Here is a 55,939-nt window from a genome sequence, read left to right on the forward strand (position 1 = left end):
TATAAATAAGATTTATGTGTTAGTTTTCTGTATTTATAATAATGATTATCAATCAGGAGTTATTTGCACAGCTATGAGGGACAATGATTTTTTCAGCTGGCGGCGGGATATGCTGCATCAATTTCAGTCCATGGCCGCCGGTGAGGAGGTTTATAATCTCCTGCAACGAGAAACAGAAACGCTGGAATATGATTACTACACGCTTTGTGTGCGTCACCCGGTGCCTTTCACTCGCCCCCGCGTCACGTTTCAGTCGACCTATCCCCGCGCATGGATGTCTCATTACCAGGCAGAGAATTATTTCACGATAGATCCCGTGTTACGCCCGGAGAATTTTATGCGTGGCCATCTGCCATGGGAAGATGGGCTGTTTCGCGATGCGCAGGCATTATGGGACGGGGCGCGCGACCATGGTTTGCAAAAAGGGGTGACACAGTGTCTGACGTTGCCGAATCATGCTCAGGGTTTTCTCTCCGTCTCCGCGAACAACCGTTTGCCGAACGCTTATCCTGATGATGAACTGGAGCTGCGCCTGCGAACGCTGACGGAGTTGAGCCTTTTGACGCTCTTGCGTCTGGAAGATGAGATGGTGATGCCGCCGGAGATGAAGTTCAGCCGGCGCGAACTGGAGATCCTCAAATGGACCGCGGAAGGAAAGACCTCGGCGGAGGTGGCGATGATTCTCTCGATTTCGGAAAATACGGTTAATTTCCATCAGAAGAATATGCAACGGAAATTTAACGCGCCGAATAAAACGCAAATTGCCTGTTACGCCGTGGCGACAGGGCTAATCTGAATGCGCCTGCCGTTCTGCGTGCCAGACGTGATACCGGCTGTCAGTCATACTTTCAGCCGGTACAAGATTACTGCCGGTATGCTTGTTTAATTTGCTTAACGGTGCTGGAGAATACGGCGGCCTGAGCCTCATCTTCCATCTGCGCGATCTGCTTTTCCATTTTAATAATCACGCGACCCGCGTCTGCCTGACCCATCGCCTGCAGCATTAGCGTCATCAGCGCTTTCAGGCAGGTGACTTCCTGCGCCAGTTCTTGATTATTTTCTGCAGTGGAAAAATCTGGTGTGCTCATCGATATCCTCGTTTGCTCGCTGCGCTATTGCGCCTGTCTGAATGTGAAGGCCGCGCAGTATACCACAAGCGACAGAAAAAAAAGGAGTGCTTAATTTCTGTTCTCTCATCTGAGTTGTGAATGATTTTATGCATCAGATAAGACGTAATAGCTGTCAGCAGCGCAATAATTTCCCCCAATTATTTAGCACGTTAATAATTGTTACATATTTTGCCTCGTATTTATGCGCTACGTAATCTGTTGTGTTTTTTGTGCCTTCTGTATGAGGATTGTTAAAAAATAAGCCCCGGGCAACTGATTGTTCGCAATGACTTTCCACTCAGTGTGCACAGACATTGCCATAAATGAGAGCCAAATCGAGGGGACGGCATTTTTTTGCCTTTTAAATTAGCAATAAAACCCGGTAATATGTGGGAGATAAAGTATCAGTAGCGTTATCCCTCATTCTGGAGATTATTCCTTTGATCAACGTTCTTCTTGTTGATGACCACGAACTGGTGCGCGCAGGGATACGACGCATTCTGGAAGATATAAAAGGGATTAAAGTCGCTGGCGAAGCCTGCTGCGGCGAAGACGCCGTCAAGTGGTGCCGGGCTAATTCCGCTGATGTCGTCCTGATGGACATGAACATGCCCGGGATCGGTGGTCTGGAAGCGACGCGCAAAATCGCGCGCTCGGTAGCGGGCACGAAAGTGATCATGTTGACCGTGCATACCGAGAATCCTTTACCTGCCAAGGTCATGCAGGCAGGGGCGGCAGGGTATCTCAGTAAGGGCGCTGCGCCACAGGAAGTGGTGAATGCGATTCGCTGCGTCGCGTCCGGGCAACGTTACATTGCCTCCGATATTGCTCAGCAAATGGCGTTAAGTCAGATTGAACCGGAAAAAACAGAATCGCCGTTTGCCAGTTTGTCTGAACGCGAATTGCAGATTATGCTGATGATCACCAAAGGTCAGAAGGTGAATGAGATCTCAGAGCAGCTGAATCTGAGTCCTAAAACGGTTAACAGCTATCGCTATCGGATGTTCAGCAAATTGAACATTCATGGCGATGTCGAGCTGACCCACCTGGCAATTCGCCATGGCCTGTGTAATGCGGAGTCGTTAGCAAGCCAGTGAGTGATGTTTTTGACGCAAAAGCTTTCCTGAAAACGGTAACCAGCCAGCCCGGTGTGTATCGGATGTATGATGCTGGCGGAACCGTCATCTATGTTGGCAAAGCCAAAGATTTGAAAAAGCGGCTCAGCAGCTACTTCCGCAGCAACCTCGCGTCGCGTAAAACGGAAGCGCTGGTGGCGCTGATCGCGCAAATCGACGTGACCGTCACCCATACCGAGACGGAAGCGCTGCTGCTTGAACACAACTATATCAAGCTGTACCAGCCGCGGTACAACGTGCTGTTGCGCGACGATAAGTCGTATCCTTTTATCTTCCTCAGCGGCGATACCCATCCGCGTCTGGCGATGCATCGTGGCGCCAAACATGCGAAGGGCGAGTATTTTGGTCCTTTTCCCAACGGCTATGCCGTGCGCGAGACCCTGGCGCTGCTGCAGAAAATCTTTCCCATCCGTCAGTGTGAAAACAGCGTCTACCGCAATCGCTCCCGTCCCTGTCTACAGTATCAGATTGGCCGCTGCCTGGGGCCGTGCGTGGCGGGGCTGGTCAGTGAAGACGAGTATGCTCAGCAGGTGGAGTATGTGCGGCTGTTTCTCGCCGGCAAAGATGATCAGGTGCTGACTCAGCTCATCGCGAGGATGGAGAAGGCGAGTCAGAACCTCGAGTTCGAAGAGGCGGCGCGCATTCGCGACCAGATTCAGGCCGTCCGCCGCGTGACGGAGAAACAGTTTGTCTCTAACACCGGCGACGATCTTGACGTGATCGGGGTTGCTTTCGATGCCGGAATGGCCTGTGTCCATGTGCTGTTTATCCGCCAGGGAAAAGTGCTGGGCAGCCGCAGCTACTTCCCGAAAGTGCCGGGCGGCACCGAGCTGGGCGAGGTCGTGGAGACCTTTGTCGGCCAGTTCTATCTGCAGGGCAGCCAGATGCGCACGCTGCCGGGAGAGATTTTGCTCGACTTCAACCTCGGGGATAAGACGCTGCTGGCCGAGTCGTTGTCGGAGCTGGCGGGGCGCCGAATTCATGTGCAGACTAAACCGCGCGGCGACCGGGCGCGTTACCTTAAGCTGGCGCGCACCAATGCCGCCACGGCGTTAACCACGAAATTGTCTCAGCAATCGACCATTCATCAGCGTCTGCAGGCGCTGGCCTCCGTGCTGGAGCTGCCGGCCGTGAAGCGGATGGAGTGCTTTGATATCAGCCACACCATGGGCGAACAGACCGTCGCCTCCTGCGTGGTATTTGACAGCAATGGCCCCCTGCGCGCGGAGTACCGGCGCTACAATATCGCCGGCATCACCCCGGGCGATGACTATGCGGCGATGAATCAGGTCCTGCGCCGTCGCTATGGTAAAGCGATTGATGACATCAAGATTCCGGATGTGATCCTGATAGACGGCGGCAAGGGGCAGCTGGCGCAGGCGAAAGCGGTGTTTGCCGAGCTGGACGTCCCCTGGGATAAACATCATCCGCTGCTGCTGGGCGTGGCGAAAGGTAGCGATCGTAAAGCTGGCCTGGAAACGTTATTCTTTGAACCAGAGGGCGAGGGGTTTAGCCTGCCGCCGGATTCGCCGGCCCTGCACGTGATCCAGCATATCCGCGATGAATCGCACGATCATGCAATCTCCGGACATCGCAAAAAACGGGCGAAAGTGAAGAACACCAGCTCGCTTGAGACTATCGAAGGGGTGGGGCCGAAGCGTCGCCAGATGCTGCTGAAGTACATGGGGGGGCTGCAGGGGCTGCAGCAGGCCAGCGTCGAAGAAATTGCCAAAGTACCGGGCATCTCTCACGCTCTGGCAGAAAAGATCTTCTACTCGTTGAAACATTAGGGGCTCTGTAGCAACATAGGGCTAATTTTTACTTACAACAGATAGTTACCCGTCACTATGCAATTTAATATCCCTACGTTGCTTACTCTGTTCCGCGTCATCCTGATCCCGTTCTTTGTGCTGGCGTTTTATCTGCCTTTTAGCTGGGCGCCGTTTGCCTGCGCGCTGATTTTCTTTGTTGCCGCCGTGACCGACTGGTTTGATGGTTTCCTCGCCCGTCGCTGGAACCAGAGTACCCGGTTCGGCGCCTTCCTCGATCCGGTGGCCGATAAAGTCATGGTGGCTATCGCCATGGTGCTGGTCGCTGAGCACTATCACACCTGGTGGGTTACGCTGCCGGCGGCGACGATGATTGCCCGTGAAATTATTATCTCCGCGCTGCGCGAGTGGATGGCGGAGCTGGGTAAACGCAGCAGCGTGGCGGTCTCGTGGATTGGCAAAGTGAAAACCACCGCACAGATGACTGCCCTGGTGTGGATGCTGTGGCGTCCTTATCCGTGGGTGGAATGGGCCGGGATCGCGCTTTTCCTCGTGGCGGCGGTGCTGACGCTGTGGTCGATGCTGCAATATTTGAACGCGGCGCGCGGCGATTTGCTTGATCAGTGATCGTTTCGCCGTTATTTTCAGCAAACGATGCAAAGTTGCGAAAAATACCGTTGACTCACCGCGAGAGATAAGTAGAATGCAACGCATCGAACGGCGGCACAGTCTTCCAGACGATAACAAAATCAAGTGATTAGCAAATAACTTGATGATGCGGGAATAGCTCAGTTGGTAGAGCACGACCTTGCCAAGGTCGGGGTCGCGAGTTCGAGTCTCGTTTCCCGCTCCAGATTAACAGCATCGGCAGTAGCGGGTGCTTCAGAATTAAAGGCGCGTTAGCAAAGCGGTTATGTAGCGGATTGCAAATCCGTCTAGTCCGGTTCGACTCCGGAACGCGCCTCCACTTTATATCCCGAGCCCGGATGGTGGAATCGGTAGACACAAGGGATTTAAAATCCCTCGGCGTTCGCGCTGTGTGGGTTCAAGTCCCACTCCGGGTACCATTGGGATAAAAGCAGAATAATCAAAGCAATAAGCAGTGTCGTGAAACCACCTACGGGTGGTTTTTTTGTTTTTAAATCCCGCTTTATCACGACATGTCATCCTGTTTTTCTTCTCCACCTTGTCCTGCACCCGAAATATTGTCACTGGCTAAGCCTGCGCCTGATGATACGGGATGCCGTTCTGACTCCGGGCAAGGAGAGGCCTGAAGTCATGGTCTGTGATCGGCACAGACCTCTGGCGTAGAGGCTTACCGTAGTGAAGCCGGTCCGGGTCGCGGCGGATAATAGGCTTAACGGGTGGGGGATTAGACGATCGGGTCGATCTCGCTCCCCCAGGCCAGCAGGGGGAGGCAAGCGGGTACACAGCGAACCGGCGTTGAAACCGTCTCTACAGTTCGAGGTTGAAAGAAAGTACTTTCGATATAAATACCATCTCATCCGTAAGCGAGGGGAATTTGCCGGTAAATCTTTCTTCAGACTCAGGGGTAAAACGATATAGCGAATAATTCTCCCCGGACGCGATGCTCTCCAGCTGAAGGTGAGAGGGTTTCCGCAGTGAAAAAGCTAACAGATAAAAGTTCGTCGTGTGCTGAGCAAGTTCAGCGACTAATGCCGGGAGCGCCTTGGCAAGGTCGATCTCTTCTCTGCAGCAAATGACAAAAAGCTTGCCATCCGCGCTTTTTAATATGTTCCTGAATCTCTTTACTGCGCGGAGGTAATACGCATAATCGGCTGGGGTGGTGGGAGCGCGATGGGTGAAGATATCATTCAGGTTATATTTTTCTTTATATTTATTGTGGTGGGCGCCGGGTTCTTTGGACTGGCGATTTAATGAGCTATATTCGTTTTTGTCTAAAAAAGTCTGAAAATCGTCCCTCAGGCAATCGATGACCATCGCGGGACAGGTAAAAATCCAGTCAAAAGGCAGAGAGGTTTTATTCAGATTAAATTTTTTCAGTGTCCACGACGTTAAACAATGGCTTCCTAATGACACAATGTGCTTCACAGCCCATTGTCCTTGAGTTTCAATCCCTGATACAGGATGTGGCGGGATACATACATTCTCGAATGCCATTCTGGATGGTGTTAATCCCTTGAACTCGTCACTATTGATCAGCGATGCGTTAAGACGTTGTGCTGATTCTGCAAGCGACTTGTCAGAAATTGCATCGTAATAATTTTTAAGACCGTCAGGATCTGCGGGGCGACCCAGTAATGTTTTATACGTAGACTTTATTAACAATATTTTGAGATATTTTTTCTGGATGTCATCTGCCATTTTTTATCCGCTATGAAGCCATAGTGTTGCTTTATTTAATTGCTGCTTAAATATATGGCCATATAAATTGCGCGGGATTATGACAAGTTGATTTAAGATTGGCAATCCAGCAAAAAATAGCGACTGCAGGGCACGGCGTCGTTGAATATCCTCGGCAGAATCTGGTGGCTATCGATGACTGGGCTGACGGCGGCAATCTCGCGAACGGGATCACCACGTGGTGGGAAACAATCCATTGTCACCGGCAATCGCTCATTTGACCCAGGACAAAACGATCTCTCCCTGCTACTATCGTCCGGACACTTCATCCAGCCTGTCGGAGGCATCATGTTCACAGGGCTTTGCGCATTTCCGCTGACGCCGCTGCATCAGCAAACTATCGATGAAAAAGCGTTTATTCGTCTTCTTGCTCGTCTTACCGATGCCAGAGTCGACTCCCTGGGCATCTTAGGCTCAACCGGCAGCTACGCCTATCTCAGTCGTGAACAGCGCAAGCGGGTGGTGCAGGTGGCGAAGGCGCATGCCGGGTCGACCCCGATAATGATCGGCGTCGGCGCCATCGCCACCAGCGAGGTGCTCCGGCTGGTGGAGGATGCCCAGCAGGCCGGGGCGGATGCATTGCTCCTGCCGATGATGTCCTATCAGCCGCTCTTTGCGGAGGAGATCTACGCTTTTTACGAGGAGGTCTGCCGGCATGCCTCGGTGCCGGTTTGCCTGTATGACAACCCCCGTACCACCCACGTGACGTTATCGGATGAGCTGCAGGGGCAGATTGCTGCCTTACCGGCCATCGCCTCGATAAAAATTCCCGGTCTGCCCGCGCCGCAGGCGAGCGAACGGGTGGCGGCTCTGCGTCGTCATCTGCCTGGCGGCGTGACGCTTGGCGTTAGCGGTGACGTTCGCGCGACAGCGGGCTTGCAGGCCGGCTGCGAGGTCTGGTACTCGGTCTGCGGCGGCCTCTTTCCACGTATCTCTCTGGCGCTGGTGAAAGCTATCCGTCACGGCGATGCGGCACAGGTGGCGGCGCTGAATAAGCAACTTGCGCCCCTCTGGCGGTGCTTTGACCGCTACGGCGGCAGCCTGCGGGTGGTCGCCGCCGCTGCGGCCATTCTGGGATTGTGTGATCCTGACTCGCTTCCCCGCCCCTTGCTGCCGTTAGGGGAGGAGGCCTGTCGCGACGTGGCGGCGGCGCTGCACGGGCTGGCCTGATTGTGTCGGGTCGACGCAGGCGCAATGGGCGCTGCCGGGTGGCTTTCTGCCGGCATTTCAGCTACTGTAGGCCCGATTTTTACCATGCGAGCCTGTGAATGAATACCGGACCTTTAAACGAAAACGAACTGGAATGGCTGGACGAGACGCTGGCGAAATACGCCACCGAAGGCGCTATTCTGGATGTCTCTGAACTGGATGGCCTGTTGACGGCGATCCTCTCGGCGCCCACCGCTATCGAACCCGCCCAGTGGCTGCTGGCTATCTGGGGGGGTGCCGATAATGTGCCACGCTGGGCCAACGACCGCGAGCGCGATCGCTTTGTCAATCTGACGCTGCAGCATATGAGCGATATCGCCGAACGGCTGGAGTCTTATCCCGATCAGTTCGAACCGCTGTTCGGCACCCGTGAAGCGGAAGGTCAGGAGCTGACCATCGTTGAAGAGTGGTGTTTTGGCTATCTGCGCGGCGTGGCGCTGAGCGACTGGTCGACGCTGCCTGCTGAACTTCAGCCTGAGCTGGAGGCGATTGCGCTCCACGGTAGCGAAGAACAGTTTTCCGCGCTGGATAATCTGACGGCGGATGAATTTATCGCCAGCATCGAGCGCATCACCCCGGCGGCGCTGGCGCTTTACCAGTACTGGATGGCGAATCCGCAGCCGGAGGTGGTCCCGCAGCCGGTAAGAAATGAGACGAAAGTCGGACGTAACGATCCCTGTCCGTGCGGCAGCGGTAAAAAATATAAGCAGTGTTGCTTAGCGAAATGAAAAAGGGGCCAGCTGGCCCCTTTTTTTATCCCACCGCCGGTAACAGCCCGGCGACGATGCAGAACTGGATCGCTACGATGCCGATCCCGCACAGCAGGACCAGCCACAGCGCCGGGGCGCCGCCGGCCACCCGCCAGGCCGCCTGCGGATGCAGTCGGCGGCTCTTCATGACCAGCATGGCCGGTAACATCAGGGCCAGCACGGCCAACGCCACCCCGGCGTAGCCCAGGGCCATGACGAAGCCGCGGGGATAGAACAGGGCGAACGCCAGCGGCGGCAGAAAGGTGATCATCCCGCTCTGCAGACGCCCGCTGACGCTGTTTTTGCGCTGAAACATATCGGCCAGATAATCAAACAGCCCGAGCGAGACGCCGAGGAAGGAGGTCGCCAGCGCAAGGTCGGCAAACAGGTGTACGGCCAGCTCCACGTGCGGTGACGCTACCACTTCGCGGATCGCCTCCAGCAGACCGTTCAGACCGGCATGTTGCGCCAGCAGGGCGGTAAAGGCCGGAGCGTCGATACTGCCCAGCGTCGCCAGCTGCCAGAAAATATAGGCCACCAGCGGAATAAAACTGCCGATAATAAACACCCGGCGCAGCTTACGGATATCGCCCCCCAGATAGCTGACGACGCTCGGCACGCTGCCGTGAAAGCCAAAAGAGGTAAAGATCACCGGAATGGCCGACAGCGCCAGGCCTTGCTCAACCGGCAGCGTGAGCAGGTTCACCTGATGAATGTGCGGCATCAGCAGAGCCAGCATAATCACCAGGAAGACGATTTTGGCGCTAAACAGGAAGCGATTGAACAGGTCGACCAGCGCGGTGCCAATGCACACCACCGCCCCGCCGAGCAGGGAGAAGAACAGTACGCCGGCAGCCGGCGGCAGCTGCCAGTCCAGCCACTGGTTGAGGCTGGAAGCGAGTAATTCGCCGGCGCCACTGATGTAGGCCGCCGTGAGGGCGTACAGCAGAAACAGCATGCAGAACCCGGTGATCCATTGTCCATAACGGCCCAGATAGCGCGCCGCCAGGGAACCGAGCCCCATATCGGCAGGGACATGCTGGTAGACTTCCAGCAGCAAAAGGGCGGTATAGCACATCAATGCCCACAGGGTGAAAAGTAAACCCAGCGTGACGGTAAAGCCGACGCCTGCGGCGGCCAATGGCATCGCCAACATACCTGCACCGATTGTGGTGCCGGCTACGATTAAAATACTGCCCAGAGTGCGGTTCTTCACGCTTTTCGCTATCCCTACAGCAAATCACAATAATTTATGCCGCGCAGAGTAGGGGATATTGCGTCTTTCGTCAAATCAGGGTTACAAGCTCTGTAATTAAAACTTTACAAGGTCGAAAGGATGAAAGCCTGCGCTGGCGCAAGGCGCGGGCCGTCGGTCTGGCCTAAGCTGGCGTTTTTTTCCGGAGGGGTTATGTCTTCTATTCATGGTCATGAAGTGCTGCAGATGATGCTGGCGTCGAAGGAGTGCTGGACGGTGGCTTCGCTGGAGGCGGCCATTCACCGTCGCTTTGGCGCAGAGGCGCGCTTTCACACCTGTTCGGCGGAAAATCTGAGCGCTGCGGAGCTGGTGGCGTTTTTAGAGCAGAAAGGCAAATTTATTGCCAGAGAGGCAGGATTTACCACCGCAGAAAACAAGATTTGTCAGCATTGAAAATGCCGCGACGGAGAAGCGTCGCGGCGCGGGCAATTAATTCTGCGTATCGAGGGTGGCCAGCTCTTTGTCGATAAAGTACAGACCTTCACCGCTTTTCCCGGCGAGGGTCAGTTTATCAATTACCGATTTAAATAATTTCTCTTCTTCATGCTGTTCGGCGACATACCACTGCAGGAAATTAAAGGTCGGGTAATCCTGACTGGTCATAGCCGCGTGCGCCAGTTCATTAATTTTTTGCGTGATCAACTGCTCGTGCTCATAGGTCTGGCGGAACAGTTCATCCAGTGACGCATACTCGGCAAACGGGGAGGCGATAGCGTTGATGCGCGGCAGGCTGCCGGTGTCGGTCAGGTAGTCGAACAGGCGCTGCATATGGGTCATCTCTTCCTGGGCATGGCGACGCAGGAAGGCCGCAGCCCCTTCAAAACTATGGTAACTGCACCAGGCGCTCATCTGCTGATAAAGAAGAGAAGAATAGAGTTCAAGATTCATCTGTTCATTCAGTTTGTCGATCATTTCCGTTTTCAGCATCGTCGCGCTCCTGGAATTAAAATATAGATGTTATCGGCTGCCACTATAATTTGTTATTTAATTATTTGCAAAAAGTAAATTTAAAAAGATTTTATTTAAAATGCTAATGGGAATAACACGCATTGGCAGTTTAATAATAAATGAGAATGGTTTTAATTTATTATTAGTTTTTTGCGGAGGCGAAATGACTGTCTCTGCGGATTGCGAGGCGGGGAGCGCCAGGCGGAGTCGTCCTGATGAGGAGGCGACACGCTAACCTGAGCGGCAGAGGCGGCGAAAGTGTGAAGCGATGCGTAATTTTTTAAAACAACTTTTCATAAAATTTGAAAGTTTGTTTTCCAGGTAGTAGAGTGCAGTCAACGCCAATGACATTCTGCGGGCAGGCCCGCACAGCATTCAGGAGAGTAAACCATGAAGATTGCACTGATGATGGAGAACAGCCAGGCGAACAAAAACGCCATCATCCTCAAGGAGCTTAACGCGGTTGCCGACGAAAAAGGATTTCCGGTCTATAACGTCGGTATGAGCGATGAGAACGATCATCATCTGACCTATATTCACCTCGGGATCATGGCCAGCATCCTGCTGAATTCGAAGGCGGTCGACTTCGTGGTCACCGGATGCGGTACCGGCCAGGGAGCGCTGATGTCGCTGAACATCCATCCTGGCGTGGTCTGCGGCTACTGTATCGACCCGGCGGATGCGTTCCTGTTTGCCCAGATCAACAACGGTAACGCGCTGTCGCTGCCGTTTGCCAAAGGTTTCGGCTGGGGCGCCGAGCTGAACGTGCGGTTTATCTTTGAAAAAGCCTTTACCGGTCGTAACGGCGAAGGCTATCCGCCGGAGCGCAAAGAACCGCAGGTGCGTAATGCCGGGATCCTCAATCAGGTCAAAGCGGCGGTAGTCAAAGAAAATTATCTCGATACCCTGCGCGCCATCGATCCGGAACTGGTGAAAACCGCGGTCTCTGGCCCTCGCTTCCAGCAGTGCTTCTTCGAAAACTGCCAGGATAAAGCGATCGAAGCGTTTGTCCGCCAGATCGTCGGGTAATCGTTATCAGGGCCAGCGCCGCTGGCCCTTCCATCCTCTACGATTTCTTCGCCGACACGCTGCTGCCTGCCGTTTTGGCCAGATGCAGGCTGTCGATCATCCCCACCAGACAGATCACCGCGATAAACACAAACGCCAGGCGAAAGCTGATCCCCGGTACAGCGGAAAGGCGCAGCCAGTCGCCGACCTGTTCACCCAGGCGAATGCCGATTGCCCCAAGCGTGATCCCCAGCCCCACCGCCAGCTGCGACGCGGTACTGAACAGAGTATTGGCATCGCTCATCTGCGCGGCGGGGACATCGGCAAAGGCCAGCGTGCTCACGCCCGTGAACTGGACTGAGCGAAACACCCCGCCGAGATAAAGGATCAGCATGATCGCCCAGACCGGAGTTTGCGGCGTGAGCAGCGCGCAGGCCAGCAGCGAACAGACGTTCAGCGCGCCGTTGATCAACAGCAGGCGACGAAAACCCAGCCAGCGGATCAGCGGCGTGGTGGCGGGTTTAATCGTTAAATTGCCGACAAATACCGCCAGCACCAGCAGACCGGAGTGAAAGGGATCCATGCCGAACCCCACCTGAAACAGCAGCGGCAGGAGAAAGGGGACCGCGCTGATGGAGGCCCGGAACAGCGAGCCGCCGTACATCGTCACGCGGAACGTCGGCACCTGCAACGCCGTCAGACGAACCATAGGCGCTGTCGCCCGGCGGAAGTGGCGGATAGCATACGCCAGACAGCCGAAGCCAAGCGCGGCGAGGGCCAGCGTCGGCCAGATCTGCGGCTGACGATCGCCGAGCCGTTCCATCGCCGTGACTAGGCTGACCATCGCCACCGCGGTCGTGATAAACCCTGTTATATCAAAGGCGCGCCGCTCTGCTTCGCGGATATCAGGAATGATGCGCAACGACAGGATAATCGCCGCGACGCCCAGTGGGACATTGATAAAGAAGATCCAGTGCCAGCTGGCGTAGCGGGTAATAAAGCCTCCCAAAGGCGGGCCGATAATAGGGGCCACCAGCGCCGGCCAGGTGAGGGTAGCGATGGCCTTTATCAGCAGATGTTTCGGCGTGGTGCGCAGTACCGCCAGACGACCGACGGGGACCATCAGCGCGCCGCCGATCCCCTGCAGGATACGCATGGCGACAAAGATATGCATCTCGCTGGAGAGGCCGCAAAAGATCGAAGCAAGGGTAAAAATGGCCAGGGCGAGGGTGAAGATAGCCCGGGCGCCGAAGCGATCGGCGATCCAGCCGCTGGCGGGGATCAGCACCGCGAGGGTAATCAGATAGGCGCTGATGCCGATATTCAGCTCGACGGCGGTAACGCCAAAATCTCTCGCCATGTCGGGCAGGGCGGTAGCGATCACCGTCCCGTCGAGAAACTCCATAAAAAAGGCGCCAGCCACCAGCAGCGCCGGGGCTGAAAAAGCACGTTCGTTCCCGGAAGAGATCGCGGTATTCATGTTGTCGCTGCCATCAAGGGGATCCTCGGCAAAGCGGCAGCAAAGGTGCCGCCAGCCACTCGGGTGGCGAAAAAAACCTGCCACGGCAGGTTTTATTATCGTTAACGATTTAGGGTACTATTACGCTCCTGAAAAAAGGAGTAATTAATGTCTCAACATCTTACCGAACACGACGAGCTGGTTTCCGATGTGGTTGCCTGCCAGCTGGTTATCAAGCAGATCCTCGACGTGATTGACGTCATCGCGCCGGTGGAAGTGCGTGAAAAAATGACCAGCCAGCTGAAAGCCATTGACTTCGCCAGCCACCCGGCCTCTGCCGATCCGGTGACGCTTCGCGCGGTGCAAAAAGCGATTGCCCTTATTGAGCTGAAGTTTACCCCGCAGGAAGAAACGCATTAATAACCGGCCCCGCGGGTGACCGACGGGGCCTTTTCCTTTAATGGGAAACCACGGTCTGCGTTGGCGCAGCCTCAGCGGTTTTAAACAATTTGCTGTTGCCCCAGCACTCTTCGTAGCGATGGCCAACCAGATCCTCAACGATTGCCCGCACCTCCGGCGCAATATCACTGATTTTACCGCCCGCTTTAATCCGCGCGACTTCCTGCAGGACCACCAGATGGGCTTTACGGTCCAGTTTCATCTGCTTACTGAAGACGATGGCGGCCAGGGCTAAGGCGACGACACCGACGCAGAATACCACCGCGATGGCGGTCACGGCGCTTTCCGGTTGGCTGTGCGCTTTTGACTGGAAACCGTAAAAGCTCAGGATGGCCCCCATCGAAAACACCACAATCGAGCGCAGAATTTTCCCTGAGAAGGTCATGGCGCCGGCATAGATCCCTTCCCGGCGGCGTCCGGTGTAGATCTCGTCGACATCGGCGAGGAAGGTGTAAACGGTCCAGGGAATATAGTAAACCCCGCCGGTCCCCAGGCCGAACAGCACGGTAATACCGAACATCAGCACGGTCGCCAGGCCTGACGGCAGATGGAAGAACCACAGCGAGGTATACAGCAGGACTGCGAAAATCACGATCCCCAGCGCGAGGATATAGGGTTTGCTGAAGCCCTTTTTCACACACAGGCCGATAAACAGCGCGGTGGAGATCAGCTGCAGAATCGAGTTCAGGCTGTTCAGCCCGGCCACCATTGCCGGATCGTGCTGCAGAACGAATATCACGAAATAGGTGAAGATGGAGGCAAACAGCCATTCCGCGCCAAACCCGCACAGGTACATACCGAGATGTTTGCGGAACACGCGCAGATAAAAGGTGGAACGCATGTCTTTCGCCAGCGACAGCAGGGTGCTCAGCAGCCCCTTTTTCGCGCTGGTATCCACGGCTTCCGCACGCTCGCGCTCCCAGCTGCACAGCCACAGGCAGGTAATCGCGACGATCAGGATCGCGCCGTAGGTCAGCCCGGTGAGGAAGAAAGGGGTGGCGGAATCTTTGCCGTACAGCAGAATGAACTGTCCGGGAATAAACGCGGCGAGGAAGTTGGCCAGCTTGCCGAAGATGGCTTTATAGCCGGTGAGCTTTGAGCGTAGCGAGAAATCATCGGTCATCTCTGTCGCCAGCGTTTCATAGGGCACCATGATGGAGGTGTAGATGATCTCAAACACCACGTAGGTGCACAGGTAGTACCAGAAACTCAGGCCCTCTACCCACAGCAGCGGGTAGAACAGCATCAGCGGAATGCCGATCAGCAAAAAGAAGCGCCGACGGCCAAAGCGCTTGCCTAACCGCGTTTTGCCAAAGTTATCCGTCAGATAGCCCATCAGCGGGTTGCTGATGGCGTCGATGATGCTGGCGACGGAGAAGATAAATGAGGCCTCGATCAGCGTCAGGCCGCAAAAGGTCGTATAAAAATAGAGTAGCCATGCCCCGCTTATCGCCAGTGCGCCACTCCCTAACAGATTACCGCCGCCGTAGGCTAACTGATGGCGTAACAAGATCGGTCTTCCCTGCAGCCCTTCAGAGGCTGAAGCCGTGTATCGAGCCATAAAAAATAAACCTCGTGTTTTATATTTTTGAAACACTGTTTTTATATTTCTTTGTGGCTCAACAAAAAGTGACCGCGCTCACTAATCCCCCCAAAGGGGTAACGGCGACGAGGGAATGGGATCGAGTTAAAACTTTTTTATTCTTTTGAGGAATAAATGGCAGGGGAGTATAGCGATAACGGATTAATAAACAGGGCGGGGCAGCGCGAACGCGCTCCCCCTGATCGGCCGAAAAAGGCCCGACACCTCTGATTAATGGGGTTTCTGTGACGCTCCGACGAGGGCCATCAGACGGCGATCGGTCTGTTCCATACCGATCCCGGCTTTGTCGGCATTGCGAATTTCCTCGAGCACGCTTTGCAGCAGCAGCCCATCCTGCTGCTGCTCTTCCGCCAGCCGGGTCAGAAAACGCCAGGTGTTGTCATCGCTCTGCGCTTTGGCTTCCTCGGCGAGACCGCTCAGCATACTGCTACGCTGGCGGTAATCGACCAGGGTTTGGGTAAAGAGATCTTCCAGCGAGGTACATTCGGGATTACAGGCGCGGTCGGGATTCACTATCGGCCAGCTGCCGGCTTTTTTCAGATAGTCAAATACGCGCATGGTGAGGGTGATGCTGCATTGCGCGCGGTTGCGCAAAAATGTCGCGGCGCCGTCGAAGCGATGCCGGGCGCACCACTCGCTTAAGTTCAGGTAAACGTTAGAGGCGTGGAACTCAAGGTTCATCTGGGTGTTTAGCTTTTGTGCCATTCCTGGAACTGCCATAAAAATATCCTTATTAACCGGGAAGGGTTACTGGTGCGCGTCAGCGGTTCCTGCGGTAAACAACAGGATAAAAGAGTGGCGCGCTGCACTGTTGCAGAATAATAAAACTCTACACATTCCGTATGAGTCGGGTAATTTTTCCTCTTGCCGACAATTTTAGAATACTCGCTGAATGGAATTAAGAAAACTCTCAAGATGGATAATTTACGTTTTGTTACACGATTATTCCTGAATGACGACTGGCTGGAGATTGGCGGCGTAGACCGGGGCGCTAGCGCGGTGTGCCAGGTATAAGTTATAGGTATTTGACTACGAGATTCGTCGTATAACGCAAAGCTATAAGTTATTTCAGAGAGCAATGTTTCATGGTGATGATAATTATTTTTATTTTTTGTTGCAGGCTTTTTTATGTAGCGGGAATATCTTTTTTCAATTCGGAATAAATTACGCAAAAGATCCGTTTTATCGCGATATAAAACGGCCGATGCCGGACTGGCGACGCGCGTCTGCTGATCTTCAGCGCTGGCAGGCAGTTGACCGCCGCTGCGACCCCGTTAGCCGCTGGATATAACAGTGCCGTAACCCTCTGTTAAACACCCTCTGACATCACAGGGATAACCCTGCTGGTGGTATAGATGATCCTGCTATTCGCCGGTTAAATTGTATGACAATTATGTCTTTTTTTATGTCTTTTTTTGCTAAATCTATGTACGCAATTACTGTAATTCCGCGATGTGATAATGCTCTCGTATGGAGAAATAATTTCCGGGTATTACTACTCTAACAACGGCAGTAGGGAATGTGATTTTTCTAATGCCTTGTTTTGATGCTGATAAAAAAGTTAATTCCGATTTTTCCCTACATGAAAGCGAATTAAAGCTGGAGTTTACCATGCACAAATTTACTAAAGCGCTGGCGGCCATTGGTCTCGCAGCGGTTATGTCACAATCAGCTATGGCGGAAAACCTGAAATTGGGTTTTCTGGTGAAACAGCCGGAAGAGCCATGGTTCCAGACCGAGTGGAAATTTGCTGATAAAGCAGGAAAAGATTTAGGCTTTGACGTCATTAAAATTGCGGTGCCGGATGGTGAGAAAACCCTGAACGCCATCGATAGCCTGGCGGCCAGCGGCGCGAAGGGCTTTGTCATCTGTACCCCCGATCCTAAGCTCGGCTCGGCGATTGTCGCTAAGGCGCGCGGCTATGACATGAAGGTGATTACCGTCGATGACCAGTTCGTCAACGCCAAAGGTAAACCGATGGAGAGCGTGCCGCTGGTGATGATGGCGGCCAGCGAAATCGGCGCCCGCCAGGGGCAGGAGCTGTATAAAGAGATGCAGAAACGCGGCTGGGATATTAAAGACACCGCGGTGATGGCCATCACCGCCGATGAGCTGGACACCGCCCGCCGTCGTACCACTGGCTCCATCGACGCCCTGAAGGTGGCCGGTTTCCCGGAAGCGCAAATCTACCGCGTTCCGACAAAATCTAACGATATCCCGGGGGCGTTTGACGCCGGTAACTCAATGCTGGTCCAGCACCCGCAGGTTAAACACTGGCTGATCGTTGGGATGAACGACAACACCGTGCTCGGCGGCGTGCGTGCCACTGAAGGCCAGGGCTTTAAAGCGCCGGATGTGATTGGCATTGGCATCAACGGCGTGGATGCCGTCAACGAACTGTCGAAGGCGCAGCCGACCGGTTTCTATGGCTCCCTGCTGCCAAGCCCGGATATTCATGGCTATAAAACCAGCGAAATGCTCTACAACTGGGTCACCAAGGGCGTTGAGCCGCCGAAGTTCACTGCGGTGACCGATGTGGTGCTGATTACCCGCGATAACTTCAAAGAAGAGCTGGCGAAAAAAGGGCTGTAACAGCCCGGTTGAACTGGCCCCCGCCGCGGCGGGGGCTGAGTGCAGAAGAGCGGAGTCGTTATGCAACAGTCTACCCCTTATCTCTCATTTCGCGGCATCACCATGACGTTCCCTGGCGTAAAGGCCTTGTCCGATATCAGTTTTGACTGCTACCCAGGACAGATCCACGCGCTGATGGGCGAAAATGGCGCAGGCAAATCGACGCTGCTGAAAATCCTCAGCGGTAACTACATCCCCACCGCGGGCCACCTGCAGATCGGCGGTCAGCAGATGGCGTTCACCAATACGATGGCGGCGCTCAACGCCGGCGTGGCGATTATCTATCAGGAACTGCATCTGATCCCGGAGATGACCGTCGCCGAAAATATCTATCTTGGCCAGCTGCCGCACAGAGGCGGCATCGTCAACCGCTCGCTGCTCAACTACGAGGCCCGCCTGCAGCTTGAGCATCTGGGGCTGGATATCGACCCGGAGACGCCGCTGAAGTATCTCTCCATTGGCCAGTGGCAGATGGTGGAGATTGCCAAAGCGCTGGCGCGTAACGCCAAAATTATCGCCTTCGATGAACCGACCAGTTCGCTCTCCGCCCGGGAGATCGACAACCTGTTTCGCGTTATCCGCGAGCTACGGGAGGAGGGGCGCGTCATCATCTATGTTTCACACCGGATGGAAGAAATTTTTGCCCTCAGCGATGCCATCACCGTCTTTAAAGATGGCCGCTACGTCTGCACCTTTGACGATATGCCGAGCGTCAGCCACGACGCGCTGGTTCAGGCGATGGTGGGACGCAATCTGGGGGATATTTACGGCTGGAAACCTCGCCCCTACGGCGAAGAGCGGCTGCGTCTGGAGGAGGTGAAGGCCCCGGGCGTACGCACGCCGGTCAGCCTCTCGGTGCGCAGTGGCGAAATCGTCGGCCTGTTTGGGCTGGTGGGCGCCGGGCGCAGCGAACTGATGAAAGGTCTGTTCGGCGGGACGCGGATCACCGGCGGTCAGGTGTATATCGATGGCCAGCCCGTCGACATACGCAAACCGGCCCAGGCCATCCAGGCCGGGATGATGCTGTGCCCGGAAGATCGGAAAGCGGAGGGGATTATTCCGGTTCACTCCGTGCGCGACAACATCAATATCAGCGCCCGGCGCAAGCATATCCACGCCGGGTGCCTGATCAACAACGCCTGGGAGGCGGACAACGCCGATCAACATATCCAGTCGTTAAACATTAAAACGCCGGGCCCGGAACAGCTGATCATGAACCTGTCTGGCGGCAACCAGCAGAAAGCGATCCTGGGCCGCTGGCTGTCGGAAGAGATGAAGGTGATCCTGCTCGATGAGCCCACCCGCGGTATCGATGTCGGCGCCAAACATGAAATTTACAACGTGATATATGGCCTCGCCGCCTCCGGTGTCGCCGTGGTATTTGCCTCCAGCGACCTGCCGGAAGTGCTGGGCGTCGCTGACCGCATCGTGGTGATGCGTGAAGGGCAAGTCGCCGGCGAACTGCTGCATGAAGAAGCCAATGAACAGCAGGCGTTAAGCCTTGCGATGCCAAAAGTGAGTCAGGCTGTCGCCTGAGTAAGGAGTAAATGATGTCATCAGTGACTACGTCCGGCGCTACCCGCTCTGCCTTTAGCTTTGCCCGTATCTGGGATCAGTTTGGCATGCTGGTGGTGTTTGCGGTGCTGTTTATCGGCTGCGTAATTTTTGTGCCTAACTTTGCCTCATTCGTCAATATGAAGGGGCTGGGGCTGGCGATCTCGATGTCCGGGATGGTGGCCTGCGGTATGCTCTTCTGCCTGGCCTCCGGCGATTTCGACCTGTCGGTGGCGTCGGTTATCGCCTGTGCCGGGGTCACTACCGCGGTGGTGATTAACCTGAGCGAAAGCCTGTGGCTGGGGATTGCCGCCGGTCTGCTGCTGGGGGCGATCAGTGGCCTGGTCAACGGCTTTGTCATTGCCCGCCTGAAGATCAACGCCCTGATCACCACGCTGGCCACTATGCAGATTGTCCGCGGTCTGGCCTACATTATCTCCGACGGTAAAGCGGTGGGGATCGAAGATGAACGCTTCTTCACCCTCGGTTACGCCAACTGGTTTGGTCTGCCGGCGCCGATCTGGCTGACGGTCGCCTGCCTGGTGGTTTTCGGATTATTACTAAACAAAACCACCTTTGGCCGTAATACGCTGGCTATAGGCGGCAATGAAGAGGCGGCGCGTCTGGCCGGTGTTCCGGTGGTGCGCACCAAGATTATTATCTTTGTGCTCTCCGGTCTGGTATCGGCCGCGGCGGGAATTATCCTGGCGTCGCGGATGACCAGCGGCCAGCCGATGACCTCGATTGGCTATGAGCTGATTGTTATTTCGGCCTGTGTGCTGGGCGGGGTATCGCTGAAGGGCGGGATCGGCAAGATCTCCTACGTGGTGGCCGGGATCCTGATCCTCGGGACCGTGGAGAACGCGATGAACCTGCTGAACATCTCGCCGTTCTCACAATACGTCGTGCGCGGGGTCATCCTGCTGGCGGCGGTAATTTTTGACCGCTACAAACAAAAAGCCAAACGTGCGGCCTGATTTCAGGCATAACTTTTAAGTCTACAGAGTAATTACCGCCAGCGCCCGTTTCGCTGGCGGTAACTATCAAAAATGGCGAGGTTGGTCACACTGTCTATACTTACATGGCTAACATATAATTAACAACCAGCTTCGGCTGGCCATGATAAGGAGGAAACAGGGTGGATAACCAGATATCTGTACCGCCTGCGCTAACCGGAAACTACGCTTTTTTCTTTGACCTCGACGGTACTCTTGCCGATATCCAGCCGCACCCCGATCAGGTGGTGATACCCGACAACACGCTGCAGGCGCTCAACGCGCTGGCCCGGCAGCAGGGCGGGGCGGTGGCATTGATTTCAGGGCGCTCAATGTCTGAACTTGACGCGCTAACCCATCCCTGGCGGCTACCGCTGGCCGGTGTTCACGGGGCTGAACGCCGTGATATCAATGGTAAAACCTATATTGTCTCTCTGCCGTCGGCTCTGCGCGATGAAATCGCGGCTGAGCTGACCTCGGCGTTGCAGGCGCTCCCCGGGTGCGAGCTGGAGAGTAAAGAGATGGCCTTCGCGCTCCACTACCGCCAGGCGCCGCAGCAGCAGAGCGCGGTGCTGGGGCTGGCGCAGCGCATCGTTCAGCGCTACCCGCTGCTGGCGCTACAGCTTGGCAAGTGCGTAGTGGAGATTAAACCCCGCGGTGTCAACAAAGGGGAGGCGATCACCGCCTTCATGCAGGAAGCGCCGTTTGCCGGTCGCGAACCGGTTTTTGTCGGCGATGATTTGACCGACGAAGCGGGATTCAGCGTGGTTAATCAACTGCAGGGAATGTCGATAAAAGTGGGCGCCGGGGAAACCCAGGCGCACTGGCGGTTGGCGGATGCCGCCGCCGTAAGGACGTGGTTGCAACATCTGGCGTATGACGCGCAAACCGAAAGGAGGGATGACCATGAGTCGTTTAGTCGTAGTCTCTAACCGTATCGCCTTACCGGACGATAAAAAATCGAGCGCTGGCGGTCTGGCCGTCGGCATCCTGGGGGCACTGAAAGCGGCAGGGGGTCTGTGGTTTGGCTGGAGCGGCGAAATTGGCGATGACCAGCAACCGCTGAAGCAGGTCTCCCGCGGAAATATTTCATGGGCGTCGTTCAACCTTAATGAACGTGACCATGATGAATACTACAACCAGTTCTCTAATGCCGTGCTGTGGCCGGCCTTCCACTATCGTCTTGATCTGGTCAGCTTCCAGCGCGAAGCCTGGGAGGGATATCAGCGAGTTAACGCCATGCTGGCGGACAAGCTTCTGCCGCTGATCGAGCCAGACGATACGCTGTGGATCCATGATTACCATCTGCTGCCCTTCGCCAGCGAACTGCGCAAGCGTGGGGTCAACAACCGGATCGGCTTCTTTTTGCATATTCCGTTCCCGACGCCGGAGATTTTTAACGCGCTACCGCCGCACGCTGAGCTGCTGGAGCAACTGTGCGATTATGACCTGCTGGGCTTCCAGACTGAAAGCGACAGAACCGCGTTTCTTGACAGCATTGCCATGCAGACCCGACTCTCCGACCTCGGAGACAAACGCTATCAGGCGTGGGGTAAGGCGTTCAGCACTGAGGTTTATCCGATAGGGATCGATCCGGACGAGATTACGCGCAACGCCAAAGGTCCGCTGCCGCCGAAGCTGGTCCAGCTGAAAAACGAGCTCAAAAACGTGAAGAATATCTTCTCGGTGGAGCGGCTTGACTACTCGAAAGGGTTGCCGGAGCGGTTCCTCGCCTATGAGACGCTGCTCGAAAAGTATCCTCAGCATCACGGTAAGATCCGTTATACCCAGATCGCACCGACCTCCCGCGGCGATGTGCAGGCCTATCAGGATATCCGCCACCAGCTGGAAACTGCATCCGGGCGCATCAATGGCCAGTTTGGCCAGCTTGGCTGGACCCCGCTCTACTACCTGAACCAGCATTTTGATCGTAAGCTGCTGATGAAGGTCTTCCGCTACTCTGACGTCGGCCTGGTGACGCCCCTGCGCGATGGTATGAACCTGGTGGCGAAGGAATACGTGGCGGCGCAGGATCCGGATAACCCTGGCGTACTGGTCCTGTCGCAGTTTGCCGGCGCGGCGCAGGAGCTGACCAGCGCCCTGATCGTCAACCCCTACGATCGCGACGAGGTTGCCGCCGCGCTGGATCGCGCCCTTAGCATGCCGCTGGCGGAACGTATTGCCCGTCATTCTGCGATGCTGGACGTGATCAGAGAAAATGATATTCATAACTGGCAGGCGCGCTTTGTCGACGATCTGCAGCATATTTCACCGCGCAGTGAGGAGAGCCGCCTGCGGGGGAAGATAGCCACGTTCCCTAAACTGGCCTAGTTCAGGAAAAGGGCTAACCGGCGTTAGCCCTTTTCAAGGGAAACCAGCAGGACATCGACGCCGCAGCTGCCGACGATATTTTTCGCCGAGCAGGTGGCGCGCGAAAAAAGGGAATGGTTATGATTGCCGCAGATCACCAGATCGACCTGGTGCGACCGGCAGAAGTCCTTAATATGATGGCCCAGTTCGCCGCAGGCGATGGTCATTTTCTCTATCGGGTAGTCCGCGTGACGCGCCAGCTCGTTGAGAAAATCACGCGTCTCTTCCTGCATCACCTCGCGCAGATTTTCCATCATCGGCGCAGCGAACTGGTTATACAGCTCCGGATCCGTGGCGAGGGTGATAAAGCTCACTTTCGCGTTCACGGGCCGGGCAATCGACACCGCTTTTTTAATTAATACCTGACTCTCCGGCGTTGGCGCGACGGCAACCAGCAGATGTGAATAAGGCATCTGGCCTCCTTGAGATACGCGGAATAACCCTTTCTTTCCTTCTTTCTTTACTCCTGTTTACCCGGCTGCGCAAGGGCCGATCCCGGGATTTGCGAGCCTCTTCGCCAGTCGGTGTTTTTCCGGCCAGATCACAATGGTGAACCTGTCTTTTGATTTAAAAGAAATGCCGTTTTATAAATGAGTGAAGTGAAGACGTCATCTCTTTGTCATTTTGCCACCGGCGGCGGTTGCGTGGCAAAAGCACAAAGGTAACGTCGTTTCGCTGCTTTTAGTGTAGCCAGGTACCCACTCCCTTCCGGTGGCAAATCCGGAAAGATTGTCGGCGTTCTCTTAAAAAAAGACACAGGATCACGGCGATGAAAACACGAAAGATTGGACTGGCTAACTACCTGGCCTACGGCGCGGGCGATTTCCTCGGCGCCGGCACCACGGCGCTAACCGCCGCATGGCTGCTCTACTTTTACACCACTTTCTGCGGACTCTCTCCGATAGAAGCCACGCTGATATTCGCTTCCGCCCGCGTACTGGATGCGGTGGTGAGCCCGCTGATGGGCTTTCTCACCGATAACTTCGGCACCACCTGGCTCGGCAAGCGCTTCGGCCGCAGAAAATTCTTTATTCTGCTCGGCATCCCGTGCGTATTCAGCTACTCGGCGATGTGGGTTGGCGAGATGGGCTTCTGGTACTACCTGCTCACCTATCTGCTGTTTGATATGGTCTACACCATGATTCTGGTGCCCTACGAGACGCTGGTACCGGAGATGACCGATGACTTTAAACAGAAAACCAAATTCTCCGGCGCGCGCATCTCAATGGCGCAAATGTCGGCGATTTTAGCCTCCTTTCTGCCGGGGATCCTCCTTACCTGGCTCGGCAAAGACAATGCCAGCTCGTTCTTTTATGCCAGTCTGGTGTTCTCGGTCCTGTGCGCGGTGATGCTGACCTTCGTCTGGTGTTTCACCTGGGAGCGGCCGCGTGAGGCCTGGTCAGAGGCGGCGCTGCGGGCGGAAGCGGAAAAACAGAACTTAACCCTCGCCCAGAGCCTTAATCGCCTGGTGATTGAGCTGAGCTCCACGCTGCGGATAAAAATTTTCCGCCAGCACCTCGGCATGTATCTGGGGGGCTATATCGCCCAGGACGTCTTCAATGCCGTATTCACCTATTACGTGGTCTTTGTTCTGATGCAGGAGGCCTCTGTCGCCTCGAATCTGCTGGGGACGATGGCGATTTTCCAGTTTATCGCCGTGATCGCCATGATCCCGCTGTGCATTCGCTTTGGCCCCGCGCCGTCGTACCGCATGGTGGTGGTCCTCTTTGGCCTGAGCTCGCTCTCCTATGCGCTGCTCTATTACGCCGGACTGAGCGACGTCTATTCGTTATTGCTGCTCATCTCTGCTGTCGCCGGACTGGGACGCGGCGGGATTAACTACGTACCGTGGAATACCTACACCTATATTGCCGACGTCGACGAAGCGATCACCGGCCAGCGCCGGGAGGGGATTTTTGCCGGCATCATGACGCTGACCCGCAAAGCCTCGCAGGCGGGGGCGGTGATGCTGGTGGGCATCATCATGCAGCTGTCGGGGTTTGTCTCCGGGCAAAAAATACAGCCTGAAGGGGTCAGCCATACCATTTTGCTGATCCTCAGCGTCGGCACGCTGGTGGTCTTAGCCTGCGGCTTCCTCGTTTCGCTGCGCTTCAAACTTAACCTGCATACCCACAGCGTCCTGCGCAGCGAAACCCTAAGAATGCGCGAAAGCGGTCACGCCCAGCCGGAACTGACCAGTGCGGAACACCGCGCGGTCGTCGAGATGCTGGCGGGGATGCCCTACGACTGCCTGTGGGGAAATAACAATATTGGCTACCTGAATCGTCATAAACCTGCTGCCCCGGCGCTCACCCAGGGCGGCGCTTTGAATTCGACATATACCCGAGGTTAACAACATGAAAGTTTGGCCGGTAAAACATAGCCCATTACTCTGTCAGCCTGAGCGTTTTATCGCCCGTAGCGAACTGCAGGCGCTCATCCGCAACGTGACGCAAAACCTGGTGAATATTAAGGATGAGAGCGGGCAATTTTTACTGCGCCTGGATGACGGGCGCGTTATTGATACCAAAGGCTGGGCCGGCTGGGAGTGGACCCACGGCGTCGGGCTGTATGGCATCTATCAGTATTATCAGCAAACCGGCGATCTCGAGATGCGCGATATCATTGACCGCTGGTTTGCCGACCGTTTCGCCGAGGGGGCAACGACCAAAAACGTCAACACCATGGCGCCGTTCCTGACCCTGGCCTATCGCTTTGAAGAGACCGGATGTAAGGCGTACCTGCCGTGGCTGGAGAGCTGGGCGGAGTGGGCAATGTATGAGATGCCGCGTACCGAGCAGGGCGGCATGCAGCACATCACCCTGGCGGAAGAAAACCACCAGCAAATGTGGGATGACACCCTGATGATGACCGTGTTGCCGTTAGCCAAAATTGGCAAGCTGCTTCACCGTCCGCAGTATGTGGAGGAGGCGACCTATCAGTTCCTGCTCCACGTGCAGAACCTGATGGACCGGGAAACCGGGCTGTGGTTTCACGGCTGGAGCTATGACGGTCGGCATAATTTTGCCCGGGCGCGCTGGGCGCGGGGCAACAGCTGGCTCACTATGGTGATCCCGGATTTTCTTGAGTTAGTGGATCTCCCGGAAGGGAATGCGGTACGGCGCTATCTGACCGAGGTGCTGAACGCGCAAATTGCCGCCTTAGCGAAATGTCAGGACGACAGCGGCCTGTGGCATACCCTGCTGGACGACCCGCACTCTTATCCAGAGGCCTCGGCGACCGCCGGCTTTGCCTACGGCATACTCAAAGCGGTGCGCAAGCGATATGTCGGGCAGCACTATGCCGGGGTGGCTGAAAAAGCGATTCGCGGAATTGTGCAGAATATTTCGCCGCAGGGGGAGCTGCTGCAGACTTCCTTTGGCACCGGAATGGGGTCAGACCTTGATTTCTATCGCCAGATCCCGCTCACCTCGATGCCCTACGGCCAGGCGATGGCGATCCTCTGTCTGACCGAGTATCTGCGCAAGTATTTCTGAGCAGGAGACCCCGCAGGCGCGGCGCCTGAAAAAACTAACCCGGCTTTCGCCGGGTTGGTTTTACATACGTTCGACGGTTTCGATACCGAGGGTATCGAGACCCAGCTTGAGGGTTTTCGCCGTCAGCAGCGCCAGCTTCAGGCGGCTGTTGCGGGTCGCTTCGCTTTCCGCGCTGAGGATCGGGCAGTGCTCGTAGAAACCGGAGAACAGGCCCGCCAGATCGTAGAGGTAGGCGCACATCACGTGCGGCGTCCCTTCGCGAGCGACCACGGAGAGGGTCTCTTCAAACTGCAGCAGGCGCGCGGCCAGCTGGGCTTCGCGATCTTCCGCAATCACCACCGGCGCGTCGGTGAGGGCGTTTTCGTCAATGCCGGCTTTGCGGAACACGGAGAGCACGCGGGTATAGGCATACTGCATATACGGCGCGGTGTTGCCTTCGAACGCCAGCATATTATCCCAGTCGAAAACGTAGTCGGTGGTGCGGTTTTTCGACAGGTCGGCGTATTTCACCGCGCCGATACCCACCACTTTCGCCAGATTTTCCAGCTCATCAGCGGACATCTCCGGGTTCTTCTCGGCCACCAGGCGACGCGCGCGCTCCAGCGCTTCGTCCAGCAGATCCGCCAGCTTCACGGTGCCGCCGGCGCGGGTTTTAAACGGCTTGCCGTCTTTACCCAGCATCATGCCGAACATATGGTGTTCCAGCGGCACGGAGTCCGGCACATAGCCTGCTTTACGCACGATGGTCCACGCCTGCATCAGGTGCTGGTGCTGACGGGAGTCGATGTAGTAGAGCACGCGGTCGGCGTGCAGTGTTTCATAGCGATACTTCGCACAGGCGATATCGGTGGTGGTATAGAGGTAGCCGCCATCCTTTTTCTGGATGATGACGCCCATCGGTTCGCCTTCCTTGTTTTTATACTCATCAAGGAACACCACGGTGGCGCCTTCGCTCTCCACGGCCAGCCCTTTGGCTTTCAGATCGGCGACGATCCCCGGCAGCATCGGGTTGTACAGGCTTTCGCCCATCACGTCATCGCGGGTCAGCGTCACATTCAGGCGATCGTAGGTGATCTGGTTCTGCGACATGGTGATGTCCACCAGCTTACGCCACATCTGCAGGAAGTACTCATCGCCGCCCTGCAGCTTAACCACGTAGCTGCGCGCGCGCTCGGCGAAGGCTTCGTCTTCGTCGTAGTGTTTTTTCGCTTCGCGATAAAAACCTTCGAGGTCGGCCAGGGCCATCTCGCCGGCGTTTTCCTGCTGCTGTTTTTCCAGATACGCGATCAGCATGCCGAACTGGGTGCCCCAGTCGCCGACGTGGTTGGCGCGGATCACCTTATGGCCCAGGAACTCCAGGGTACGGACCGAGGCATCGCCAATGATGGTCGAACGCAGATGGCCGACGTGCATCTCTTTCGCCACGTTTGGCGCCGAGTAGTCGACGACGATGGTCTGTACCTGCGGCGTGGCGACGCCCAGGCGTTCTGACTGCAGCGCGCGGTTGACGTTGTCCGCCAGGAACGCGGAGTCGAGGAAAATATTGATAAAGCCCGGCCCGGCGATTTCAACCTTGCTGGCAATGCCGTTGAGGTCAAGATGAGACAGTACCTGCTCTGCAAGTTGTCGCGGCGCCATGCCCAGCTTTTTGGCGACAGCCATCACGCCGTTGGCCTGATAGTCACCGAACTGAACTTTTGCTGACTGGCGGACCTGAGGTTCGCAATCGGCAGGCGCGCCTGCCGCGATCAGGGCCTGGCTGACTTTTTCTGAGAGAAGAGCCTGAATATTCACCGGAATACCTTACGTGTAATGCGCCAGCCCCCGAGGGAGGCGGCGCCGGAATGTGGACAAATTAGGGCGGGAGTATACTGCATTTGTCCCCGTCCGTCAGCATCGCGCGCGGCCCGGCGGCATGGGCAATCCATCGTCGGTCGGTCACGCAGCGGCAGGGTGGCGGTTGGTCCGCGGCCTAAAACACGGTAGATTAGCCTTTTTATTATTGATGAACATAAGTGACGAGCAAACCCATGGCGAACTGGCAGCAGATTGAACAACTGGCCGATATTACGGCGGATCTCCCGCGATTTTCCGATGCGCTACAGCGCTTCGCTGCGCGACTGGGACTGGAGATCGGCGGACTCGACGCCGACCATATCTCCCTGCGCTGTCATCAGAACGCCACCGCGGAGCGCTGGCGCAGTGGGCTGGCGCAGTGCGGAACCCTGCTGTCGGAGAATATGATCAACGGTCGGCCTATCTGCCTGTTTAAACTGGCGGAGCCGGTCTGCGTGGCGCACTGGCGCTTTCATATCGTTGAGCTGCCGTGGCCGGGTGAAAAGCGTTATCCCCATGAAGGCTGGGAGCATATCGAAATTGTCCTGCCCGGCGATCCGGCTACCTTAAATGCCCGCGCTCTGGCGCTGCTGGCCGATGACGGACTCAGCCAGCCGGGGATCGTCGTCAAAACCAGCTCGCCGAAAGGGGAACATGAGCGTCTGCCGAATCCCACCCTGGCGGTCACCGACGGCAGCGTGACGGTCAAATTTCACCCATGGTCTATTGAACAAATCGTCGCCAGCGAGCAAGCCGATACATAACAGTGTGAAGCCGCGCGGCGTCTGCCGCGTGAAATCATGACATGCTGAGAAGGTTGTCTGGATCAGGGAGTGAGCAATGGCGGTACTGGAAGTTTGTTGTTACAGCATGGCGTGCGCCCGGGAGGCTGAGCGCTCCGGCGCCGATCGTATTGAACTCTGCGCCGCGCCGCAGGAAGGGGGACTAACACCCTCTTACGGGGTGCTGGTCTCGGTCCGCGAGGCGATTACCCTCCCGGTGCATCCGATTATCCGCCCGCGCGGCGGCGATTTCTGCTACACCGAAGAGGAGTTCGCCGCGATGCTTGGCGATATCCGCATGGTGCGGGAGCTCGGCTTTCCCGGGCTGGTGACCGGCGTGCTGAATGCCGATGGTCAGGTCGATATCCCGCGGATGAAAAAAATAATGGCCGCGGCCGGGCCGCTGGCGGTGACCTTTCATCGCGCGTTCGATCTGTGCGCCGACCCGCGTCAGGCCTGGGAGACGCTGGGTGAGCTGGGGGTTAAACGTATCCTGACTTCCGGTCAGCAATCCTCGGCGGAGAAAGGTATTTCATTAATTACGGAACTTATTGCCGCAGGGGATACTCCAATCATTATGGCCGGTGCGGGAGTGCGCGCCGCGAACCTGCCGCTGTTTCTGCAGGCGGGGGTGAAAGAGGTTCATAGCTCTGCAGGCCAGTGGTTGCCATCGGAAATGCGCTTTCGTCATCCAGGCGTTTCGATGTCAGCCGATCCCGATGCGGACGAATACAGGCGCTACGCCGTCAATGGCGCAGCGGTGGCGGAGATGAAAAAGATAATTTCCGCTGACAGAAGTTAAACGGTTTTTGCTGCACATCATGTCGCCCAATATGATGATTGCCCGTACCAGGCCCCTGCCCATTAAACAGGGGCCTTTTTTTATCTCGCTTTCTTCGCCAGCGACTGCTGCGTTTCCGGTTTGGTGGCGATAATCACCGCGCGCAGCGGCGCCGGATAGCCTTCCACGGTTTTGCGCTGATCCTGTGGGTCGAGGAAATCGGCCAGCGATTCGCTGGTCATCCATTCGGTGCGCCGCTGCTCTTCCGTCGAGGTGACGCAGGCGTCGACGATGCGCACATCGATAAACCCGCACTTCTCCAGCCACATTTTCAGGGCCGCCGCTGAGGGAATAAAATAGACGTTGCGCATCTGCGCATAGCGATCGCCCGGAACCAGTACCGTATTTTCATCGCCTTCGACCACCAGCGTCTCCAGTACCAGCTCGCCACCCGGCGCCAGCTGATCTTTCAGCTGCCACAGGTGGTCCAGCGGCGAGCGGCGATGGTAGAGCACGCCCATCGAGAACACGGTGTCAAAGGCCTCCAGCGCCGGGAGCTGCTCGATGCCCAGCGGCAGGAGATGCGCCCGCTGGTCGTTGCCAAGCAGCTTACGCACCGCTTCAAACTGGCACAGGAACAGCTGGGTGGGATCGATGCCGACCGCCAGATGCGCGCCCGCGCCGATCATCCGCCACATGTGATAGCCGCTGCCGCAGCCCACGTCGAGGATGGTCCGTCCGCTAAGATCGGACAGATGCGGCAGGACGCGCTCCCATTTCCAGTCGGAGCGCCATTCGGTATCGATATTGATGCCGTACAGCGAATAAGGGCCTTTGCGCCATGGCATCAGGTTTTTAAGCAGGTTTTCTACCCGCAGCTGATGACCTTCGCTGAGCGGCGTTTCGCTTTCGGCGGTGACGCTGTGCAGGAGGTCCAGACGCCAGGGTGTTAATTCCGGAAGAAACTCAACGGCGCGCTCCCATTCGCGAAACTTACCGTGCAGGGCCTCGCGCTGCCAGGCGGCTACCTGGGCAGGCAGCGTCTCCAGCCAGTGAGACAGCGGGCTTTTGGCGATCAGCTGATAAAAGTTACTGAAGTCGATCATGCCTGCTCCCCGGATTTTACAGCCACCAGCGAGCCAAAGTTAAAGCACTGGAACCACAGTTCAGCATGTTCGAACCCCGCCTGACGCAGGCGTTTTTTATGGGTTTCCACAGAGTCGGTCAGCATCACGTTTTCCAGCATGCTGCGTTTCTGGCTAATCTCCAGCTCGCTGTAGCCGTTCGCGCGCTTAAAGTCATGATGCATATTGAACAGCAGCTCACCGACGTGGGCGTCTTCGAAGCTGAATTTCTCCGAGAGCACCAGCGCGCCGCCGGGATTCAGCCCCTGATAGACTTTATTCAGGATCGCCTGACGATCGCCCGGCTCAAGGAACTGAATGGTAAAGTTCAGGATCACCAGCGAGGCGTTTTCAATGGCCACATCGCGGATATCCCCTTCAATCACCTCGACCGGCGTCGGCGCTTTATAGGCGTCAATATGGCGACGGCAGCGCTCCACCATTGCCGGGGAGTTGTCGATGGCGATAATGCGACATCCCGGATGGCTAATATTGCGGCGCACGGAGAGGGTGGCGGCGCCCAGCGAACAGCCAAGATCGTAAACCTGGGTGTGGGGCTGAACGAAGCGCTCGGCCAGCATGCCGATCATCGAGATGATATTGGAGTAGCCAGGCACAGAACGCTGGATCATATCGGGGAAGACTTCAGCAACCCGTTCATCAAAGGTCCAGTCGCCGAGGCTGGCAATCGGCGCGGAAAAAAGCGTATCGCGGTGAGACATAACGTTAAACCCGAAAAAACGAAAACGGCGTATTGTGCGCTAACGGAGGGAGAAAACCAACTCCCAGGGCATATACCAGAGATTGGCCAGCACCATCAGCAACAACGCGCACCAGGTGGCGCTCATGCCGGAGCGGCGCCAGTGGTAGACGCGGTGATGAAAACCCCAGGAGTGCATCAGTCGTCCGACGATCAATAAAATGCCGCAAACGTGCACCATCCAGGTCTGGGCGCCGTTCATCTCCATAAATAACAGTAAAATGAGGCCAATCGGCACATATTCGACGGCATTGCCGTGAACGCGGATGGCGACCTGCAGTTCGCTGAAGCCGCCGTCGCCGTAGCCTACATGGTATTGGGTGCGCAAACGCACCACGTCAAATGAGAACTTCACTAACAATAACGCACCTAAAACGGCATACAGCGCGCTGACCATACGAAAACTCCCTTTAACTCTGGCAGATGGCTCCGGATATGATAGCAGGATATCAGAAAAGAGAAGATTGCTGCGGAATCGACGGCGCATTTCCTGCCGCCGGCAGGGCGGCGCGCAGATCGCCCCACAGGGTATCGACCAGCGTCGGCGCGTAGGCAATATCGGGGGTATGCAGGAACAGCCACGGCGTCCCTGACTGATGCCATTTCGGCAGCGTCTGCAGCCAGACGCGAAACAGTTCCCGGTTATGGACCATATCGTCGCCGCCGATAAAGCGCACCATTGGCTGCCGGGCGGTCATCACCGCATGCACCGGCACCTTCGGTTTCTTTTGTTGCGCGTCGATCATCGCCGGACTGGTGGCCGCGGCGCTATGGACCGGGCGGCTGTCGAGGATCACGCGGTTGACGCTGCGCTGGTGCAGCCCGCGGTTGAGCTGCTGTTCCGCTTCCCCTTTGGCGAAGAACTCGGGGTGACGAACTTCGACGCCGTAGGTGAAATCCTTCGGCAGTGCGTCGAGAAAATGCCATAGCGCCGGGAGATCGCGAGGGCCGAAGGTCGCCGGCAGCTGCAGCCAGTACTGGCCGATGCGCGAGGCCAGCGGCGCCAGGCGGGTGAAGAATTCACGGCTTAAATCGTCGCAGTGGCGCAGGGCGGCCTGGTGCGAGATAGTCGCCGGGAATTTAAAGCAGAAGCGGAAGTCATCGTGGGTCTGCTCGTACCAGCGGGCGACAATCTCCGGCTTCGGTAGCGCATACAGGGTGGTGTTGCCCTCGACGCAATTGAAGTGGCGGGCGTACTCTTCAAGGCTGGTGATGCCAAGGCGCACCCATTTCGGGTGCGACCACTGGGGAAGCCCAATATAAATCATAACGCGGCGAGGATCTCCTCGGTGCTGCGCACGCGGCCGATGCGCGGAAAAATATGCGTCATGCTGCCCTGATGCTGCTCGGCGGAGGCGGCGCTGCAGGCATCTTCGGCAATGACCAGGTTAAAACCCAGCTCCCAGGCGTTGCGGGCGGTAGATTCGACGCCGATGTTGGTGGCGATGCCGCAGAGAATAATGGTGTCGATACCGCGGCGACGCAGCTGAAGCTCAAGGTCGGTGCCATAGAACGCGCCCCACTGGCGTTTGGTCACTTCGATATCGCTCTCCTGCTTACCCAGCGTGGCCGGATAGGTCCACCAGTTCTCAGGCAGCGTATGCGCCCCGGCCTGCGCGTCGACAGGCTGTTTCAGCGCTTCGGCGAAATCGGCCGACCAGCCGACGCGGACCATGATGACCGGCGAACCCTGTTGTCGGCACTTGTCTGCCAGGCGGGCGGCGCGCGCCACCACCTCGTCAGCCCGATGTGGGCCGCCGGCAAAAGGCAAAATGCCTTCCTGCAGATCGATCACCACCAGCGCCGTGTTTTTCGCATTGAGTTCTAACATGGTATCCCCGTATCTTCATCTGTTGTCAGGCGGCTACAATACCTTTGCGGCTTCAGCAAAAGGGTAACAAATTTTGTTAATTTATGTGAGTGTGGACGTTAAGCGCGCAGCAAAGCAGCGTACATCGTGCGTCGGACTTATCGAACGACAGAATTTCCAGTATAATAGCCGCCTTTTTTCATTCAGTTGTGACATCAGCTAAAGCTGCGACCTCGTCGCCTGCAGGGCAGACGACAATCCGCCGACGGCTAAGTTAAGGGATATCTCATGCGTACAGAATATTGCGGACAGCTTCGACAGTCCCACGTTGGGCAGCAGGTGACTCTGTGTGGTTGGGTCAACCGCCGTCGCGATCTCGGTAGCCTCATTTTTATCGATATGCGCGACCGCGAAGGCATCGTTCAGGTGTTTTTCGATCCGGATCGTGCGGATGCGTTGAAGTTAGCCTCTGAATTGCGTAATGAGTTCTGCATTCAGGTCACTGGCACCGTTCGCGCGCGTGAAGAGAAAAACATCAACGCGGACATGGCCACCGGCGCTATCGAAGTGCTGGCTTCCGATCTGACGATCATTAACCGCTCAGAATCGCTGCCGCTGGACTCCAATCACGTCAACACCGAAGAAGCGCGTCTGAAATACCGCTACCTCGACCTGCGTCGTCCGGAAATGGCGCAGCGTCTGAAAACCCGCGCGAAAATCACCAGCTTTGTGCGCCGCTTTATGGATGACCATGGCTTCCTCGACATCGAAACCCCGATGCTGACCAAAGCCACCCCGGAAGGCGCCCGCGATTACCTCGTGCCTTCCCGCGTGCATAAAGGCAAATTCTACGCGCTGCCGCAGTCGCCGCAGCTGTTCAAACAGCTGCTGATGATGTCCGGCTTCGACCGCTACTATCAGATCGTCAAATGCTTCCGCGATGAAGACCTGCGTGCCGACCGTCAGCCTGAATTTACCCAGATCGACGTGGAAACCTCCTTTATGACCGCGCCGCAGGTGCGTGAGATCATGGAAGCGATGGTGCGTCAGCTGTGGCTGGAGATTAAAGGCGTCGATCTGGGCGACTTCCCGATCATGACCTTCGCCGAAGCCGAACGTCGCTACGGCTCCGATAAACCGGACCTGCGTAACCCGATGGAGCTGGTGGACGTCGCTGACCTGCTGAAATCAGTGGAGTTCGCGGTCTTTGCCGGCCCGGCCAACGATCCGAAAGGGCGCGTGGCGGCGCTGCGCGTGCCGGGCGGGGCTTCTCTGACCCGCAAGCTGATTGACGAATACGGCAACTTCGTCAAGATCTACGGCGCGAAAGGGCTGGCCTATATTAAAGTGACCGAACGTGCCAAAGGCATGGACGGGATCAACAGCCCGGTGGCCAAATTCCTGACCGCTGAAATCGTGGAAGCGATCCTCGACCGCACCGGCGCGCAGGACGGAGACATGATCTTCTTCGGCGCCGACAACAAGAAAGTGGTGGCCGACGCGCTGGGCGCGCTGCGTCTGAAGCTGGGTAAAGATCTGAGCCTGACTGACGAGAGCAAATGGGCGCCGCTGTGGGTGATCGACTTCCCGATGTTCGAAGACGACGGCGAAGGCGGCCTGACGGCGATGCACCATCCGTTCACCTCGCCGAAGGATATGACGGCGGACGAGCTGAAAGCTGCGCCGGAAGAGGCCGTGGCCAACGCCTACGATATGGTCATTAACGGTTATGAAGTCGGCGGCGGTTCGGTGCGTATCCACCGCGGCGACATGCAGCAGACGGTATTTGGTATTCTGGGCATTAACGAACAGGAACAGCGTGAGAAATTCGGCTTCCTGCTCGATGCGCTGAAATACGGTACCCCGCCGCATGCGGGCCTGGCGTTCGGTCTTGACCGTCTGACCATGCTGCTGACCGGCACCGATAACATCCGCGACGTTATCGCTTTCCCGAAAACCACCGCGGCCGCCTGCCTGATGACCGAAGCGCCAAGCTTCGCCAATCCGGCGGCGCTCAGTGAACTGGGTATTCAGGTTGTGGAGAAAGAGGCAAAAGCGTCTCTGGAGAACAAGTAATATGTCATTTAAGCTGCCCGTTTCGGTGCTGGTGGTGATTTACGCCGAAGATACCAAACGGGTGCTGATGTTGCAGCGGCGCGACGATCCCGCGTTCTGGCAGTCGGTCACCGGCAGCCTGGAAGCAGGAGAGACCGCGCTGCAGGCCGCCGCGCGTGAAGTAAAGGAAGAGGTCGCCATTGACGTTGCCTGCGAGCAACTGACCTTAATCGACTGTCAGCGCACGGTGGAGTTCGAGATATTTTCTCATTTGCGTCATCGCTATGCGCCGGGAGTGGAGCGTAATACGGAATTTTGGTTCTGTCTTGCGCTGCCTCATGAGCGGGAAATTACCTTTACCGAACATCTGGCCTACCGCTGGGTCAGCGCGACGGAAGCCGCTGCGCTGACCAAGTCGTGGAGCAACCGGCAGGCGATTGAAGAATTTGTAATTAACGCCGCCTGAAAGGGCGCGCTTTTTGGAGAGTTTTTTATGGCAGGTCATAGTAAATGGGCCAACACCAAACACCGCAAAGCGGCACAGGATGCCAAGCGCGGTAAAATCTTTACGAAAATCATTCGCGAACTGGTTACCGCAGCGCGTCTGGGCGGCGGCGATCCGGCGTCCAACCCGCGTCTGCGTGCGGCGGTGGATAAAGCGCTGTCTAACAACATGACCCGCGACACGCTGAACCGCGCCATCGCGCGCGGCGTCGGCGGCGATGAAGACGCGAACATGGAAACCATCATTTATGAAGGCTATGGCCCTGGCGGCACCGCGGTGATGGTGGAATGTCTGTCCGACAACCGTAACCGTACTGTTGCGGAAGTGCGTCACGCCTTCACTAAAACCGGTGGTAACCTCGGCACCGACGGTTCCGTCTCCTACCTGTTCAGCAAAAAAGGCGTCATCTCCTTCGAGAAAGGCGATGAAGACACCATCATGGAAGCGGCGCTGGAAGCTGGCGCTGAAGACGTGGTGACCTATGACGACGGCGCGATCGACGTCTACACCGCCTGGGAAGAGATGGGCGCCGTGCGCGACGCGCTGGAAGCCGCTGGCCTGAAAGCCGACGCTGCCGAAGTCTCGATGATCCCGTCCACCAAAGCGGATATGGATGCCGAGACGGCGCCGAAGCTGCTGCGTCTGATCGATATGCTCGAAGACTGCGACGACGTGCAGGAAGTGTACCATAATGGCGAGATCTCCGACGAGGTCGCAGCCACCCTGTGATGCAGTCGCATCCACGGTTAACCGGAGGCGCGTGATGGCTATTATTCTCGGCATTGACCCGGGGTCGCGCGTTACCGGTTATGGCGTGATCCGTCAGGTTGGCCGGCAGCTGAGCTACCTTGGCAGCGGCTGTATCCGCACCAAAGTGGACGATTTGCCGTCGCGGCTGAAGCTGATCTACGCCGGAGTGACGGAGATCATCACCCAGTTCCAGCCTGACTTTTTCGCCATTGAGCAGGTCTTTATGGCCAAGAATGCCGACTCGGCGTTAAAGCTCGGGCAGGCGCGCGGGGTGGCGATCGTGGCGGCGACCAATCAGTCGTTACCGGTGTTTGAATATGCCGCCCGCCAGGTTAAGCAGACGGTTGTCGGCATCGGCAGCGCTGAAAAGAGTCAGGTCCAGCACATGGTGCGCACCCTGCTCAAGCTGCCTGCCAATCCGCAAGCGGATGCGGCGGATGCGCTGGCGATCGCCATCACCCATTGCCATGTCAGCCAGAATGCCGCGCAGATCAGCGAGACCCGGCTCAATCTGGCGCGAGGGCGCTTACGATAATCGCAAATCAGGCTGGATATCTATCCAGCCTTTTTTTATGATACCGCCAGATACTTAGACCATAACGCAGGAGCCCCACGTGATAGGCAGACTCAGAGGCATCATTCTCGAAAAACAACCCCCGCTGGTGTTGCTGGAAACGGCGGGCGTCGGCTATGAAGTGCACATGCCAATGACCTGCTTCTATGAGCTGCCGGAGGCCGGGCAGGAGGCGATTGTCTTCACCCACTTTGTGGTGCGTGAAGATGCCCAGCAGCTGTATGGGTTTAACAACAAACAGGAGCGTACCCTGTTTAAAGAACTGATCAAAACCAACGGCGTAGGGCCAAAGCTGGCGCTGGCGATCCTCTCCGGCATGTCGGCGCAGCAGTTCGTCAACGCCGTTGAGCGGGAAGAGGTCGCCTCGCTGGTGAAGCTGCCGGGGATTGGCAAAAAAACCGCTGAACGCCTGATCGTTGAGATGAAAGACCGCTTCAAAGGGCTGCACGGCGATCTGTTCACCCCGGCCGCCGATCTGGTACTGACCTCACCGGCAGGCCCGACGGCGGACGATGCCGAGCAGGAAGCGGTTGCCGCGCTGGTCGCGCTGGGCTATAAACCGCAGGAGGCCAGCCGGATGGTCAGCAAGATCGCGCGTCCGGACGCCAACAGTGAAACGCTAATCCGCGAAGCGCTGCGCGCCGCGTTGTGAGGTAAGGGATGATTGAAGCAGACCGGCTGGTATCGGCAGACAGCAGCGGCTTCGAAGAGGCCGCTGACCGCGCCATCCGCCCAAAATTGCTGGCAGAGTATGTCGGCCAGCCGCAGGTGCGTTCGCAGATGGAGATTTTTATCCAGGCGGCGAAGCTGCGCGGCGACGCCCTCGATCACCTGCTGATTTTTGGCCCGCCAGGGTTGGGGAAAACCACCCTGGCCAATATCGTCGCCAATGAAATGGGGGTGAATCTGCGTACCACCTCCGGCCCGGTGCTGGAGAAAGCGGGCGATCTCGCCGCGATGCTCACCAACCTTGAACCGCATGATGTGCTGTTTATCGATGAGATCCATCGCCTCTCGCCGGTGGTGGAAGAGGTGCTCTATCCGGCAATGGAAGATTACCAGCTGGATATCATGATTGGCGAAGGTCCGGCGGCGCGCTCGATTAAAATCGACCTGCCGCCGTTTACCCTGATCGGCGCCACCACCCGGGCCGGTTCATTGACTTCGCCGCTGCGCGACCGCTTTGGCATCGTGCAGCGTCTGGAGTTCTATCAGATCCCCGATCTGCAGCATATTGTCAGCCGCAGCGCCCGCCATATGGGGCTGGAGATGAGCGACGAGGGCGCGCTGGAAGTGGCCCGCCGTTCACGCGGCACGCCGCGTATTGCCAACCGTCTGCTGCGTAGGGTGCGTGACTTCGCGGAAGTGCGCCACGACGGCACCATCTCCGCCGACATTGCCGCCCAGGCGCTGGATATGCTCAACGTCGATGCGGAAGGGTTCGACTATATGGACCGCAAGCTGCTGCTGGCGGTGATAGATAAGTTCTTCGGCGGACCGGTGGGGCTGGATAACCTCGCCGCCGCGATTGGCGAAGAGCGGGAAACCATTGAAGATGTGCTGGAGCCCTACTTAATTCAGCAGGGTTTTCTGCAGCGTACGCCGCGGGGAAGAATGGCGACGGTGCGCGCCTGGAATCATTTCGGGATTACGCCGCCGGAGATGCCGTAGTTCGCTACGGATGTGTCGTTCATCGGAAGACCCGGTCAGCAGCGCGACCGGGTTTTTCATTTTTAGCTGGCGGCTTTTTTCGTCATGCTGAGAATAAACAGCGCCGCGGCGCACAGCACCACCGATGGACCGGCCGGCGTGTCGTAGAAAGCCGAGAAGGTTAACCCGCCGGTGACGGCCAGCATGCCCACGCCCACCGCCACGGCGGCCATCTGCTCCGGCGTGCGGGCAAAACGGCGGGCGGTGGCGGCCGGGATAATCAGCAAGGAAGTGATGATCAGCGCCCCGACGAACTTCATCGCCACGCCGATAGTCAGGGCGGTGACCAGCATCAACAGCAGCTTGACCCGCTGCAGCTTCACGCCATCGACAAACGCCAGGTCCGGACTGATGGTCATCGCCAGCAGATTCCGCCACTGCCAGAGCAGAATGCCAATCACAATCACCACGCCCATGGCAATGGCGATCAGGTCCTGCGGGGTGACCGCCAGCAGATCGCCGAACAGGTACGCCATCAGATCGACGCGGACGTTAGACATCAGACTGACCACCACCAGCCCCAGGGAGAGCGCGCTGTGCGCCATGATGCCCAGCAGGGTATCGATCGCCAGATGCGGCCGTTTTTCCAGCCATACCAGCCCGCCGGCCAGCAGCAGGGTGACGGCGATCACCGCATAAAACGGATTGACGTTCAGCAGTAAACCGAAAGCGACGCCGAGCAGCGAGGCATGCGCCAGCGTGTCGCCGAAATAGGACATACGGCGCCAGACCACAAAGGAGCCCAGCGGGCCGGCGGCGCAGGCCAGCATCATCCCGGCCAGCCAGCCAGGTAACAAAAGTTCAATCATTAGCGGCTGTTTCCCCGACGCAGTACAATTCGCCCCTGAAGATCGTGGCGGTGATTATGGTGATGGCGGTAGATCCCCAGCTGTTCCGCGCCGCGTGGGCCGAACATGGAGATAAACTCCGGATGCATTGAGACGACCTCTGGTGCGCCGGAGCAGCAGATATGCTGGTTCAGGCACAATACCTCGTCGGTTTTGGCCATGACCAGATGCAGGTCGTGGGAGACCATCAGCACCGCGCAGTCCAGCTCATGGCGCAGCTGGTCGATAAGATCGTAGAGCGCAACCTGGCCATTGACGTCGACGCCCTGGGTCGGTTCATCCAGCACCAGCAGCTGCGGGCGATTGAGCAGGGCGCGAGCCAGCAGCACGCGCTGGGTTTCTCCGCCGGAAAGTTTTTGCATCGGGGCGTCGATCAGATGCCCGGCCTGCACGCGCTTCAGCGCCGGCAGGATGTCGTCTTTGCGGGTGCCCGGACGCAAACGCAGGAAGCGGCTGACGGTCAGCGGCAGCGTGGCGTCGAGATGCAGTTTCTGCGGCACATAGCCGATCCGCAGGCGTTCTTCGCGCTTGATAACACCCTCTGTCGGTGCTACCAGCCCCAGAACCACCCGCACAAGCGTCGATTTGCCGGCGCCGTTGGGGCCCAGCAGGGTCAATATTTTGCCTGGCGTGAGAGCCAGCGAGATGTCAGACAGCACGCGGCGTTGGCCAAAGGCCACCGAGACATTTTCCAGCGTTACAAGGTTTGTCATAATCATTTAGGGGTTGCACAAGCTAGTGAATGTTATAATATCACATCACACTCACTCGTTTCGATGACTAGACGCATTATGTTACATAAAAATACGCTTCTTTGCGCTGGACTTGGCGCTGTTTTTTTGTTCGCACAGGTACCACAGGCCAGCGCCGCCGTGGTGACTTCCATGAAACCGCTGGGCTTTATCGCGGCGGCTATCGCCGATGGGGTTACCGACACCCAGGTGCTGCTGCCCGATGGCGCCTCCGAGCATGATTATTCTCTCCGTCCTTCCGATGTAAAACGCTTACAGAACGCAGACTTAGTGGTGTGGATCGGTCCGGAAATGGAAGCCTTTATGGATAGGTCGACGCAAAGCATTGCGGCGAATAAAAAGGTGACTATCGCAGAGCTGGATGGGGTCAAACCGCTGCTGATGACCGGCGCTGACGACGATGACGATCATCATGGTCATGACCATGGCGCAGCGGAAAAAAGTGACGGCGATCACCATCACGGTATCTACAATATGCATCTGTGGTTATCCCCAGAGATAGCGCGGCTTTCGGCGGTTGCAATCCACGATAAATTATTGGAACTTATGCCGCAGAGTCGAGCCAAACTCGACAGCAACCTGCAGCAGTTCGAGGCCGCGCTGGCGGCGACCGACAAGCAGGTTAGCAATGAGCTGGCACCGCTGAAAGGAAAGGGCTATTTCGTTTTTCATGACGCCTACGGTTACTTTGAAAAACACTACGGTTTGACCTCGCTGGGGCATTTTACCGTCAACCCTGAAATACAGCCCGGTGCGCAGCGTTTACACGAAATCAGAACACAACTGGTTGAGCAGAAAGCCACTTGCGTTTTTGCTGAGCCACAGTTCAGGCCAGCGGTTATCGAAGCTGTTGCCCGGGGCACGTCTGTGCGCATGGGGACCCTGGATCCACTGGGTAGCGGAATTAAGCTGGGTAAAGCGAGTTACCCGCAATTCCTCACCCAGCTGGCGAATCAGTATTCGAGCTGCCTGAAAGGAGATTAACGAGGAAGTGAATACGTGCAACAGATAGCCCGCGCTGTCACTCAGGCATTTAACAATCTGCCACGACCTCATCGCGTCATGCTGGGGTCGCTTAGCGTTCTTACCTTAGCGGTCGCCGTCTGGCGACCCTACATTTACCACCCGGAATCCGCCCCCATCGTCAGAACCATTGAACTGGAAAAAAGCGAGATCCGCTCCCTGCTGCCGGAAGCCTCCGAGCCGATCGACCAGGCCCCGCAGGAAGAAGAAGCCATTCCTCAGGATGAACTCGACGAAAAAGCCGATAGCGATGCCGGCGGGCACGAATACGTGGTGTCGACCGGCGATACCCTCAGCAGCATCCTGAACCAGTACGGTATCGATATGGGTGATATCGCCCAGCTCTCCTCCGCCGATAAAGAGTTGCGTAATCTGAAGATTGGCCAGCAGCTCTCCTGGACCCTGACCGCCGACGGCGATCTGCAGAGTCTGACCTGGGAGATGTCCCGCCGCGAAACCCGCACCTACACCCGCGTGGCTAACGGCTTCAAAATGAGCAGCGAGCTGCAGAAAGGCGACTGGGTCAACAGTGTGCTGAAAGGCACCGTCGGCGCCAGCTTTGTCTCCAGCGCGCGCGATGCCGGGCTGACCAGCACGGAAATCAGCGCGGTGATCAAGGCCATGCAGTGGCAGATGGATTTCCGTAAGCTGAAGAAAGGCGATGAGTTCTCGGTATTGATGTCGCGCGAAATGCTTGACGGCAAACGCGAGCAAAGCCAGCTGCTTGGCGTGCGTCTGCGTTCTGACGGGAAGGACTACTTTGCCATCCGTGCCGAAGACGGAAAATTCTACGACCGCAACGGGACGGGGCTGGCGAAAGGCTTTATGCGCTTCCCGACGGCGCGTCAGTTCCGCGTCTCCTCTAACTTTAACCCGCGTCGTCTGAACCCGGTCACCGGGCGCGTCGCGCCGCACCGTGGCGTCGATTTCGCGATGCCGCAGGGAACGCCGGTGCTGGCGGTGGGTGATGGCGAAGTGGTGGTGGCCAAGCGTAGCGGCGCCGCCGGGTATTACGTGGCCATCCGCCACGGCCGTACCTATACCACTCGCTACATGCACCTGCGTAAGCTGCTGGTGAAGCCGGGGCAGAAAGTGAAGCGCGGGGATCGTATTGCGCTGTCGGGGAATACCGGACGCTCTACCGGGCCGCACCTGCACTACGAAGTGTGGATCAACCAGCAGGCGGTCAACCCGCTGACGGCGAAACTGCCGCGTACTGAAGGGCTGAGCGGTTCCGACCGTACCGATTATCTGGCGCAGGTCAAAGAGGTCGTTCCGCAGCTGCGGTTTGACTAACCACCGGTCAGTGGAAAGCCGGTGCCCCAGGGCGCCGGCTTTTTATTTTGTAGGATACCCAACGTCTCGCTACACTATCCCATTATCTTGATTAAGCAGTCGATCTGCGGATTGGGCATGGAAACGAAAAAAAATAATATTGAGTTTATCCCTAAGTTTGAAAAATCTTTTTTACTGCCGCGCTACTGGGGCGCCTGGCTGGGGGTCTTTGCCTTCGCCGGTATTGCGCTGACGCCGCCTTCCTTTCGCGATCCGCTCCTCGGCAAACTCGGTCGTCTGGTCGGGCGTCTGGCGAAAAGCTCGCGCCGCCGGGCGCAGATTAATTTGCTGTATTGCTTCCCGGAAAAAAGCGAGCATGAGCGGGAAGCGATCATCGACGCCATGTACGCCTCGGCGCCGCAGGCGATGGTGATGATGGCCGAGCTGGGCCTGCGCGATCCGCAGAAAATTCTCGCCCGCGTCGACTGGCAGGGTAAAGCGATCATCGACGAGCTGCAGCGCAATAATGAAAAGGTGATTTTCCTCGTCCCGCACGCTTGGGGCGTGGATATCCCGGCGATGCTGATGGCCTCCGGCGGGCAGAAGATGGCGGCGATGTTCCACAACCAGGGTAACCCGGTCTTCGATTACGTGTGGAATACCGTACGTCGTCGTTTTGGCGGAAGGATGCACGCGCGCAACGACGGGATCAAACCGTTTATTCAGTCGGTGCGCCAGGGTTACTGGGGCTACTATCTCCCCGATCAGGATCACGGCGCCGAGCACAGCGAGTTTGTGGATTTCTTCGCGACCTATAAGGCCACGCTGCCGGCGATTGGCCGTTTAATGAAGGTATGCCGCGCCCGCGTCGTTCCGCTGTTCCCGGTCTACGATGGCAAAACGCATCGCCTGACGGTGCTGGTGCGCCCGCCGATGGACGATCTGCTGGACGCTGACGATACAACGATCGCCCGGCGGATGAACGAAGAGGTGGAGGTATTTGTTACGCCGCACACCGAGCAGTACACCTGGATCCTGAAGCTGCTGAAGACGCGCAAGCCGGGTGAAATCGAGCCCTACAAACGCGAAGAGCTGTACCCTAAGAAGTAGTCTGCAGGCGCGCCAGTGGGCATTCCCGGCTCACTGGCTATATTGCGTCAGCAACATCATGTTCTCAGCCGCAAGCCGGTAACGATACTCCGGTCGGCCGGTGATACCGTAGTGATTGCTGGTGAATAGCACGTTGATCTGTTCCAGCCAAATCAGGTATTTGCGGCATGAAACTCTGGAGATCTGCAGTGCCGCCGCCAGCTCATTGGTTGAAAAATCTCGCGCCTGATGAGCGATTATCCACCGGCACACCAGGCGAAGCGTTTGCGGCGTCAGCCCTTTCGGCAAGCGGCGGGGGCCGTCCTGTTGTTGAACCCCGCGGCGTAGCAGGGTGTCGATATCCGCCTGGGCGTAGCAGGATTTCGCTTGCTTCGCATCGCGTTTATTGCGCCAGGTTCGCAGGGCTTGCTCAAAGCGCGGAAACTGAAACGGTTTAATCAGGTAATCAACCACGCCATAGCGCAGCGCCGTCTGCACGGTGAGCGCATCGGCGGCGGACGTCATCATGATGACATCAATATTCCGCCCATCAGCGCGAAGCGCCGGCAGCAGGTCCAGGCCGCTCTCCTGTTGCATATAGACATCCAGCAGCAGCAGATCGATCGGCGCCAGATGGCTCAGCATCGCGTTGGCATCGGCGATCGTCGCCGCGACTCCGCAGCAGTGAAAATCAGCTACCTGGCTGATAAACAACCGGTTCAGTTCGGCCACCATAGGATCATCATCGACAATCAGCACATTGAACATGGGTGGTTCCCCCGAGTGGCGGGAAGCCAGCCGGCTTCCCGCGAGATGAGCGATCACAATGACGAACGTTTATACGCGGTGTAGCGCGCTCGCCAGAAGGTTTTATCGATATTCGCCGCCAGCTGCGCCTCGTCAATCTGCGGCGCTACGCCGTCGAGTTGAGCCGCGCGGGCGACCTCTGCGGCAATAGCCCGTGAGATCATCTCGATCTCTTCCACCGGCGGCAGTAAACCGCCGGTTTCGCGGGTCGCCAGAGGCGAGTGGGCGGCCAGCGTTTTACTGCAGGTGATAAGCATTGCTTCGGTGACGCGCTCGGCTTTACTGGCAAGGATCCCCAGCCCCAGACCGGGGAAAATATAGGCGTTGTTGCACTGGGCAATGTCGTAGGTTTTGCCGTCATAGAAGACAGGGTCGAACGGGCTGCCGGTGGCGATGAGCGCGCTACCCCGGGTCCACTCCAGCAGATCCTTCGGCTGGGCCTCGGCTCGGGAGGTGGGGTTAGAGAGCGGCATAATAATCGGACGCGGGCAGTGCCGATGCATCTCTTTCACTATCTCTTCGCTAAACAGCCCCGGCTGGCCTGACACGCCGATCAGCACGGTAGGGTGGACGTTGCGTACGACATCCATCAGCGACAGCTGGGCCGCCTCGGTATCCCAGTGGGCGATATTGGCTCGGGGGGTGACCAGCTCGCGCTGAAAATTGAGCAGATTAGGCATCTCATCAGTCAACAGACCAAAGCGGTCAACCATAAAGATGCGGCGACGTGCTTCCGTTTCTGAGAGCCCATCATCCACCATCAGCGCAATGATTTTTTCCGCAATGCCGCATCCGGCCGAACCGCCGCCAAGGAAAACCACCCGCTGGTCGCGGAGCGACGTCCCGGCGGCGGCAGCGGCGGCGATCAGGGTTCCCGAGGTCACGGAGGCGGTGCCCTGAATATCATCGTTAAAACAACACAGCTGGTGTCGATAGCGGTTGAGCAATCGCGTGGCATTCTTTTGGGCAAAATCTTCAAACTGGAGCAAGACAGTCGGCCAGCGCTGCTGAATGGCATGAACAAACATGTCCATAAACTCCAGGTACTGCTCATCGCTGATGCGCGGATGTCGCCAGCCCATATATAGCGGATCCTCCAGATGCTGCGGATTGTTGGTCCCGACATCTAACATAATGGGCAGCGTTGATGCCGGGTGAATGCCCCCGCAGGCGGTATATAACGAGAGTTTGCCAATGGGGATCCCCATACCGCCGATCCCCTGGTCGCCCAGCCCCAGAATACGCTCGCCATCGGTTACCACGATGACTTTGATATCGTTGCGGGAAAACCCCTGCAGCATCTCGTCAATATGGTGACGGTTGGGCCAGGAGATGAACAGGCCGCGTCCCCGGCGATATATTTCTGAAAAGTGTTCGCACGCTTCACCCACCGTCGGGGTATAAATAATCGGCAGCGTCTCTTTCATATGGCTGCGCAGCAGGTTATAGAATAACGTCTCGTTTGTGTCCTGAATATTTCTGAGATAAATATGGCGCGAAATGCTTTTTTTGAACTGACAAAACTGACCCCATGCGCGCTCGGTTTGTTCCTCAATGGTTTCCACATTGTGCGGTAACAGCCCCTGAAGATTAAACGCTGTGCGTTCGCTTTCCGTAAACGCGAGGCCTTTATTTAATAACGGGTTTTCCAGCAGGACAGCACCGTTATAGGGGGTGTATAAGGTTTCTGTGGCTAACATTACGTGACTCCTGAATATCAAATTAAAACATTGCCTGATGTCTTGGTGTTTTATTTCTGTGATTACGAAATGAGATAAATCATGACGCCTTCGGTGACCACGCCGATGGCGGTGCCCAGCAAAATAGAAGATGAGGCGGGTTCAATATAGGTATCGCTGCGCAGGGCAAACATCCCCGCCGCGATAGCGGAAGGCGTGGCGCCAATGATAATAACCTGTTGCATCAGGGTATGACTGAGCCCAAAGGCCAGCCCGGCCAGCGCCATCATGGCCGGCTGGATCAGGTTTTTAATACTAATGTTGGTGCAGGTTTGAATATTGACCGTCGGACGTTCACCGTAAAACAGCAGCCCAAGGGCGAACAGTGACAGACCGCCGGCGATTTTACCCACCATTTCGACGGGCACGCTGAGCAGAGGCGGCAGCTGGATCCCGGCCAGGCTGAGCAGCACCCCGGAAATGGGGATCCAGACAATGGGATTTCGCACGGCGTTATGCAGGTTTTGCAGGATCAACTGCCCGGCGTGGAGTTGGGGAGCCTCAGCGTCTCCGGGCTGGTCTCCCATGCGGATCAGGATGATGGTCAGAGGGATCATCAACACGCTGGTCACCAGGTTTCCGATAAGCACCCCGAGAAAGCCCTCCGGACCTATCAGCACCGCCAGCACGGGGGCGCCAAAGTAGGCCATATCGGGGAAGGCGCAAACCAGCGACTGAATCGCGCTGGTTTTAATATCATGACGAAAAACGTAGCGCGAGATCAGTAGCGTAAGAAAATACGACCCCATCAGACCAATAACCAGCACCGCCATAAAGGTGAAGTTTTTTATTTTATCCGGGCTGGTATGTAATGCGCCGATAAAAAGATGAAAAGGAAGGGCAAAGCGGATAACCACCGTGGCAAGAACGGAGGCGTCCTCACGGCGGGTATAGCCGAGTTTGCCGCTAAGCCATCCGAGCAGCATGATAAATACCAACGGGAAAAGAGATTGCAAGAGCAGTGAAGGCATAAAATGTCCTGACATATATTATCGGATTGTTGTGCTGCCAATCTAACGAACCCCTAATATTTAAAAGGTGATAGCCATCACAGTCATCTGGCTTTAAATAATTTCGCCTTGGCTACTTTACTTACAAATAGAGAAAAGATTATTAAATCATTGCGTTGTATTAACAGAGTTCATTATTTTAGCTGGCGATAACTTTAGCTTCGCGATAATAAATTAAATTACTTAAAATAAACTTTATGGCTCAGTCACAAAGCCGGCAGCGTTAATACGGTTGTCGTTTTTAGTTTTGAAGTCCTGTGCTACCGTTTCAGTGTATTTAGTTGATACGGCGTTTAGTGCTTTTTAGTTCATAGTGCTGCGCGATTTTAATATTGCATCCTGACCCTACGTGACCTCCTTATTATTCAGGTAAAAATATGAAAAATAATTCACTCAACCACCCGATAGATAAAACGTTGCCGAACGGGCAAGCGACTCGACTTTTCGCCAATATCGAAGTCGGCGCCGTGCCGTTAACGCTGTTTATAGGTATTGCCACGATAGTGGCGCTCTCCGCTGGCGCGGGGTTGTTGCCAAAAAACATGATTGGCGGACTGGCGGTCATCATGACCCTCGGGTTCGCACTGGCGAAAATTGGCCGCATGGTGCCGGTGTTAAAAGATATTGGCGGTCCGGCGATTTTGTGTCTGATGACGCCCTCAGTGCTGGTCTACTTTGGCGTATTTGAAGCGCATACGCTCGATACCGTGCATTTGCTGATGAAGGAGGCCAATCTCCTCTATTTCGTCATCGCCTGCCTGGTGGTCGGCAGTATCCTGGGTATGAACCGCACGATTCTGATCCAGGGGATGGTGCGCATGTTTGTCCCGTTGGTGGTCGGAACCGGCGCGGCAATCGTAACCGGCCTGCTGGTGGGCAGCTTATTCGGCTACAGTATGTATCACACCTTCTTCTTTATCATTGTGCCGATTATCGGCGGCGGCATCGGCGAAGGGATCCTGCCGTTGTCGCTGGCTTATTCGGCGATCCTCGGACAGGCGCCAGATGCCTACGTGGCTCAACTGGCGCCGGCGGCGGTGGTGGGTAACATCTTCGCCATTATCTGCGCCGGCTTTCTGGCCCGCATGGGCGCTCGTCGCCCGGCGCTGTCCGGCAACGGGATGCTGATCCGCAGCCATGAAGATAATAGCGTCTTTGCGCAGAATCAGAGTACGCAGCCCACCGATTTTCATCTCATGGGCGCCGGGTTGCTGATGATTTGCGCCTTTTTCATCATCGGCGGTCTGCTGGAGAAGGTGGTGCATATTCCGGGGCCGGTTCTGATGATTCTGGCGGCGGTATTCTGCAAATATACAAAAGTTATCCCGGCGGCGATGGAGCTGGGGGCGCACAGTTGCTACAAGTTCGTCTCCGCCGCGCTGGTGTGGCCGCTGATGATCGGCCTGGGCATGCTGTATGTACCGCTGGAGAGCGTGGTCTCGGTCTTCTCCGTTGGCTACGTCGTGGTGTGCGGCTCCATTGTCATTGCCATGGCGCTGAGCGGGTTCTTTATCGCTTCACGTCTTAATATGTATCCTGTGGAAGCCGCCATCGTTACCAGCTGCCACAGCGGGCTGGGCGGAACGGGGGATGTCGCCATTCTCTCGGCCTCAAACCGCATGGGATTGATGCCGTTTGCACAGATTGCGACGCGTATCGGTGGGGCGTCGACGGTGATCGCTGCGACGCTATTGCTGAGCTGGATGGTGTAGCCTGCCGGGCGTTGGGCAAAAAAATACCTGCCAGCCGTAGCGCTGGCAGGTAGAGACCGAGGCTTACTCGACGGTGAGGATACGCGTGGTGTTGGTGCTGCCGATGGTGCTCATCACGTCACCCTGGGTAACGACCACCAGATCGCCGGAGACCAGGTAGCCTTTGTCCCGCAGCAGATTGACGGCATCGTGCGCAGCGGCCACCCCGTCATTCTGGCTGTCGAAGAACACCGGCGTCACCCCGCGGTAGAGGGCGGTCAGGTTCAGGGTGCGCTCGTGGCGGGACAGGGCGAAAATCGGCAGACCGGAGCTGATGCGCGAGGTCATCAGCGCGGTACGGCCCGATTCGGTCATGGTGATGATGGCCGTGATGCCTTTCAGGTGGTTGGCGGCATACATCGCCGACATGGCAATCGCTTCTTCCACGTTGTCGAACTGGACGTCCAGACGGTGTTTGGAGACATTGAGGCTCGGGATTTTTTCGGCGCCCAGACAGACGCGCGCCATCGCGGCCACGGTTTCCGACGGGTACTGACCGGCAGCGGTTTCCGCGGAGAGCATCACCGCATCGGTACCATCCAGCACGGCGTTGGCCACGTCCATGACTTCCGCACGGGTCGGCATCGGGTTGGTGATCATCGACTCCATCATCTGGGTGGCGGTGATGACGGAACGGTTCAGCTGACGCGCACGACGAATCAGCGCTTTCTGGATGCCCACCAGCTCCGGATCGCCGATTTCGACGCCGAGGTCACCGCGGGCAACCATTACCACATCGGAGGCGAGGATCACGTCGTCCATGGCGTCCTGGTCGCAGACGGCTTCCGCACGCTCGACTTTGGCGACGATTTTCGCATCGCAACCGGCATCGCGCGCCAGGCGACGGGCGTAGTTCAGGTCTTCGCCGCAGCGCGGGAAGGAGACGGCGAGATAGTCGACGCCGATTTTAGCGGCGGTGACGATATCGGCCTTGTCTTTGTCAGTCAGCGCTTCGGCAGACAGGCCGCCGCCCAGCTTGTTAATCCCTTTGTTGTTGGACAACGGGCCGCCGACGGTCACTTCGGTGAACACTTTCATCCCCTGAACTTCGAGGACTTTCAGCTGCACGCGACCATCGTCGAGCAGCAGGATATCGCCAGGCACGACGTCCGCCGGCAGGCCTTTATAGTCGATTCCGACTTTCTCTTTGTCGCCTTCGCCCTTGCCGAGGTTGGCGTCGAGCAGGAATTTGTCGCCGACGTTGAGGAAAATTTTGCCTTCTTTAAAGGTCGATACGCGAATTTTTGGTCCCTGGAGGTCGCCGAGGATGGCTACGTGACGGCCCAGTTTTGCCGCAATCTCACGCACTTTATCGGCACGGAGCTGATGATCTTCCGGGGTGCCGTGAGAGAAGTTCATACGCACTACGTTTGCGCCCGCGGCGATAACTTTTTCCAGGTTGTTATCGCGGTCAGTTGCCGGGCCTAAGGTAGTAACGATTTTGGTTCTGCGAAGCCTTCTGGACATGTAATACTCCGTTGACTGATACAACTTTGGTGTTGCGTGAACATGGATTCGGTAGCGCCAGCCTGCAACGTCGCACAGCCGGATCGTTATCGAAGGTGTAATGGGGTACTGCTTGTTATCAACTTTTATTGATTATCACTGGGTACGAACGGTTCTTTATCAAAACGCGATTCCTTCAGCGCTTCCTTGACCCTCTTCAAGTTATCTCTGAATTTTGCTCCCCGGCGCAGGGTAAAGCCAGTTGCCAGCACGTCAATGACGGTCAACTGGGCCAGACGCGAGACCATTGGCATATAGATGTCGGTATCTTCCGGCACATCCAGGGTAATGGCCAGCGTGGCTTCCCGGGCCAGCGGCGAGCCGGGGGAGGTGAGGGCGATCACCATGGCATCGTTTTCACGGGCCAGCTGCGCCAGCTCCACCAGGCTCTTGGTCCTTCCGGTATGCGAGATAATCACCACCACATCATCGTCATCGCAATTCATACAGCTCATGCGTTGCAGGACAATGTCGTCGGAATAGATGACCGGCACGTTAAAGCGGAAAAATTTGTTCATCGCGTCATGAGCGACCGCCGCCGAAGAGCCCAGGCCGAAAAAGGCGATTTTTTTGGCCTGAGTCAGGAGATCCACCGCGCGATTCACTGCCGACATGTCGAGAGAATGATGGACCTGATCTAAACTCGCCATGGCCGATTCAAATATTTTTCCCGTGTATGACTCAACGCTGTCGTCTTCATCAACATTGCGGTTAACATAGAGTGTGCCGTGCGCAAGGCTCTGGGCGAGATGCAGTTTGAAATCAGGAAAGCCACGGGTTTCGAGACTGCGGCAAAAGCGATTGACGGTCGGTTCGCTCACCCCGGCCTCAAGGGCGAGGGCGGCGATGCTCGAATGAATAGCCTGCGCGGGGGTGGCAAGGATCACTTCCGCCACTTTGCGTTCAGATTTGCTAAGGTGTTCCAGTCGGGACTGGATTTTTTCCAGCATGTTCATTAGTAACAGGGCGCTCATCAATGGAAACGATTTCATTAATGGGTGAAATCATCGGGCGTTTTAGCAAGAATATACCCCTCCGCAAGCGCAAGCGGTGAGGAATGACGGGAAAAAATGTTGTTTTTTTTCATTACATGATCAGAGTCGTATTTTACTGACCTGAAACAGGAACAAACAACGAACAATATCAGCCAGATGCCCAAATCATCGCCGAATGTTTTCACCCTGTGCGGTTTTCCCGCCGCAAACGGAGGGGAAGGCTTTCGGGAAATACGTAAACACAGTACAGTGCAGTGTAAGAAAATTACAAATATAGCCTGGCAAAAGCACCAGACTATCAACTGAGGAGAATGACATGGCGGTAACGCAAACGGCCCAGGCATGCGACCTGGTCATTTTCGGCGCGAAGGGCGACCTGGCGCGGCGTAAATTGTTGCCTTCCCTGTATCAGCTTGAAAAGGCGGGCCAGATCCACGCCGACACCCGGATCATTGGCGTCGGCCGTGCCGACTGGGATAAAGCGGCTTACACCAAAGTGGTGCGCGAAGCGCTGGAAACCTTCATGAAGGAAAAAATTGATGAAGGTTTGTGGGATTCCCTGAGCGGACGCCTGGAGTTCTGTAATCTTGATGTCAATGACACCAGCGGATTCAGCCGCCTGGGCGACATGCTGGACCAAAAGAATCGCGTCACCATCAACTATTTCGCCATGCCGCCGAGCACCTTTGGCGCCATCTGTAAAGGTCTGGGCGAAGCGAAGCTCAATGCCAAGCCTGCGCGCGTGGTCATGGAAAAACCGCTGGGCACCTCGCTGGAAACCTCGCGGGAAATCAACGATCAGGTCGGCGAGTTTTTTGAAGAGTGCCAGGTCTACCGTATCGACCACTACCTCGGAAAAGAGACGGTCCTCAACCTGCTGGCGCTGCGCTTTGCCAACTCCCTGTTCGTCAATAACTGGGACTGCCGTACCATCGATCATGTGGAAATCACCGTCGCGGAAGAGGTAGGCATTGAAGGGCGCTGGGGGTACTTCGACCAGGCCGGACAGATGCGCGACATGATCCAGAACCACCTGCTGCAGATCCTGTGCATGATTGCCATGTCGCCGCCGTCCGATCTCAGCGCCGACAGCATCCGTGATGAAAAGGTCAAGGTGCTGAAATCCCTGCGCCGTATTGACCGCTCCAATGTGCGCGAGAAAACCGTTCGCGGCCAGTACACCGCCGGCTTTGCCCAGGGCAAAAAAGTGCCAGGCTACCTCGAAGAAGAGGGGGCGAACAAAACCAGCAACACCGAAACCTTCGTGGCGATCCGCGTTGATATCGATAACTGGCGCTGGGCTGGTGTACCGTTCTATCTGCGCACCGGCAAACGTCTGCCGACCAAATGTTCCGAAGTGGTGGTTTATTTCAAAACGCCGGAGCTGAACCTGTTTAAAGAGACCTGGCAGGAGCTGCCGCAGAACAAGCTGACCATTCGTCTGCAGCCGGACGAAGGGGTGGATATCCAGGTCCTGAACAAAGTGCCGGGCCTCGACCACAAGCATAACCTGCAGATCACCAAGCTGGATCTGAGCTATTCCGAAACCTTCAATCAGACGCATCTGGCCGATGCCTATGAACGTCTGCTGCTGGAGACCATGCGCGGTATCCAGGCGCTGTTCGTCCGCCGTGATGAAGTGGAAGAGGCGTGGAAGTGGGTGGACTCCATCACAGAAGCCTGGGCAGCCGACCGCGATGCGCCAAAACCGTATCAGGCCGGGACCTGGGGACCCGTGGCCTCGGTGGCCATGATCACCCGCGATGGTCGCTCGTGGAACGAGTTCGAGTAAGCTCGCGGTCTTATCCGTCAGGGTTATTTTACCGGTAACATGATCTGACGCAGAAAGTCGCACGCTTTTTAATCTTTTAAGCCCCGTGAGGATTCACCCACGGGGCTTTTTTTATTACACTGCCTACAGACATTTTGCCCCTGAGCGCTGGTGTTGGTGGCTTCGGGCACCAAAACACGTCATCTCGCAGCGGCCGGACAGATAAAATTTTGAGGAGCCTTTATGAATTCGACAATGTTACGGGTAACAAATCGCATTATCGAACGGTCGCGTGATACCCGCGCGGCTTACCTCGCAAGGATTAACCAGGCCAAAACCGACACCGTGCATCGTGCGCAACTGGCCTGCGGCAATCTGGCTCACGGTTTCGCGGCCTGTCAGGCCGACGACAAAGCCTCCCTGAAAAGCATGTTGCGCAACAACATCGCCATCATCACCTCCTACAACGATATGTTGTCCGCGCATCAGCCCTACGAACACTACCCGGATATCATTCGCAAAGCGCTGCACAGCGCCAATGCGGTCGGCCAGGTGGCCGGCGGCGTGCCGGCGATGTGCGACGGCGTGACCCAGGGACAGGACGGCATGGAGCTCTCTCTCCTGAGTCGCGAAGTGATCGCCATGTCCGCGGCCATCGGCCTGTCGCATAACATGTTCGATGGCGCGCTGTATCTCGGCGTGTGCGATAAAATTGTGCCCGGACTGACCATGGCGGCGCTCTCATTCGGCCATCTGCCGTCGGTCTTTATTCCCTCCGGTCCGATGGCCAGCGGCCTGCCTAATAAAGAGAAGGTTCGCATTCGCCAGCTGTACGCAGAGGGCAAAGTTGACCGCATGGCGCTGCTGGAGTCCGAAGCCGCTTCTTACCACGCTCCGGGGACCTGTACGTTCTACGGTACGGCAAACACCAACCAGATGGTGGTGGAGTTTATGGGCATGCAGCTGCCGGGATCGTCCTTCGTCCATCCGGATGCCCCGCTGCGGGAAGCACTGACCGCCGCCGCCGCGCGCCAGGTCACCCGCATGACCGGCAATGGCAACGAGTGGATGCCGTTGGGCAAAATGTTTGACGAAAAAGTGGTGGTCAACGGCATTGTGGCGCTGCTGGCGACCGGCGGTTCCACCAACCACACCATGCACCTGGTGGCGATGGCCCGCGCGGCGGGCATCATCATTAACTGGGATGATTTCTCCGACCTGTCAGACGTGGTGCCGCTGCTGGCGCGCCTCTACCCCAACGGCCCGGCGGATATCAACCATTTCCAGGCGGCGGGCGGCGTTCCGGTTCTGGTGCGCGAGCTGCTGAAAGGCGGCCTGCTGCATGAGGACGTTCACACCGTCGCCGGCTTCGGCCTGTCGCGCTACACCCTCGAGCCGTGGCTCAACAACGGCGAGCTGGACTGGCGGGAAGGCGCGACGGCGCCGCTTGACGATCAGGTCATCGCGACGTTCGAGAAACCGTTCTCCCGTCACGGCGGCACCAAGGTGCTGAGCGGTAACCTCGGCCGTGCGGTCATGAAAACCTCGGCAGTCCCGGTAGAGAACCAGGTGATCGAAGCGCCGGCGGTGGTGTTCGAGAGCCAGCACGACGTGTTGCCGGCCTTTGAAGCGGGTCTGCTGGACAAAGACTGCGTGGTGGTGGTCCGTCATCAGGGGCCAAAAGCGAACGGGATGCCAGAATTACATAAACTTATGCCGCCACTTGGTGTATTATTGGACCGCCGTTTCAAAATAGCGCTGGTGACCGATGGCCGACTCTCTGGCGCCTCCGGTAAAGTCCCGTCAGCCATCCATGTCACGCCTGAAGCCTATGATGGTGGGTTGCTGGCGAAAGTGCGCGATGGCGATCTTATTCGCGTGAACGGGCAGACGGGGGAACTGACGCTGCTGGTGGACGATGCCGAACTGGCGGCGCGTCAGCCGCATATCCCTGACCTCAGCGCGTCGCGCGTAGGAACCGGTCGGGAGATGTTTGGGGCGCTGCGTGAGAAGCTCTCTGGCGCGGAGCAGGGCGCAACCTGCATCACTTTTTAAGACGATTTAATTTCTAGATCTGGCGAGAGAAAATCCTGATGAAAAACTGGAAAACAACAGCAGAAGCAATCCTCACCTCCGGTCCGGTTGTCCCGGTTATCGTAGTGAAAAAGCTGGAACACGCGGTTCCGATGGCGAAAGCGCTGGTCGCGGGCGGCGTGCGCGTCCTGGAAGTGACTCTGCGCACCGAGTGCGCCCTGGAGGCGATCCGCGCGATTGCTAAAGAAGTGCCGGACGCGATTGTCGGCGCGGGCACGGTTACCAACGTCGAGCAGCTGAAAGCGGTAACAGAAGCCGGCGCGCAGTTCGCTATCAGCCCGGGGCTGACCGAATCTCTGCTGAAAGCGGCGACCGAAGACGGCACTATTCCGCTGATCCCGGGGATCAGCACCGTCTCCGAGCTGATGCTGGGCATGCAGTACGGTCTGAAAGAGTTTAAATTCTTCCCGGCGGAAGCCAACGGCGGCGTGAAAGCGCTGCAGGCGATTGCTGGTC

At 56.8% G+C, this 55,939-nt stretch carries 54 protein-coding genes, 3 tRNA genes and 1 pseudogene (1 of these 58 only partly in view); 36 read left to right on the forward strand and 22 right to left on the reverse strand.

The annotated features are described in order from the left end of the window. Positions 1-73: 73 nt before the first annotated feature. Positions 74-796, forward strand: a complete 723-nt coding sequence (gene sdiA, locus ABLV52_RS07150) for a transcriptional regulator SdiA (RefSeq protein WP_044524003.1) — start codon at positions 74-76, stop codon at positions 794-796. A 67-nt stretch (positions 797-863) separates the two neighbouring features. Here sdiA and ABLV52_RS07155 read toward each other — a convergent pair whose 3' ends face one another. Further along, entirely contained in the window at positions 864-1,088 is a 225-nt protein-coding gene (locus ABLV52_RS07155) for a DUF2594 family protein (RefSeq protein ID WP_032453405.1), read from the reverse strand. A gap of 461 nt (positions 1,089-1,549) precedes the next feature. Between ABLV52_RS07155 and uvrY the strand changes: the two genes are divergently transcribed. The 6 genes from uvrY to ABLV52_RS07185 all read left to right on the forward strand — a co-directional run bounded on the left by uvrY (position 1,550) and on the right by ABLV52_RS07185 (position 5,081). Further along, complete coding sequence (uvrY, locus tag ABLV52_RS07160) at positions 1,550-2,206, forward strand: UvrY/SirA/GacA family response regulator transcription factor (protein ID WP_002911539.1); 657 nt, start codon at positions 1,550-1,552, stop codon at positions 2,204-2,206. After that, a complete protein-coding gene (uvrC, locus tag ABLV52_RS07165; RefSeq protein WP_348890215.1) occupies positions 2,203-4,035 on the forward strand; it encodes an excinuclease ABC subunit UvrC in 1,833 nt (610 codons plus the stop codon). The genes uvrY and uvrC overlap by 4 nt, the downstream gene beginning before the upstream one ends. A gap of 57 nt (positions 4,036-4,092) precedes the next feature. After that, complete coding sequence (gene pgsA, locus ABLV52_RS07170) at positions 4,093-4,641, forward strand: CDP-diacylglycerol--glycerol-3-phosphate 3-phosphatidyltransferase (RefSeq protein ID WP_004141115.1); 549 nt, start codon at positions 4,093-4,095, stop codon at positions 4,639-4,641. Between the two features lie 150 nt (positions 4,642-4,791). Further along, positions 4,792-4,867: transfer RNA gene (locus tag ABLV52_RS07175), tRNA-Gly, on the forward strand. A gap of 40 nt (positions 4,868-4,907) precedes the next feature. Then, positions 4,908-4,981: transfer RNA gene (locus ABLV52_RS07180), tRNA-Cys, on the forward strand. 13 nt (positions 4,982-4,994) lie between these two features. Further along, positions 4,995-5,081, forward strand: a tRNA-Leu gene (locus ABLV52_RS07185). Positions 5,082-5,469: 388 nt separating this feature from the next. On the opposite strand, the gene ABLV52_RS07190 is transcribed toward ABLV52_RS07185, so the two are convergent. Further along, positions 5,470-6,360, reverse strand: coding sequence for a DUF1796 family putative cysteine peptidase (locus tag ABLV52_RS07190; protein WP_348890216.1), 891 nt, complete (start codon positions 6,358-6,360; stop codon positions 5,470-5,472). 327 nt (positions 6,361-6,687) lie between these two features. On the opposite strand from ABLV52_RS07190, the gene ABLV52_RS07195 reads away from it, so the two are divergent. Together ABLV52_RS07195 and ABLV52_RS07200 are read left to right on the forward strand one after the other, a co-directional pair. Continuing rightward, the gene (locus ABLV52_RS07195) at positions 6,688-7,569 is read left to right on the forward strand and encodes a dihydrodipicolinate synthase family protein (RefSeq protein ID WP_348890217.1); all 882 of its coding nucleotides are present in this window, start codon (positions 6,688-6,690) and stop codon (positions 7,567-7,569) included. A 98-nt stretch (positions 7,570-7,667) separates the two neighbouring features. After that, entirely contained in the window at positions 7,668-8,336 is a 669-nt protein-coding gene (locus ABLV52_RS07200) for a YecA family protein (RefSeq protein ID WP_004203454.1), read from the forward strand. 25 nt (positions 8,337-8,361) lie between these two features. Here the strand turns inward: ABLV52_RS07200 and tyrP are convergent, their stop codons facing one another. Further along, positions 8,362-9,573, reverse strand: a complete 1,212-nt coding sequence (gene tyrP, locus ABLV52_RS07205) for a tyrosine transporter TyrP (protein WP_348890218.1) — start codon at positions 9,571-9,573, stop codon at positions 8,362-8,364. Between the two features lie 192 nt (positions 9,574-9,765). Between tyrP and ABLV52_RS07210 the strand changes: the two genes are divergently transcribed. Further along, complete coding sequence (locus tag ABLV52_RS07210; protein WP_023290274.1) at positions 9,766-10,005, forward strand: YecH family metal-binding protein; 240 nt, start codon at positions 9,766-9,768, stop codon at positions 10,003-10,005. Positions 10,006-10,041: 36 nt separating this feature from the next. Here the strand turns inward: ABLV52_RS07210 and ftnA are convergent, their stop codons facing one another. Then, a complete protein-coding gene (gene ftnA, locus ABLV52_RS07215; RefSeq protein ID WP_004203451.1) occupies positions 10,042-10,539 on the reverse strand; it encodes a non-heme ferritin in 498 nt (165 codons plus the stop codon). A gap of 57 nt (positions 10,540-10,596) precedes the next feature. Next, positions 10,597-10,704, reverse strand: a pseudogene (locus ABLV52_RS07220) (hypothetical protein); the annotation flags it as partial. A 246-nt stretch (positions 10,705-10,950) separates the two neighbouring features. Between ABLV52_RS07220 and ABLV52_RS07225 the strand changes: the two are divergent. After that, positions 10,951-11,589 (forward strand): RpiB/LacA/LacB family sugar-phosphate isomerase, encoded by a 639-nt coding sequence (locus ABLV52_RS07225; RefSeq protein ID WP_023290273.1) that lies wholly within the window; start codon positions 10,951-10,953, stop codon positions 11,587-11,589. Between the two features lie 37 nt (positions 11,590-11,626). On the opposite strand, the gene ABLV52_RS07230 is transcribed toward ABLV52_RS07225, so the two are convergent. After that, positions 11,627-13,048, reverse strand: a complete 1,422-nt coding sequence (locus tag ABLV52_RS07230) for an MFS transporter (protein WP_348890219.1) — start codon at positions 13,046-13,048, stop codon at positions 11,627-11,629. 147 nt (positions 13,049-13,195) lie between these two features. On the opposite strand from ABLV52_RS07230, the gene ABLV52_RS07235 reads away from it, so the two are divergent. Next, the gene (locus tag ABLV52_RS07235; RefSeq protein ID WP_004203448.1) at positions 13,196-13,447 is read left to right on the forward strand and encodes a DUF2766 family protein; all 252 of its coding nucleotides are present in this window, start codon (positions 13,196-13,198) and stop codon (positions 13,445-13,447) included. A 37-nt stretch (positions 13,448-13,484) separates the two neighbouring features. On the opposite strand, the gene ABLV52_RS07240 is transcribed toward ABLV52_RS07235, so the two are convergent. After that, on the reverse strand, positions 13,485-14,996 hold the full coding sequence (locus tag ABLV52_RS07240; protein ID WP_032453400.1) for an MFS transporter: 1,512 nt from the start codon (positions 14,994-14,996) through the stop codon (positions 13,485-13,487). 65 nt (positions 14,997-15,061) lie between these two features. Here ABLV52_RS07240 and ABLV52_RS07245 point away from each other — a divergent pair, with 65 nt between their 5' ends. Continuing rightward, on the forward strand, positions 15,062-15,196 hold the full coding sequence (locus tag ABLV52_RS07245) for a succinate dehydrogenase (RefSeq protein ID WP_348890220.1): 135 nt from the start codon (positions 15,062-15,064) through the stop codon (positions 15,194-15,196). 103 nt (positions 15,197-15,299) lie between these two features. Here the strand turns inward: ABLV52_RS07245 and ABLV52_RS07250 are convergent, their stop codons facing one another. Then, entirely contained in the window at positions 15,300-15,809 is a 510-nt protein-coding gene (locus tag ABLV52_RS07250; protein ID WP_032453399.1) for a non-heme ferritin-like protein, read from the reverse strand. Positions 15,810-16,700: 891 nt separating this feature from the next. Here ABLV52_RS07250 and ABLV52_RS07255 point away from each other — a divergent pair. From ABLV52_RS07255 to otsA, 5 genes are all read left to right on the forward strand, one after another. Beyond that, positions 16,701-17,681, forward strand: coding sequence for an arabinose ABC transporter substrate-binding protein (locus ABLV52_RS07255; RefSeq protein WP_348890221.1), 981 nt, complete (start codon positions 16,701-16,703; stop codon positions 17,679-17,681). A gap of 60 nt (positions 17,682-17,741) precedes the next feature. Further along, positions 17,742-19,256, forward strand: a complete 1,515-nt coding sequence (gene araG, locus ABLV52_RS07260) for an L-arabinose ABC transporter ATP-binding protein AraG (RefSeq protein ID WP_032453398.1) — start codon at positions 17,742-17,744, stop codon at positions 19,254-19,256. Between the two features lie 14 nt (positions 19,257-19,270). Then, positions 19,271-20,251, forward strand: coding sequence for an L-arabinose ABC transporter permease AraH (gene araH / locus ABLV52_RS07265; RefSeq protein ID WP_023290266.1), 981 nt, complete (start codon positions 19,271-19,273; stop codon positions 20,249-20,251). A 161-nt stretch (positions 20,252-20,412) separates the two neighbouring features. Beyond that, positions 20,413-21,201, forward strand: a complete 789-nt coding sequence (gene otsB / locus ABLV52_RS07270) for a trehalose-phosphatase (RefSeq protein ID WP_348890222.1) — start codon at positions 20,413-20,415, stop codon at positions 21,199-21,201. Next, complete coding sequence (otsA, locus tag ABLV52_RS07275) at positions 21,176-22,600, forward strand: alpha,alpha-trehalose-phosphate synthase (protein WP_032453397.1); 1,425 nt, start codon at positions 21,176-21,178, stop codon at positions 22,598-22,600. Before otsB ends, otsA begins: the two co-directional genes overlap by 26 nt. A 23-nt stretch (positions 22,601-22,623) precedes the next feature. Here the strand turns inward: otsA and uspC are convergent, their stop codons facing one another. Beyond that, positions 22,624-23,052, reverse strand: coding sequence for a universal stress protein UspC (uspC, locus tag ABLV52_RS07280; protein WP_004203433.1), 429 nt, complete (start codon positions 23,050-23,052; stop codon positions 22,624-22,626). Positions 23,053-23,408: 356 nt separating this feature from the next. Here uspC and ABLV52_RS07285 point away from each other — a divergent pair, with 356 nt between their 5' ends. Both ABLV52_RS07285 and ABLV52_RS07290 read left to right on the forward strand, forming a co-directional pair. Then, a complete protein-coding gene (locus tag ABLV52_RS07285) occupies positions 23,409-24,992 on the forward strand; it encodes an MFS transporter (protein WP_048297823.1) in 1,584 nt (527 codons plus the stop codon). Positions 24,993-24,996: 4 nt separating this feature from the next. Further along, complete coding sequence (locus ABLV52_RS07290; RefSeq protein ID WP_048336026.1) at positions 24,997-26,136, forward strand: glycoside hydrolase family 105 protein; 1,140 nt, start codon at positions 24,997-24,999, stop codon at positions 26,134-26,136. A 60-nt stretch (positions 26,137-26,196) separates the two neighbouring features. Here ABLV52_RS07290 and argS read toward each other — a convergent pair whose 3' ends face one another. Further along, a complete protein-coding gene (gene argS / locus ABLV52_RS07295) occupies positions 26,197-27,930 on the reverse strand; it encodes an arginine--tRNA ligase (protein WP_348890223.1) in 1,734 nt (577 codons plus the stop codon). A gap of 236 nt (positions 27,931-28,166) precedes the next feature. Here argS and ABLV52_RS07300 point away from each other — a divergent pair, with 236 nt between their 5' ends. Both ABLV52_RS07300 and cutC read left to right on the forward strand, forming a co-directional pair. Further along, on the forward strand, positions 28,167-28,736 hold the full coding sequence (locus tag ABLV52_RS07300; protein WP_023290260.1) for a VOC family protein: 570 nt from the start codon (positions 28,167-28,169) through the stop codon (positions 28,734-28,736). A 76-nt stretch (positions 28,737-28,812) separates the two neighbouring features. Further along, positions 28,813-29,556 carry a copper homeostasis protein CutC gene (gene cutC, locus ABLV52_RS07305; RefSeq protein WP_048336025.1) on the forward strand — a complete coding sequence of 248 codons (744 nt, stop codon included), beginning with the start codon at positions 28,813-28,815 and terminating at the stop codon, positions 29,554-29,556. Positions 29,557-29,636: 80 nt separating this feature from the next. On the opposite strand, the gene cmoB is transcribed toward cutC, so the two are convergent. Genes cmoB through ABLV52_RS07330 form a run of 5 tightly spaced genes read right to left on the reverse strand, consistent with a single transcriptional unit; the run spans position 29,637 to position 33,250 of the window. After that, the gene (gene cmoB / locus ABLV52_RS07310; RefSeq protein ID WP_032456324.1) at positions 29,637-30,641 is read right to left on the reverse strand and encodes a tRNA 5-methoxyuridine(34)/uridine 5-oxyacetic acid(34) synthase CmoB; all 1,005 of its coding nucleotides are present in this window, start codon (positions 30,639-30,641) and stop codon (positions 29,637-29,639) included. Beyond that, positions 30,638-31,381, reverse strand: coding sequence for a carboxy-S-adenosyl-L-methionine synthase CmoA (gene cmoA / locus ABLV52_RS07315; RefSeq protein ID WP_004203422.1), 744 nt, complete (start codon positions 31,379-31,381; stop codon positions 30,638-30,640). Before cmoA ends, cmoB begins: the two co-directional genes overlap by 4 nt. A gap of 39 nt (positions 31,382-31,420) precedes the next feature. Further along, positions 31,421-31,816, reverse strand: coding sequence for an MAPEG family protein (locus ABLV52_RS07320; RefSeq protein WP_008804243.1), 396 nt, complete (start codon positions 31,814-31,816; stop codon positions 31,421-31,423). 52 nt (positions 31,817-31,868) lie between these two features. Further along, on the reverse strand, positions 31,869-32,687 hold the full coding sequence (locus ABLV52_RS07325; RefSeq protein WP_048297820.1) for a DUF72 domain-containing protein: 819 nt from the start codon (positions 32,685-32,687) through the stop codon (positions 31,869-31,871). Then, complete coding sequence (locus ABLV52_RS07330) at positions 32,684-33,250, reverse strand: hydrolase (protein WP_032453393.1); 567 nt, start codon at positions 33,248-33,250, stop codon at positions 32,684-32,686. The genes ABLV52_RS07325 and ABLV52_RS07330 overlap by 4 nt, the downstream gene beginning before the upstream one ends. Positions 33,251-33,517: 267 nt before the next feature. Here ABLV52_RS07330 and aspS point away from each other — a divergent pair, with 267 nt between their 5' ends. The 6 genes from aspS (at position 33,518) to ruvB (ending at position 38,784) form a co-directional block, all read left to right on the forward strand. Continuing rightward, complete coding sequence (gene aspS, locus ABLV52_RS07335; protein WP_023290254.1) at positions 33,518-35,305, forward strand: aspartate--tRNA ligase; 1,788 nt, start codon at positions 33,518-33,520, stop codon at positions 35,303-35,305. Between the two features lies 1 nt (position 35,306). After that, the gene (nudB, locus tag ABLV52_RS07340) at positions 35,307-35,750 is read left to right on the forward strand and encodes a dihydroneopterin triphosphate diphosphatase (RefSeq protein WP_002911477.1); all 444 of its coding nucleotides are present in this window, start codon (positions 35,307-35,309) and stop codon (positions 35,748-35,750) included. 27 nt (positions 35,751-35,777) lie between these two features. Then, complete coding sequence (locus ABLV52_RS07345) at positions 35,778-36,518, forward strand: YebC/PmpR family DNA-binding transcriptional regulator (RefSeq protein ID WP_002911459.1); 741 nt, start codon at positions 35,778-35,780, stop codon at positions 36,516-36,518. A gap of 34 nt (positions 36,519-36,552) precedes the next feature. Beyond that, positions 36,553-37,074: a crossover junction endodeoxyribonuclease RuvC gene (gene ruvC / locus ABLV52_RS07350; protein ID WP_004203412.1), complete on the forward strand. Its 522-nt coding sequence runs from the start codon at positions 36,553-36,555 to the stop codon at positions 37,072-37,074. 79 nt (positions 37,075-37,153) lie between these two features. Continuing rightward, positions 37,154-37,765, forward strand: a complete 612-nt coding sequence (ruvA, locus tag ABLV52_RS07355) for a Holliday junction branch migration protein RuvA (protein ID WP_101867035.1) — start codon at positions 37,154-37,156, stop codon at positions 37,763-37,765. Positions 37,766-37,773: 8 nt separating this feature from the next. Continuing rightward, positions 37,774-38,784: a Holliday junction branch migration DNA helicase RuvB gene (gene ruvB / locus ABLV52_RS07360; RefSeq protein WP_004148860.1), complete on the forward strand. Its 1,011-nt coding sequence runs from the start codon at positions 37,774-37,776 to the stop codon at positions 38,782-38,784. Between the two features lie 62 nt (positions 38,785-38,846). On the opposite strand, the gene znuB is transcribed toward ruvB, so the two are convergent. Both znuB and znuC read right to left on the reverse strand, forming a co-directional pair. Next, positions 38,847-39,632 carry a zinc ABC transporter permease subunit ZnuB gene (gene znuB, locus ABLV52_RS07365; protein WP_023290252.1) on the reverse strand — a complete coding sequence of 262 codons (786 nt, stop codon included), beginning with the start codon at positions 39,630-39,632 and terminating at the stop codon, positions 38,847-38,849. Continuing rightward, on the reverse strand, positions 39,632-40,384 hold the full coding sequence (gene znuC, locus ABLV52_RS07370) for a zinc ABC transporter ATP-binding protein ZnuC (RefSeq protein ID WP_004203406.1): 753 nt from the start codon (positions 40,382-40,384) through the stop codon (positions 39,632-39,634). Before znuC ends, znuB begins: the two co-directional genes overlap by 1 nt. A 78-nt stretch (positions 40,385-40,462) precedes the next feature. On the opposite strand from znuC, the gene znuA reads away from it, so the two are divergent. The 3 genes from znuA to lpxM all read left to right on the forward strand — a co-directional run bounded on the left by znuA (position 40,463) and on the right by lpxM (position 43,831). Beyond that, on the forward strand, positions 40,463-41,407 hold the full coding sequence (gene znuA, locus ABLV52_RS07375; RefSeq protein ID WP_048336020.1) for a zinc ABC transporter substrate-binding protein ZnuA: 945 nt from the start codon (positions 40,463-40,465) through the stop codon (positions 41,405-41,407). Between the two features lie 15 nt (positions 41,408-41,422). Beyond that, positions 41,423-42,742 carry a murein DD-endopeptidase MepM gene (gene mepM / locus ABLV52_RS07380; protein ID WP_023290249.1) on the forward strand — a complete coding sequence of 440 codons (1,320 nt, stop codon included), beginning with the start codon at positions 41,423-41,425 and terminating at the stop codon, positions 42,740-42,742. Positions 42,743-42,859: 117 nt separating this feature from the next. Then, the gene (gene lpxM / locus ABLV52_RS07385; RefSeq protein WP_348890224.1) at positions 42,860-43,831 is read left to right on the forward strand and encodes a lauroyl-Kdo(2)-lipid IV(A) myristoyltransferase; all 972 of its coding nucleotides are present in this window, start codon (positions 42,860-42,862) and stop codon (positions 43,829-43,831) included. Positions 43,832-43,861: 30 nt separating this feature from the next. Here lpxM and dcuR read toward each other — a convergent pair whose 3' ends face one another. The 3 genes from dcuR to ABLV52_RS07400 form a co-directional block, all read right to left on the reverse strand. Beyond that, on the reverse strand, positions 43,862-44,578 hold the full coding sequence (gene dcuR, locus ABLV52_RS07390; protein WP_348890225.1) for a two-component system response regulator DcuR: 717 nt from the start codon (positions 44,576-44,578) through the stop codon (positions 43,862-43,864). Positions 44,579-44,631: 53 nt separating this feature from the next. Continuing rightward, on the reverse strand, positions 44,632-46,317 hold the full coding sequence (locus ABLV52_RS07395; protein ID WP_348890226.1) for an NAD-dependent malic enzyme: 1,686 nt from the start codon (positions 46,315-46,317) through the stop codon (positions 44,632-44,634). Positions 46,318-46,379: 62 nt separating this feature from the next. Continuing rightward, entirely contained in the window at positions 46,380-47,327 is a 948-nt protein-coding gene (locus tag ABLV52_RS07400) for an AEC family transporter (RefSeq protein WP_244337651.1), read from the reverse strand. Between the two features lie 416 nt (positions 47,328-47,743). Here ABLV52_RS07400 and ABLV52_RS07405 point away from each other — a divergent pair, with 416 nt between their 5' ends. Next, the gene (locus ABLV52_RS07405) at positions 47,744-49,078 is read left to right on the forward strand and encodes a 2-hydroxycarboxylate transporter family protein (protein WP_348890227.1); all 1,335 of its coding nucleotides are present in this window, start codon (positions 47,744-47,746) and stop codon (positions 49,076-49,078) included. Positions 49,079-49,141: 63 nt separating this feature from the next. On the opposite strand, the gene pyk is transcribed toward ABLV52_RS07405, so the two are convergent. Both pyk and ABLV52_RS07415 read right to left on the reverse strand, forming a co-directional pair. Beyond that, the gene (gene pyk / locus ABLV52_RS07410; protein WP_002911440.1) at positions 49,142-50,584 is read right to left on the reverse strand and encodes a pyruvate kinase; all 1,443 of its coding nucleotides are present in this window, start codon (positions 50,582-50,584) and stop codon (positions 49,142-49,144) included. 125 nt (positions 50,585-50,709) lie between these two features. Then, the gene (locus ABLV52_RS07415) at positions 50,710-51,615 is read right to left on the reverse strand and encodes a MurR/RpiR family transcriptional regulator (protein WP_072096624.1); all 906 of its coding nucleotides are present in this window, start codon (positions 51,613-51,615) and stop codon (positions 50,710-50,712) included. A gap of 159 nt (positions 51,616-51,774) precedes the next feature. Here ABLV52_RS07415 and ABLV52_RS07420 point away from each other — a divergent pair, with 159 nt between their 5' ends. The 4 genes from ABLV52_RS07420 to ABLV52_RS07435 all read left to right on the forward strand — a co-directional run. Beyond that, complete coding sequence (locus tag ABLV52_RS07420; protein WP_032453387.1) at positions 51,775-51,924, forward strand: hypothetical protein; 150 nt, start codon at positions 51,775-51,777, stop codon at positions 51,922-51,924. 10 nt (positions 51,925-51,934) lie between these two features. Next, a complete protein-coding gene (gene zwf / locus ABLV52_RS07425; protein WP_044523979.1) occupies positions 51,935-53,410 on the forward strand; it encodes a glucose-6-phosphate dehydrogenase in 1,476 nt (491 codons plus the stop codon). Positions 53,411-53,632: 222 nt separating this feature from the next. Continuing rightward, the gene (gene edd / locus ABLV52_RS07430) at positions 53,633-55,444 is read left to right on the forward strand and encodes a phosphogluconate dehydratase (protein ID WP_023290242.1); all 1,812 of its coding nucleotides are present in this window, start codon (positions 53,633-53,635) and stop codon (positions 55,442-55,444) included. A gap of 38 nt (positions 55,445-55,482) precedes the next feature. Next, on the forward strand, positions 55,483-55,939 hold the 5' portion of the coding sequence (locus ABLV52_RS07435) for a bifunctional 4-hydroxy-2-oxoglutarate aldolase/2-dehydro-3-deoxy-phosphogluconate aldolase (RefSeq protein WP_002911423.1). It continues 185 nt past the right edge of the window; 457 of the gene's 642 nt are visible here — the first part of the coding sequence; its start codon is at positions 55,483-55,485; its stop codon lies beyond the right edge, outside the window.

This window comes from Klebsiella sp. GB_Kp056, assembly GCF_040064755.1.
Taxonomy (GTDB): Bacteria; Pseudomonadota; Gammaproteobacteria; order Enterobacterales; family Enterobacteriaceae; genus Klebsiella; species Klebsiella quasipneumoniae.

Excerpts from the sequence above, each read along its gene's own strand:
- sdiA (WP_044524003.1), top strand. The coding sequence starts at position 74 with ATGAGGGACAATGATTTTTTCAGCTGGCGGCGGGATATGCTGCATCAA.
- ABLV52_RS07155 (WP_032453405.1), bottom strand. The coding sequence starts at position 1,088 with ATGAGCACACCAGATTTTTCCACTGCAGAAAATAATCAAGAACTGGCG.
- pgsA (WP_004141115.1), top strand. The coding sequence starts at position 4,093 with ATGCAATTTAATATCCCTACGTTGCTTACTCTGTTCCGCGTCATCCTG.
- ABLV52_RS07190 (WP_348890216.1), bottom strand. The coding sequence starts at position 6,360 with ATGGCAGATGACATCCAGAAAAAATATCTCAAAATATTGTTAATAAAG.
- ABLV52_RS07195 (WP_348890217.1), top strand. The coding sequence starts at position 6,688 with ATGTTCACAGGGCTTTGCGCATTTCCGCTGACGCCGCTGCATCAGCAA.
- ABLV52_RS07200 (WP_004203454.1), top strand. The coding sequence starts at position 7,668 with ATGAATACCGGACCTTTAAACGAAAACGAACTGGAATGGCTGGACGAG.
- ABLV52_RS07210 (WP_023290274.1), top strand. The coding sequence starts at position 9,766 with ATGTCTTCTATTCATGGTCATGAAGTGCTGCAGATGATGCTGGCGTCG.
- ftnA (WP_004203451.1), bottom strand. The coding sequence starts at position 10,539 with ATGCTGAAAACGGAAATGATCGACAAACTGAATGAACAGATGAATCTT.
- ABLV52_RS07225 (WP_023290273.1), top strand. The coding sequence starts at position 10,951 with ATGAAGATTGCACTGATGATGGAGAACAGCCAGGCGAACAAAAACGCC.
- ABLV52_RS07230 (WP_348890219.1), bottom strand. The coding sequence starts at position 13,048 with ATGAATACCGCGATCTCTTCCGGGAACGAACGTGCTTTTTCAGCCCCG.
- ABLV52_RS07235 (WP_004203448.1), top strand. The coding sequence starts at position 13,196 with ATGTCTCAACATCTTACCGAACACGACGAGCTGGTTTCCGATGTGGTT.
- ABLV52_RS07250 (WP_032453399.1), bottom strand. The coding sequence starts at position 15,809 with ATGGCAGTTCCAGGAATGGCACAAAAGCTAAACACCCAGATGAACCTT.
- ABLV52_RS07255 (WP_348890221.1), top strand. The coding sequence starts at position 16,701 with ATGCACAAATTTACTAAAGCGCTGGCGGCCATTGGTCTCGCAGCGGTT.
- araG (WP_032453398.1), top strand. The coding sequence starts at position 17,742 with ATGCAACAGTCTACCCCTTATCTCTCATTTCGCGGCATCACCATGACG.
- araH (WP_023290266.1), top strand. The coding sequence starts at position 19,271 with ATGTCATCAGTGACTACGTCCGGCGCTACCCGCTCTGCCTTTAGCTTT.
- otsA (WP_032453397.1), top strand. The coding sequence starts at position 21,176 with ATGAGTCGTTTAGTCGTAGTCTCTAACCGTATCGCCTTACCGGACGAT.
- uspC (WP_004203433.1), bottom strand. The coding sequence starts at position 23,052 with ATGCCTTATTCACATCTGCTGGTTGCCGTCGCGCCAACGCCGGAGAGT.
- ABLV52_RS07285 (WP_048297823.1), top strand. The coding sequence starts at position 23,409 with ATGAAAACACGAAAGATTGGACTGGCTAACTACCTGGCCTACGGCGCG.
- ABLV52_RS07290 (WP_048336026.1), top strand. The coding sequence starts at position 24,997 with ATGAAAGTTTGGCCGGTAAAACATAGCCCATTACTCTGTCAGCCTGAG.
- ABLV52_RS07300 (WP_023290260.1), top strand. The coding sequence starts at position 28,167 with ATGGCGAACTGGCAGCAGATTGAACAACTGGCCGATATTACGGCGGAT.
- cutC (WP_048336025.1), top strand. The coding sequence starts at position 28,813 with ATGGCGGTACTGGAAGTTTGTTGTTACAGCATGGCGTGCGCCCGGGAG.
- cmoB (WP_032456324.1), bottom strand. The coding sequence starts at position 30,641 with ATGATCGACTTCAGTAACTTTTATCAGCTGATCGCCAAAAGCCCGCTG.
- cmoA (WP_004203422.1), bottom strand. The coding sequence starts at position 31,381 with ATGTCTCACCGCGATACGCTTTTTTCCGCGCCGATTGCCAGCCTCGGC.
- ABLV52_RS07320 (WP_008804243.1), bottom strand. The coding sequence starts at position 31,816 with ATGGTCAGCGCGCTGTATGCCGTTTTAGGTGCGTTATTGTTAGTGAAG.
- ABLV52_RS07325 (WP_048297820.1), bottom strand. The coding sequence starts at position 32,687 with ATGATTTATATTGGGCTTCCCCAGTGGTCGCACCCGAAATGGGTGCGC.
- ABLV52_RS07330 (WP_032453393.1), bottom strand. The coding sequence starts at position 33,250 with ATGTTAGAACTCAATGCGAAAAACACGGCGCTGGTGGTGATCGATCTG.
- aspS (WP_023290254.1), top strand. The coding sequence starts at position 33,518 with ATGCGTACAGAATATTGCGGACAGCTTCGACAGTCCCACGTTGGGCAG.
- nudB (WP_002911477.1), top strand. The coding sequence starts at position 35,307 with ATGTCATTTAAGCTGCCCGTTTCGGTGCTGGTGGTGATTTACGCCGAA.
- ABLV52_RS07345 (WP_002911459.1), top strand. The coding sequence starts at position 35,778 with ATGGCAGGTCATAGTAAATGGGCCAACACCAAACACCGCAAAGCGGCA.
- ruvC (WP_004203412.1), top strand. The coding sequence starts at position 36,553 with ATGGCTATTATTCTCGGCATTGACCCGGGGTCGCGCGTTACCGGTTAT.
- ruvB (WP_004148860.1), top strand. The coding sequence starts at position 37,774 with ATGATTGAAGCAGACCGGCTGGTATCGGCAGACAGCAGCGGCTTCGAA.
- znuB (WP_023290252.1), bottom strand. The coding sequence starts at position 39,632 with ATGATTGAACTTTTGTTACCTGGCTGGCTGGCCGGGATGATGCTGGCC.
- znuC (WP_004203406.1), bottom strand. The coding sequence starts at position 40,384 with ATGACAAACCTTGTAACGCTGGAAAATGTCTCGGTGGCCTTTGGCCAA.
- znuA (WP_048336020.1), top strand. The coding sequence starts at position 40,463 with ATGTTACATAAAAATACGCTTCTTTGCGCTGGACTTGGCGCTGTTTTT.
- lpxM (WP_348890224.1), top strand. The coding sequence starts at position 42,860 with ATGGAAACGAAAAAAAATAATATTGAGTTTATCCCTAAGTTTGAAAAA.
- dcuR (WP_348890225.1), bottom strand. The coding sequence starts at position 44,578 with ATGTTCAATGTGCTGATTGTCGATGATGATCCTATGGTGGCCGAACTG.
- ABLV52_RS07395 (WP_348890226.1), bottom strand. The coding sequence starts at position 46,317 with ATGTTAGCCACAGAAACCTTATACACCCCCTATAACGGTGCTGTCCTG.
- ABLV52_RS07400 (WP_244337651.1), bottom strand. The coding sequence starts at position 47,327 with ATGCCTTCACTGCTCTTGCAATCTCTTTTCCCGTTGGTATTTATCATG.
- ABLV52_RS07405 (WP_348890227.1), top strand. The coding sequence starts at position 47,744 with ATGAAAAATAATTCACTCAACCACCCGATAGATAAAACGTTGCCGAAC.
- pyk (WP_002911440.1), bottom strand. The coding sequence starts at position 50,584 with ATGTCCAGAAGGCTTCGCAGAACCAAAATCGTTACTACCTTAGGCCCG.
- ABLV52_RS07415 (WP_072096624.1), bottom strand. The coding sequence starts at position 51,615 with ATGAAATCGTTTCCATTGATGAGCGCCCTGTTACTAATGAACATGCTG.
- ABLV52_RS07420 (WP_032453387.1), top strand. The coding sequence starts at position 51,775 with ATGCCCAAATCATCGCCGAATGTTTTCACCCTGTGCGGTTTTCCCGCC.
- zwf (WP_044523979.1), top strand. The coding sequence starts at position 51,935 with ATGGCGGTAACGCAAACGGCCCAGGCATGCGACCTGGTCATTTTCGGC.
- edd (WP_023290242.1), top strand. The coding sequence starts at position 53,633 with ATGAATTCGACAATGTTACGGGTAACAAATCGCATTATCGAACGGTCG.